The organism is uncultured Odoribacter sp. (genome assembly GCF_937966165.1).
Taxonomy (GTDB): domain Bacteria; phylum Bacteroidota; class Bacteroidia; order Bacteroidales; family Marinifilaceae; genus Culturomica.
On record NZ_CALCLB010000006.1, the window covers coordinates 115,343 to 173,013 of the forward strand.

Annotated in this window: 51 protein-coding genes, 2 tRNA genes and 5 pseudogenes (2 of these 58 running past the window's edge); 26 read left to right on the top strand and 32 right to left on the bottom strand. The window is 40.6% G+C overall.

Features of this window, described 5'->3' with window-relative positions; all coding sequences use genetic code 11:
- On the bottom strand, positions 1–207 hold the 5' portion of the coding sequence (locus Q0465_RS02560) for a septum formation initiator family protein (protein ID WP_298612393.1). It extends 105 nt beyond the left edge of the window; 207 of the gene's 312 nt are visible here — the first part of the coding sequence; the start codon lies at positions 205–207; the stop codon falls past the left edge of the window.
- 278 nt (positions 208–485) lie between these two features.
- Between Q0465_RS02560 and Q0465_RS02565 the strand changes: the two genes are divergently transcribed.
- Positions 486–1,442 carry a carbamate kinase gene (locus Q0465_RS02565; RefSeq protein ID WP_298612396.1) on the top strand — a complete coding sequence of 319 codons (957 nt, stop codon included), beginning with the start codon at positions 486–488 and terminating at the stop codon, positions 1,440–1,442.
- A gap of 201 nt (positions 1,443–1,643) precedes the next feature.
- The gene (locus Q0465_RS02570; protein WP_298612399.1) at positions 1,644–2,645 is read left to right on the top strand and encodes an ornithine carbamoyltransferase; all 1,002 of its coding nucleotides are present in this window, start codon (positions 1,644–1,646) and stop codon (positions 2,643–2,645) included.
- A gap of 140 nt (positions 2,646–2,785) precedes the next feature.
- On the opposite strand, the gene Q0465_RS02575 is transcribed toward Q0465_RS02570, so the two are convergent.
- A complete protein-coding gene (locus Q0465_RS02575; RefSeq protein ID WP_298612402.1) occupies positions 2,786–3,136 on the bottom strand; it encodes an STAS domain-containing protein in 351 nt (116 codons plus the stop codon).
- A gap of 394 nt (positions 3,137–3,530) precedes the next feature.
- Between Q0465_RS02575 and gcvT the strand changes: the two genes are divergently transcribed.
- The 6 genes from gcvT (at position 3,531) to Q0465_RS02605 (ending at position 10,848) form a co-directional block, all read left to right on the top strand.
- Positions 3,531–4,628, top strand: a complete 1,098-nt coding sequence (gcvT, locus tag Q0465_RS02580; protein ID WP_298612405.1) for a glycine cleavage system aminomethyltransferase GcvT — start codon at positions 3,531–3,533, stop codon at positions 4,626–4,628.
- A gap of 196 nt (positions 4,629–4,824) precedes the next feature.
- Complete coding sequence (serC, locus tag Q0465_RS02585) at positions 4,825–5,898, top strand: 3-phosphoserine/phosphohydroxythreonine transaminase (RefSeq protein ID WP_298612408.1); 1,074 nt, start codon at positions 4,825–4,827, stop codon at positions 5,896–5,898.
- A gap of 146 nt (positions 5,899–6,044) precedes the next feature.
- A complete protein-coding gene (locus tag Q0465_RS02590; RefSeq protein WP_298612410.1) occupies positions 6,045–6,968 on the top strand; it encodes a 3-phosphoglycerate dehydrogenase in 924 nt (307 codons plus the stop codon).
- 48 nt (positions 6,969–7,016) lie between these two features.
- Positions 7,017–7,190 carry a hypothetical protein gene (locus tag Q0465_RS02595; RefSeq protein ID WP_298612413.1) on the top strand — a complete coding sequence of 58 codons (174 nt, stop codon included), beginning with the start codon at positions 7,017–7,019 and terminating at the stop codon, positions 7,188–7,190.
- A 74-nt stretch (positions 7,191–7,264) separates the two neighbouring features.
- Entirely contained in the window at positions 7,265–8,518 is a 1,254-nt protein-coding gene (locus tag Q0465_RS02600) for a DUF1015 family protein (protein WP_298612416.1), read from the top strand.
- Positions 8,519–8,574: 56 nt separating this feature from the next.
- Positions 8,575–10,848 (top strand): S9 family peptidase, encoded by a 2,274-nt coding sequence (locus tag Q0465_RS02605; RefSeq protein ID WP_298612419.1) that lies wholly within the window; start codon positions 8,575–8,577, stop codon positions 10,846–10,848.
- 179 nt (positions 10,849–11,027) lie between these two features.
- On the opposite strand, the gene Q0465_RS02610 is transcribed toward Q0465_RS02605, so the two are convergent.
- The 5 genes from Q0465_RS02610 to Q0465_RS02630 all read right to left on the bottom strand — a co-directional run bounded on the left by Q0465_RS02610 (position 11,028) and on the right by Q0465_RS02630 (position 16,283).
- Positions 11,028–12,362 carry an ABC transporter permease gene (locus Q0465_RS02610; protein ID WP_298612422.1) on the bottom strand — a complete coding sequence of 445 codons (1,335 nt, stop codon included), beginning with the start codon at positions 12,360–12,362 and terminating at the stop codon, positions 11,028–11,030.
- A 48-nt stretch (positions 12,363–12,410) separates the two neighbouring features.
- On the bottom strand, positions 12,411–13,328 hold the full coding sequence (locus Q0465_RS02615; protein WP_298612425.1) for an ABC transporter ATP-binding protein: 918 nt from the start codon (positions 13,326–13,328) through the stop codon (positions 12,411–12,413).
- Positions 13,329–13,393: 65 nt separating this feature from the next.
- Positions 13,394–13,711, bottom strand: a complete 318-nt coding sequence (locus Q0465_RS02620; protein WP_298612428.1) for an acetyl-CoA carboxylase biotin carboxyl carrier protein subunit — start codon at positions 13,709–13,711, stop codon at positions 13,394–13,396.
- Positions 13,712–13,731: 20 nt separating this feature from the next.
- The gene (locus tag Q0465_RS02625) at positions 13,732–15,276 is read right to left on the bottom strand and encodes an acyl-CoA carboxylase subunit beta (protein ID WP_298612430.1); all 1,545 of its coding nucleotides are present in this window, start codon (positions 15,274–15,276) and stop codon (positions 13,732–13,734) included.
- A gap of 707 nt (positions 15,277–15,983) precedes the next feature.
- On the bottom strand, positions 15,984–16,283 hold the full coding sequence (locus tag Q0465_RS02630) for a hypothetical protein (protein WP_298612432.1): 300 nt from the start codon (positions 16,281–16,283) through the stop codon (positions 15,984–15,986).
- Between the two features lie 181 nt (positions 16,284–16,464).
- Between Q0465_RS02630 and Q0465_RS02635 the strand changes: the two genes are divergently transcribed.
- Positions 16,465–17,109 (top strand): NAD(P)H-dependent oxidoreductase, encoded by a 645-nt coding sequence (locus Q0465_RS02635; RefSeq protein ID WP_298612434.1) that lies wholly within the window; start codon positions 16,465–16,467, stop codon positions 17,107–17,109.
- Positions 17,110–17,306: 197 nt separating this feature from the next.
- Here the strand turns inward: Q0465_RS02635 and Q0465_RS02640 are convergent, their stop codons facing one another.
- From Q0465_RS02640 to Q0465_RS02675, 8 genes are all read right to left on the bottom strand, one after another.
- Positions 17,307–18,785: a PspC domain-containing protein gene (locus Q0465_RS02640; RefSeq protein WP_298612436.1), complete on the bottom strand. Its 1,479-nt coding sequence runs from the start codon at positions 18,783–18,785 to the stop codon at positions 17,307–17,309.
- 34 nt (positions 18,786–18,819) lie between these two features.
- Positions 18,820–19,152, bottom strand: a complete 333-nt coding sequence (locus Q0465_RS02645) for a PadR family transcriptional regulator (protein WP_298612439.1) — start codon at positions 19,150–19,152, stop codon at positions 18,820–18,822.
- A 164-nt stretch (positions 19,153–19,316) separates the two neighbouring features.
- Positions 19,317–19,808: a DUF4251 domain-containing protein gene (locus tag Q0465_RS02650; RefSeq protein ID WP_298612441.1), complete on the bottom strand. Its 492-nt coding sequence runs from the start codon at positions 19,806–19,808 to the stop codon at positions 19,317–19,319.
- 39 nt (positions 19,809–19,847) lie between these two features.
- The gene (locus tag Q0465_RS02655; RefSeq protein ID WP_298612444.1) at positions 19,848–20,360 is read right to left on the bottom strand and encodes a DUF4251 domain-containing protein; all 513 of its coding nucleotides are present in this window, start codon (positions 20,358–20,360) and stop codon (positions 19,848–19,850) included.
- Between the two features lie 30 nt (positions 20,361–20,390).
- Positions 20,391–21,671: a pitrilysin family protein gene (locus Q0465_RS02660; RefSeq protein WP_298612447.1), complete on the bottom strand. Its 1,281-nt coding sequence runs from the start codon at positions 21,669–21,671 to the stop codon at positions 20,391–20,393.
- 42 nt (positions 21,672–21,713) lie between these two features.
- Positions 21,714–22,952, bottom strand: coding sequence for a pitrilysin family protein (locus Q0465_RS02665; protein WP_298612449.1), 1,239 nt, complete (start codon positions 22,950–22,952; stop codon positions 21,714–21,716).
- A gap of 50 nt (positions 22,953–23,002) precedes the next feature.
- A complete protein-coding gene (locus Q0465_RS02670; RefSeq protein WP_298612451.1) occupies positions 23,003–23,953 on the bottom strand; it encodes a nitronate monooxygenase in 951 nt (316 codons plus the stop codon).
- 88 nt (positions 23,954–24,041) lie between these two features.
- Positions 24,042–25,400, bottom strand: a complete 1,359-nt coding sequence (locus tag Q0465_RS02675; protein WP_298612454.1) for an MFS transporter — start codon at positions 25,398–25,400, stop codon at positions 24,042–24,044.
- Positions 25,401–25,536: 136 nt separating this feature from the next.
- Here Q0465_RS02675 and Q0465_RS02680 point away from each other — a divergent pair, with 136 nt between their 5' ends.
- A complete protein-coding gene (locus Q0465_RS02680) occupies positions 25,537–26,529 on the top strand; it encodes a cation diffusion facilitator family transporter (protein ID WP_367274294.1) in 993 nt (330 codons plus the stop codon).
- A 46-nt stretch (positions 26,530–26,575) separates the two neighbouring features.
- On the opposite strand, the gene rbr is transcribed toward Q0465_RS02680, so the two are convergent.
- Positions 26,576–27,148, bottom strand: coding sequence for a rubrerythrin (gene rbr / locus Q0465_RS02685; protein WP_298612457.1), 573 nt, complete (start codon positions 27,146–27,148; stop codon positions 26,576–26,578).
- 423 nt (positions 27,149–27,571) lie between these two features.
- Here rbr and Q0465_RS02690 point away from each other — a divergent pair.
- Positions 27,572–27,865 (top strand): annotated as a pseudogene (locus Q0465_RS02690) (hypothetical protein); the annotation flags it as partial.
- A gap of 66 nt (positions 27,866–27,931) precedes the next feature.
- On the opposite strand, the gene Q0465_RS02695 reads toward Q0465_RS02690, so the two are convergent.
- The 6 genes and pseudogenes from Q0465_RS02695 to Q0465_RS02720 all read right to left on the bottom strand — a co-directional run bounded on the left by Q0465_RS02695 (position 27,932) and on the right by Q0465_RS02720 (position 31,883).
- Complete coding sequence (locus Q0465_RS02695; protein WP_298612606.1) at positions 27,932–27,991, bottom strand: hypothetical protein; 60 nt, start codon at positions 27,989–27,991, stop codon at positions 27,932–27,934.
- Positions 27,992–28,026: 35 nt separating this feature from the next.
- Positions 28,027–28,239: pseudogene (locus Q0465_RS02700) on the bottom strand (transposase); the annotation flags it as partial.
- A gap of 99 nt (positions 28,240–28,338) precedes the next feature.
- Positions 28,339–29,399, bottom strand: a pseudogene (gene ansB, locus Q0465_RS02705) (L-asparaginase 2).
- A gap of 54 nt (positions 29,400–29,453) precedes the next feature.
- Positions 29,454–30,767 carry an anaerobic C4-dicarboxylate transporter family protein gene (locus tag Q0465_RS02710; protein ID WP_298612460.1) on the bottom strand — a complete coding sequence of 438 codons (1,314 nt, stop codon included), beginning with the start codon at positions 30,765–30,767 and terminating at the stop codon, positions 29,454–29,456.
- A gap of 223 nt (positions 30,768–30,990) precedes the next feature.
- On the bottom strand, positions 30,991–31,155 hold the full coding sequence (locus tag Q0465_RS02715; RefSeq protein ID WP_298612463.1) for a hypothetical protein: 165 nt from the start codon (positions 31,153–31,155) through the stop codon (positions 30,991–30,993).
- 560 nt (positions 31,156–31,715) lie between these two features.
- Complete coding sequence (locus tag Q0465_RS02720) at positions 31,716–31,883, bottom strand: hypothetical protein (protein ID WP_298612466.1); 168 nt, start codon at positions 31,881–31,883, stop codon at positions 31,716–31,718.
- A 529-nt stretch (positions 31,884–32,412) separates the two neighbouring features.
- On the opposite strand from Q0465_RS02720, the gene Q0465_RS02725 reads away from it, so the two are divergent.
- The 3 genes and pseudogenes from Q0465_RS02725 to Q0465_RS02735 all read left to right on the top strand — a co-directional run.
- Positions 32,413–33,093 (top strand): ATP-binding cassette domain-containing protein, encoded by a 681-nt coding sequence (locus tag Q0465_RS02725; protein WP_298612468.1) that lies wholly within the window; start codon positions 32,413–32,415, stop codon positions 33,091–33,093.
- A gap of 383 nt (positions 33,094–33,476) precedes the next feature.
- A pseudogene (gene ansB / locus Q0465_RS02730) lies at positions 33,477–33,847 on the top strand (L-asparaginase 2); the annotation flags it as partial.
- Positions 33,823–34,188: pseudogene (locus Q0465_RS02735) on the top strand (integrase core domain-containing protein); the annotation flags it as partial. The pseudogenes ansB (Q0465_RS02730) and Q0465_RS02735, both read left to right, overlap by 25 nt.
- 225 nt (positions 34,189–34,413) lie before the next feature.
- Here Q0465_RS02735 and Q0465_RS02740 read toward each other — a convergent pair.
- Complete coding sequence (locus tag Q0465_RS02740; RefSeq protein WP_298612471.1) at positions 34,414–34,791, bottom strand: RidA family protein; 378 nt, start codon at positions 34,789–34,791, stop codon at positions 34,414–34,416.
- Positions 34,792–34,860: 69 nt separating this feature from the next.
- Entirely contained in the window at positions 34,861–36,264 is a 1,404-nt protein-coding gene (locus Q0465_RS02745) for a sodium:alanine symporter family protein (protein WP_298612474.1), read from the bottom strand.
- A 155-nt stretch (positions 36,265–36,419) separates the two neighbouring features.
- Between Q0465_RS02745 and Q0465_RS13660 the strand changes: the two genes are divergently transcribed.
- Positions 36,420–36,581 carry a TetR/AcrR family transcriptional regulator gene (locus Q0465_RS13660; RefSeq protein ID WP_367274295.1) on the top strand — a complete coding sequence of 54 codons (162 nt, stop codon included), beginning with the start codon at positions 36,420–36,422 and terminating at the stop codon, positions 36,579–36,581.
- A gap of 424 nt (positions 36,582–37,005) precedes the next feature.
- Here the strand turns inward: Q0465_RS13660 and Q0465_RS02750 are convergent, their stop codons facing one another.
- Entirely contained in the window at positions 37,006–37,266 is a 261-nt protein-coding gene (locus tag Q0465_RS02750) for a hypothetical protein (protein WP_298612477.1), read from the bottom strand.
- 290 nt (positions 37,267–37,556) lie between these two features.
- Here Q0465_RS02750 and Q0465_RS02755 point away from each other — a divergent pair.
- Together Q0465_RS02755 and Q0465_RS02760 are read left to right on the top strand one after the other, a co-directional pair.
- Positions 37,557–37,639: transfer RNA gene (locus tag Q0465_RS02755), tRNA-Tyr, on the top strand.
- Between the two features lie 190 nt (positions 37,640–37,829).
- Positions 37,830–37,902: transfer RNA gene (locus tag Q0465_RS02760), tRNA-Gly, on the top strand.
- Between the two features lie 185 nt (positions 37,903–38,087).
- Here the strand turns inward: Q0465_RS02760 and Q0465_RS02765 are convergent.
- Genes Q0465_RS02765 through Q0465_RS02775 form a run of 3 tightly spaced genes read right to left on the bottom strand, consistent with a single transcriptional unit; the run spans position 38,088 to position 40,664 of the window.
- Positions 38,088–39,227, bottom strand: coding sequence for an MATE family efflux transporter (locus Q0465_RS02765; RefSeq protein ID WP_298612608.1), 1,140 nt, complete (start codon positions 39,225–39,227; stop codon positions 38,088–38,090).
- Positions 39,228–39,236: 9 nt separating this feature from the next.
- Positions 39,237–39,419 carry a hypothetical protein gene (locus tag Q0465_RS02770; protein WP_298612479.1) on the bottom strand — a complete coding sequence of 61 codons (183 nt, stop codon included), beginning with the start codon at positions 39,417–39,419 and terminating at the stop codon, positions 39,237–39,239.
- Between the two features lie 6 nt (positions 39,420–39,425).
- The gene (locus tag Q0465_RS02775) at positions 39,426–40,664 is read right to left on the bottom strand and encodes a BamA/TamA family outer membrane protein (RefSeq protein WP_298612482.1); all 1,239 of its coding nucleotides are present in this window, start codon (positions 40,662–40,664) and stop codon (positions 39,426–39,428) included.
- Between the two features lie 247 nt (positions 40,665–40,911).
- On the opposite strand from Q0465_RS02775, the gene Q0465_RS02780 reads away from it, so the two are divergent.
- From Q0465_RS02780 to Q0465_RS02795, 4 genes are all read left to right on the top strand, one after another.
- Entirely contained in the window at positions 40,912–41,361 is a 450-nt protein-coding gene (locus tag Q0465_RS02780) for a GatB/YqeY domain-containing protein (RefSeq protein ID WP_298612485.1), read from the top strand.
- A gap of 312 nt (positions 41,362–41,673) precedes the next feature.
- On the top strand, positions 41,674–42,459 hold the full coding sequence (locus tag Q0465_RS02785; RefSeq protein ID WP_298612488.1) for a glycyl-radical enzyme activating protein: 786 nt from the start codon (positions 41,674–41,676) through the stop codon (positions 42,457–42,459).
- Between the two features lie 217 nt (positions 42,460–42,676).
- Positions 42,677–45,046, top strand: coding sequence for a trans-4-hydroxy-L-proline dehydratase (hypD, locus tag Q0465_RS02790; RefSeq protein WP_298612491.1), 2,370 nt, complete (start codon positions 42,677–42,679; stop codon positions 45,044–45,046).
- A gap of 262 nt (positions 45,047–45,308) precedes the next feature.
- On the top strand, positions 45,309–48,044 hold the full coding sequence (locus tag Q0465_RS02795; RefSeq protein WP_298612494.1) for a subtilase family N-terminal domain-containing protein: 2,736 nt from the start codon (positions 45,309–45,311) through the stop codon (positions 48,042–48,044).
- Between the two features lie 231 nt (positions 48,045–48,275).
- On the opposite strand, the gene Q0465_RS02800 is transcribed toward Q0465_RS02795, so the two are convergent.
- The 4 genes from Q0465_RS02800 to Q0465_RS02815 all read right to left on the bottom strand — a co-directional run bounded on the left by Q0465_RS02800 (position 48,276) and on the right by Q0465_RS02815 (position 52,465).
- Positions 48,276–49,631 (bottom strand): deoxyguanosinetriphosphate triphosphohydrolase, encoded by a 1,356-nt coding sequence (locus tag Q0465_RS02800; protein WP_298612497.1) that lies wholly within the window; start codon positions 49,629–49,631, stop codon positions 48,276–48,278.
- 156 nt (positions 49,632–49,787) lie between these two features.
- Positions 49,788–51,095, bottom strand: coding sequence for an acetyl-CoA hydrolase/transferase C-terminal domain-containing protein (locus Q0465_RS02805; RefSeq protein WP_298612500.1), 1,308 nt, complete (start codon positions 51,093–51,095; stop codon positions 49,788–49,790).
- A 344-nt stretch (positions 51,096–51,439) separates the two neighbouring features.
- Positions 51,440–51,889, bottom strand: coding sequence for an SsrA-binding protein SmpB (gene smpB / locus Q0465_RS02810; RefSeq protein ID WP_298612502.1), 450 nt, complete (start codon positions 51,887–51,889; stop codon positions 51,440–51,442).
- 3 nt (positions 51,890–51,892) lie between these two features.
- Positions 51,893–52,465 carry a hypothetical protein gene (locus Q0465_RS02815; RefSeq protein WP_298612505.1) on the bottom strand — a complete coding sequence of 191 codons (573 nt, stop codon included), beginning with the start codon at positions 52,463–52,465 and terminating at the stop codon, positions 51,893–51,895.
- A gap of 256 nt (positions 52,466–52,721) precedes the next feature.
- On the opposite strand from Q0465_RS02815, the gene Q0465_RS02820 reads away from it, so the two are divergent.
- The 5 genes in view from Q0465_RS02820 to Q0465_RS02840 are tightly spaced (at most 53 nt apart) and all read left to right on the top strand, a layout consistent with a single transcriptional unit that may run on beyond the window.
- Entirely contained in the window at positions 52,722–53,174 is a 453-nt protein-coding gene (locus Q0465_RS02820; protein WP_298612508.1) for a protein mraZ, read from the top strand.
- Between the two features lie 53 nt (positions 53,175–53,227).
- On the top strand, positions 53,228–54,148 hold the full coding sequence (rsmH, locus tag Q0465_RS02825) for a 16S rRNA (cytosine(1402)-N(4))-methyltransferase RsmH (RefSeq protein ID WP_298612511.1): 921 nt from the start codon (positions 53,228–53,230) through the stop codon (positions 54,146–54,148).
- Between the two features lie 18 nt (positions 54,149–54,166).
- The gene (locus Q0465_RS02830; protein ID WP_298612514.1) at positions 54,167–54,541 is read left to right on the top strand and encodes an FtsL-like putative cell division protein; all 375 of its coding nucleotides are present in this window, start codon (positions 54,167–54,169) and stop codon (positions 54,539–54,541) included.
- A 5-nt stretch (positions 54,542–54,546) separates the two neighbouring features.
- The gene (locus tag Q0465_RS02835; protein ID WP_298612517.1) at positions 54,547–56,652 is read left to right on the top strand and encodes a penicillin-binding protein; all 2,106 of its coding nucleotides are present in this window, start codon (positions 54,547–54,549) and stop codon (positions 56,650–56,652) included.
- Positions 56,653–56,697: 45 nt separating this feature from the next.
- A protein-coding gene (locus tag Q0465_RS02840; RefSeq protein WP_298612519.1) for a UDP-N-acetylmuramoyl-L-alanyl-D-glutamate--2,6-diaminopimelate ligase crosses the window boundary here: on the top strand, positions 56,698–57,671 show its 5' portion. Its footprint extends 478 nt past the window's final position; 974 of the gene's 1,452 nt are visible here — the first part of the coding sequence; its start codon is at positions 56,698–56,700; the stop codon falls past the right edge of the window.

The window sequence follows — 57,671 nt, forward strand, 5'->3', positions numbered from 1 at the left end:
TTTCCGGTTATCGTCCTCTATGGTTTTTTGATAATACTCTTTTTGTTCTGTAAGGGTTTTGATTTTATGCCGTAACTGCATTTTTTCGACAAAACTATTTTTGTCGAAAAAGGCAATCCATACTAAAAAAAGTATACCTACAAAAAGGTACTTGTTCGTAAATTTCCGGAATACTTGCCTCAACTTATATTTTTGATCCTCCAGCATGCTGCAAATTTATAAAAAAGTAATTACAGATACAATAATACTGTTTTTACTTTCCAATCGGAATATTTTAATTTTTATAGTAATTCAAACGTTTTCATAAAAAATGATTTTTTACGCTGCATATTTATAAATAATGACGGAATAATTATACTTATAATTGATTTTCAATGATTTAATTTTATAAAAAACTTGTTTTTTGACTTTTTTCGCACCCGGGGATTCTTTAAATTTGTAAACGTTGTGATCAAAACAAAAACACAATCTAACAAATAGTAAAAATGGATAAGAAATTAGCAGTGGTTGCCTTGGGAGGAAATGCCATTCTCCGGGGAAATCAAAAAGGGACAATGGCCGAGCAAAATCAAAATATACGGGAAACGTTGGAAAATTTGGTATATTTAATTCGGGACGGGTATAATTTGATAATAACGCATGGGAATGGTCCGCAGGTGGGAAATATTTTATTGAGTGATGATGCAGGGGTAAAGATGTACGGCTTACCTCCGATGTCATTGGATATGTGCGTTGCTTATTCCCAGGGACAGATCGGTTATATGATCGAACGGAATTTACGGAATATCCTGAAAGAACATAATTTGAGCCGGCATGTGGTGTCTATGATATCTCAGGTTGTCGTGGATCAGCATGACCCGGCTTTACAAAATCCGACGAAGCGGGTGGGGAAAATTTACACCAAAGAAGAGGCAGACAGCTTACATGCAGAACATGGATGGGTATTTAAAGAAGAAATAAAAGTAGAGGGCGGATGGCGACGGGTTGTACCTTCACCGGCTCCGGTCGATTTTAAGAATGCTTCCCTGGTCGAACGAATGGCCCGGGCAGGAAGTATTGTCATAACGGGTGGCGGAGGAGGAATTCCGGTGTATATTGATGAGGAGGGACTGTTACAGCCTATAGAAGGGGTGATCGATAAGGATTTGGCTTCAGCCATGATTGGAGTGCGGGTAAAAGCCGATGAATTGTATATATTAACGGATGTTCCTTATATATACAAAGATTATCGGAAACCGACTCAGGAAATATTGGAATTTTTGGATTATGCCGATACGGTAAAATATCTGGAAGCTGGCATGTTCGGGGAAGGCAGTATGGCTCCTAAAATCCGGGCTTGCCTCCATTTTATAAAGAATGGCGGGCAAAAATCTGTCATTACGGAAGCGACTAAATTGGAGGACAGACGTTACGGCTCTAAGATTACAATGGAGTACGACTAAGCTGGAAGGGAAGACTGAAAATTTAAGGTTTCATTTCAATTCTCCGAATTTTAATATACATTTGTCTGTTTCCCCGCGATTGTTTTAAAACATAAAGTGCTAATCGGAGCGGAGAAAACAGTAAGGGATCAGATTTAAAGTAAATATATTCGTAGAGGCAGACAGGAAAGAGAAAAACTAATACTATTAAAATAACAGAATATGGCTTTTAATTTAAGAAACAGGAATTTTTTGAAGTTGCTCGACTTCACTCCGGAAGAGATCAAATACATGTTGACGTTGGCCGCAGATTTAAAAAAGGCTAAGTATACCGGTACAGAGCAACCACGGTTAAAGGGAAAAAATATAGCTTTGATTTTTGAAAAAGACTCTACCCGTACCCGCTGTTCGTTTGAGGTAGCCGCTCATGACCAGGGAGCCCATGTTACTTATCTGGGCCCTTCCGGATCTCAGATTGGTAAAAAAGAATCTATGAAAGATACTGCCCGGGTGTTGGGGAGAATGTTTGATGGCATAGAATACAGAGGGTTTACTCAGGCAACGGTGGAAGAATTGGCTAAGTATGCCGGCGTTCCCGTATGGAATGGCTTGACCAATGAATTTCACCCGACCCAGATATTGGCTGATTTTTTAACTATGATGGAACATGTGGATAAACCGCTGAATCAGGTTACTTATGCTTATCTGGGGGATGCCCGTTACAATATGGGAAATTCCTTAATGGTAGGAGGGGCTAAAATGGGGATGGATGTCCGGATCATTGCTCCCGCACAATTACAACCGGATCCGGAATTAATTTCTACTTGTAAAGAGATTGCCGCTGAAACGGGAGCGAAAGTTACTGTTACAGATAATGTTGCAGAAGGAGTTAAAGGTTGCGATTTCCTATATACGGATGTTTGGGTGTCCATGGGGGAACCTCAGGACGTTTGGAAAGAAAGAATTGATCTCTTATTGCCTTATCAGGTAAATAAAAAAGTAATGGAATTAACGGGCAATAAAAATTGCAAGTTTATGCACTGTTTGCCCGCTTTCCATAATCTGGAAACGTCTATCGGCCGGGACGTATATAAACAGTTTGGTTTGGAGGCCCTGGAAGTTACAGAGGACGTTTTCGAATCTCCTCATTCCATTGTGTTTGATGAAGCTGAAAACCGAATGCATACGATAAAAGCGGTCATGGTGGCTACGCTGGGATGTTAAGCTGTCTGAAAGAGTAAAACTGACTGAAAGCCGGGTAAAAACCTGTTAGAAAATTGTAATCCGGATAGAAAGCGGATGCGAGTTTGAAAAAAAGGCTGAATGAGGAAACTCAATCAGCCTTTCTTATGTTGTGAAACCTGTCAATTTTCTTTTTGGAAGCTCTTTATACAGCTCTCCACGTCTGTTCCGATCTCCAGTATCATTTGCAGGTGTAACAGTTCGAAAACACTCTCGACATCTTTGGTAAGGTTGCAGATCTTGATTCCCGAATGACTGCTTTTGGCCGTTTTCACTAACGAAATAATACACCCGATACCGCTGCTATCAATAAAATCGATATTTTCCAGATTGAAAATTAATTTTGTTCCCGGATGATTCAAAACGGGTTTCAGTTCATTTTTCACCTCTTCTGTCACAGCTAAAGTAAATAGGGAAAGGCTTGCGAATGTTGCAATTTTAATGCCGTCCCTTTCATCAAGTTTAATGATCATTTCTTTATCTTTAATTAGTTATCGATTATTATTATGTCGAATATAAGTATAATTTCTTTTTAATTGTATTGTTTTGTACATAATTCATTTAAAATTTAAAGGTAAAATAAATAAGTGAAAAATTCAAAGGAAGCAGGGGAATTATTTTAGCTGGAGAAATTAAAAAATCTTTGAAAGGAAATGTAAAAATGAATAAATCTTGTATCTTTGTAAAGTTGCAGCGAAGGAAAAAATGAGGTCGATATTTTGTTGACGGGAAAACCTGCGGTTCTGTAGAAAGGGCCAAAGGTTATTTGTTTATGTGTCGGATTTATTTTGAGAGGAGAGGGAAAATCTATGCTGACGATTGAAATGAAAACAAATCAATGATTTATTAAATTTTAAAATATAAAAGATGAAAACAACTCCGTTTACACATTTTCATGAAGCTCTTGGAGCAAGAATGGCACCATTTGCCGGCTATAATATGCCTATTGAATATACAGGTATTAAAGATGAACATATAACTGTTCGGGAAAAAGCCGGGGTATTTGATGTTTCTCATATGGGAGAATTCTGGGTGAAGGGGCCGAAAGCTTTCGATTTGGTACAGAAAGTGACATCTAATGATGTAGCTGCTTTAACTGACGGAAAAATTCAGTATAGTTGTTTGCCGAATGAAACAGGGGGGATTGTAGATGATTTATTGGTATATCGTTTTAGCGCGGAGAAATATTTGTTGGTTGTAAATGCTGCTAATATTGAAAAAGACTGGAATCATATTCTGAAATATGCTGAAGAAATGGGCATGAAACCCGGAGTGGATTTAGAAAATGCATCCGACAATATTTGCCAATTGGCTGTTCAGGGACCTTTGGCTCTGAAGGCTATGCAGAAATTGACAACTGAAAATGTTGTCGATATGGAATATTATACATTCAAGGAAATCCCTTTTGCCGGAATAGATAAGGTGATCTTCTCTACTACCGGTTATACCGGATCCGGCGGTTGTGAAATATATGCTTATAATGAAGATGCTGATAAACTCTGGAAGGCTGTGTTTGAAGCCGGAGAAGAATTCGGAATTAAACCGATAGGACTGGGAGCCCGTGATACATTGCGTTTAGAAGCCGGGTTCTGCCTGTACGGACATGAAATAGATGATACGCATTCTCCGATAGAGGCCGGATTAGGATGGATTACTAAATTTGTACCGGGAAATGATTTCGTAAACCGGGCTTTCCATGAAAAATTGAAAGAAGAGAAACCGGGTAGGTATTTAAAGGGCTTTCAGGTGTTGGATAAAGGTATTGCCCGTCAGGATTATCCGATTGAAGATGCAGAAGGAAATCAGATCGGAGTCGTTTGTTCAGGTACCGTTTCTCCTTTAACTGGTAAATCAATCGGTACCGGATATGTGAAAAGCGGTTTCCATAAATTGGATACGGAAATTTATATCCGGGTTCGAAATAAAGCGTTGAAGGCAAAAATTGTAAAAATGCCATTTTTTTAATTGACGGACGTTACAGGGACGATTCATTCATTTGATGAAAATAAAAATACTAAAGCATTTTTTTAGTTCTAATTAAAATTTTAAAGAAAAAGCGAATAATTATCTATAAAAATAATGTTTTTAAAGATAAAGATTGCATATTTGTAACGTTTTCGCTGGAAAGTTTATTCATGGTTTTACTTAAATATTAATCGATATGAGAAAACATATTTTTAATGCCGGGCCATGTAAATTGCCCGATTCTACGTTGAAAAATACGGCTGCTGCTGTATTGGAATTCGGTAATACCGGTCAGTCTATCATGGAAGTATCTCACCGTTCTGCTGATTTTCAGGCAGTGTATGATGAGGCTGTTGCTTTATTCAAAGAAGTATTGAATATCCCGGAAGGATATCACGTACTTTTCTTAGGAGGTGGTGCTAGTATGCAATTCTGTATGATTCCGTTTAACTTTCTGAAAACGAAAGCTGCTTACGTAAATACGGGTACCTGGTCTACAGCTGCTATTAAAGAAGCCAAGTTATGGGGAGAAGTACAGATTGTAGCTTCTTCTGAAGCTGACGGATTTACATATTATCCGGAGTTCACCATCCCTTCAGATGTCGATTATATGCACATCACTTCTAATAATACCATCCGTGGTACTGAAATTTTCAAGGATCCCGATTCTCCTGTGCCCTTATTGGCTGATATGTCATCGGATATCTGCAGCCGCCCGGTAGATGTTTCTAAATATGCTATGATTTATGGCGGATGTCAGAAAAACATCGGACCTGCCGGCGTTACTTTTGTGATCATTAAGGATGAATTCCTGAAACATGTAGTAGCTGACAGACCCATCCCGACTATGTTGAAATATCAGACCCATGTGGACAAAGATTCTATGTATAATACTCCCCCTTGTATTAATATCTTCGGAGTAAAAGAAACATTGAAATGGATAAAAGAAATGGGTGGTGTGAAAGTTATGGAAGAACGGGCTATCGAAAGAGCCAACGCTATTTACAACGAATTGGAAAACAGTAAGATGTTCCGTCCGGTTGTGAAAGAAGGTTCCCGTTCCCGTATGAATATCCCGTTCTTACTGAGAGAAGGATATGAATCTTTGGAAAAAGAATTCCTGGATTTCTGTAAGCAAAAGAATATTGTAGGTGTGAAGGGCCATCGCTCTGTAGGCGGTTTCCGCGCTTCTACTTATAATGCTTGTACAATGGATGATGTGAACGCTTTGATTTCTGCTATGAGAGAATTCGAAGCTGCTCATAAATAAAAAAATGGTGTACGATTTTTGATTTACGGTTCTTTTTCGGAATCGTAAATCATCAATCGTATTTTTTTGCTGTTTTCCATTTTTGAATGTATAATTAAAATGTAAAACGTCCGTAGGGCGGACGTAAACTTTAAAATAATAAAGGTATGGCAACAAAAGTATTAATTGCAACAGATAAACCTTTCGCTCCGGTGGCTGTGAACGGTATCCGTGAAATTGTTGAAGCACAGGGATATGAACTTGTGTTATTGGAAAAATATACTTCTCCGGCAGAATTAATCGCTGCTGTAGCTGACGTTGATGCTATGATCATTCGTTCCGATAAAGCGACGAAAGAAGTGATCGATGCTGCTAAAAAATTGAAAGTAATCGTTCGTGCCGGTGCCGGTTATGACAATATCGACTTACAAGCTTGTACAGATAAGGGGATTGTTGCCATGAACACCCCGGGACAGAATTCCAATGCTGTGGCAGAATTGGCTTTCGGTATGATGGTTTATATGGCCCGTAATTTCTATAACGGAAAATCAGGTCATGAACTGAAAGGAAAGAAAATCGGTGTTCATGCTTATGGAAATGTAGGCCAGAATGTAGGACGTGTAGCTCATGGATTTGGTATGGAAGTATATGCTTACGATCCTTTTATGACAGATGAGCAAATCAAAGCTGCCGGTGCAACTCCATTGCATTCGGCTGAAGAAATGTATGAAATGTGTGATTATGTTTCTTTACATATCCCGGCTACAGACAAGACCAGAAAATCGATTAATTACGATTTATTGAACCGTATGCCGAAAGGTGCTGTGCTGGTGAATACGGCCCGTAAAGAAGTAATTGATGAAGAAGGTATTATAAAATTGATGGCTGATCGTCCGGATTTCAAATACATTTCCGATATTGCTCCGGATAATGCTGCCGAATTTGCTCAGTTTGAAGGACGTTACTTCTTTACTCCGAAAAAAATGGGAGCTCAGACAGAAGAGGCAAATGTTAATGCCGGACTTGCTGCAGCCCGTCAAATTGTTGCATTCCTGGAACACGGAGATGCTAAATTTAAAGTGAATAAGTAATTCCAATAAAACATGAAACACGGTTGGAAGTTTAGAAAACGATATTTTATGATTCTTTATGCCGCAGGGCTTTTACTCTTCTCTGTGAGCAGTATGCTACGCCATGAATTATCGGATTTCCAATTAGGGTTTTGTGAAGGAATAGCGATAGTGCTTATATTGTCTGGATTTGTGACTGTGGGCATTTGTTTAGTGAAAAAGGAAAATCCTTTCCGTTTATAGCACGACATTTAATAGTCCGTAGGAAGTTTTTCTTATGGACTATTTTAATTAACAATATAAAACACCTGAATATTATGGCTATTGTAAAACCATTTAAAGGCTTACGTACACCTAACCAGGAAGTTTGCGAAGAATTAGCATGTCTTCCTTACGACGTGATGAATTCGGAAGAGGCAGCCCAGATGGCTGGCGGAAAACCGAAATCATTGTTACATGTAACCCGTGCAGAGATTGATTGCCCTTCCGGAACAGATATACATTCTGAAGCGGTATATCATAAGAGTGTGGAAAATTTCAAAATGTTCCAGGAAAAAGGTTGGCTGGTACAGGATGAAGAACCGAAATTCTATATTTATGCCCAGACGATGGACGGTAGAACACAATATGGAATTGTCGGTTGTGCAGCCTGCGAGGATTATATGAACGGGATTATTAAAAAGCACGAATTAACACGGCCGGATAAGGAAGAAGATCGTATGGTGCTGACCCGTTATGTAAATGCGAACCTTGAACCGGTATTCTTTTCTTACCGGGCAGTGCCTGAAATAGACGCTATTGTTGAAGATATTGTAAAAAATCAGAAAGCTGATTATGATTTCGTAGCAGAAGACGGTTTCGGACATCATTTCTGGGCCATTAATTGTCCGGAAACCAATAAACGGCTGGAAGAATTGTTTGCTACAAAAGTGCCTTATACCTATGTAGCTGACGGACACCATCGTACTGCTGCTGCTGCCCGTATCGGTGCAGAATATAAAGCTAAAAATCCCAATCATACCGGGAAGGAAGAATACAATTTCTTTATGGCTGTACATTTCCCCGATAACCAATTGAATATTATCGATTATAACCGGGTTGTAAAAGATTTGAACGGTTTGACCGAAGAACAGTTGCTGGAGAAATTGAAAAAGAATTTTGAAGTAGAATGTAAAGGTACTGAAATTTATCATCCGGCTAAATTGCACGAATTCAGTATGTATCTGGGGGGCAAATGGTATAAACTGACTGCTAAACCAGGAAGTTATGACGACAATGATCCCATTGGAGTACTGGATGTAACGGTACTTTCGAAACATGTTTTGGCTGATATTCTGGATATCCAGGATTTGAGAACTTCTAAACGGATTGATTTCGTCGGAGGAATCCGGGGATTGGAAGAATTGAAGAGAAGAGTGGATAACGGAGAGATGAAAGTGGCGTTTGCCCTCTATCCGGTATCTATGCAACAACTGCTGAATATAGCAGATTCGGGGAATATTATGCCGCCAAAGACGACATGGTTTGAACCGAAATTGCGTTCAGGACTTGTTATTCACAAGATTGATTAATGGAAAAGCCGCTTTAGAGCGGCTTTTTCTATAAAGTGAAAATAATTTAAGGCTAAATGATGATGAAAAATATCGGATTTGTAAATTTTCTCTTTTCCGCTCGCTTTTCCCGCCTTATGTGTACTTTGTGTTTTTTGGGACTTTGCAGCCTGAAGGGACAGGAGGTAAAGGCACAGGTGACCCAAGCCGATTATAGGCGGATTGATACGTTGGGGAACCGGAATTTACAGGTATATCATGCCGTAAATCAGCCAGTGTGGATCGGTAAGACCCATTATTTCTGGTATCTGGATCACGGACGGGACAAAGACGTATTTTGGATGGTCAATGCGGAAAATGGAGAACGGGAAGAAGCATTTCAGGCAGAGAAACTGGCTGCCGCTTTAAGCCGTGTAGCGGGTCGGAAGATCGAAGCCCGGAAATTGCCTTTTCGGAGTCTGGATTACGATACAGACCGGAAAGGATTTGAATTTGAATGGAATAACCGGAAATGGCATTATTCAGTAAAACATAATAAGCTGACCAGAAGGGATACAATAGTGGTGAGCCGGATGCCGTGGGAACGTCCGGACCCGAAAGCTATGAAACGCGTATTATCACCGGATGAGCGTTGGGAAGCCTATAATAAGGATAATAATATTTACATTAAAGATCGGACAGGAGAGAAGGAGTATGCTTTGAGCTGGGATGGGACAAAGGATTTTTATTATAGTGGTGACCTGGTATGGTCTCCGGATTCCAAAAAACTGGCTGTTGTAAAAGTACGGGATATTCCGGAAAGACGTATTCCGTTAATAGAATCCAGTCCGGTAAACCAAAAACAGCCTGTCTTGCAGTGGCGGGACTATGCAAAACCGGGAGACGTATTGCCTGTTTATCTGCCTGTTTTATTTGATGTAGAGAAAAAATTGCAGATTCCTTTGGATACCCGCTGTTATGAAAATCAGTTTTATTTACAACTTACCGGCTGGAGAGCAGATAGCCGGGCTTTTACTTTTGAGTTTAACCAGAGGGGACATCAGCGGTATATTGTGGCAGAAGTAAATGCCGAAAGTGGAGAAATCCGTCCTTTAATAGACGAGCAATCGCCAACTTTTATCCATTATAACCGGAATTTCCGCTATGATCTGAAAGATGGAAAAGAAATTCTTTGGATATCCGAAAGAGATGGGTGGAGACATTTATATCTGATTGACGGAGAAAAGGGGCAGGTAAAACGGCAGCTTACAAAAGGCGAATGGGTGGTAAGGGAAGTGGAAAAGGTGGATGAGGAAAACGGAAAGATATGGTTTACAGCTTCCGGTATAGAAAAAGGAGAAGATCCTTATCAGGTACATTATTGCCGGATCGGTTTGGACGGTACCGGATTTGTGGATTTAACTCCGGAGCCGGCCAATCATCACGCTGTATTTTCAGAAGACCGGCAGTATCTGGTCGATCGGTATTCCCGTCCGGATTTACCGGGAGGTACGGTGATCCGTAAGGGAAGCGACGGCAGTGTCATAGCCGCATTACCGGAAGTGGATGTCGAAGACCTGCTACAGACGAGCTGGCAAATGCCGGAGGTGTTCCAGGCCAAAGGCCGGGATGGGAAAACGGATATTTGGGGAACTATTTTGCGTCCCTCTCATTTCAATGCTTCCCATTCTTATCCGGTGGTAGAAATGATTTATGCAGGTCCTCATGATTCACATGTAGACAAGGATTTCCGGGCTTATCATCATTTGACTTCCCGCTTATGTGAACTGGGATTTATAGTGGTTATGATCGATGGTATGGGAACGGCAAACCGCTCTAAAGCCTTTCATGATGTATGCTGGAAGAATCTGAAAGATGCCGGCTTTCCGGATCGGATTGCCTGGATAAAGGTTGCAGCAGAAAAATATCCCTATATGGATACTTCCCGGGTAGGGATTTACGGCTGGTCGGCCGGAGGGCAAAATGCAATGGCGGCTCTATTGTTCCAGAATGATTTTTACAAGGCAGCAGTAGCCCTTTGTGGATGTCACGATAACCGTATGGACAAAATCTGGTGGAATGAACAATGGATGGGATATCCCTTAGATGAATCTTACAGTGCTTCTTCTAATGTAGACAATGCCTGGCGTTTAAAAGGAAAATTATTGCTGATAAACGGAGAATTGGATGATAATGTCGATCCCACTTCAACTTTGCAGGTAGTGAACGCCCTGATAAATGCCGGAAAAAATTTCGAACAACTCTATCTTCCCAATCATACCCACAGTTTGGGAGGAAAGTTTGTCATGCACCGGATTCATGATTTTTTTGTAAAACAACTTTTAAATCAAGATCCGCCGGAATGGGAGTAAAGGAAAAGTCCTTACCAATTAATCGTATTTTATGAATATCCCTTTACTGATTCGCTGATTAACGGAACTAAACTTCCTGACGGTTTTGTCAGAACGATAGCCCCATTCATCAGCGAATCCTTAATCAGTTTCCGTACGGAAGTAATCCCCTTTAAAAGAACTTTTTATACGCTTCCCTTTTAGTACTTTAACCATTTATAGAGTTCTTTCCAAGTGACCTTTTTGCCATACATTAAAATACCTGTACGGTAAATTTTGCCGGAAAGCCAGGTGAAAAAGATAAAAGCTCCGATTAATAAGACCATGGAAGTTATGATTTCCCAAGCCGGAACGCCGAAAGGAATTCTGACCAGCATTACTGTTGGTGAGGTAAAAGGAATCAGGGAACTCCAAAATACTAAGGGCGATTCCGGACTTTTCATAGCTGTGAAACCGATGTACACGCCGATCGCCAAAATGATAGACAGGGGCGTCATAAACTGCTGGGAATCCGTTTCGTTATCCACTGCTGCCCCTATGGCAGCAAAGAGGGAAGCATATAATAAATAACCTCCTATAAAATAGAAAAGAAATGCTCCCAGAAAAGAGAGTATAAATTTAGGTTCAATGGTTTTGACAACACTTTGTATCACTGCTAATTCCTCTGCACCTATTTCGTTGGCTTGCGCCATGGTTGCCAGATTGGTTGTATTGCGCAGGGCTTCCATGTCGATATCGGGTAAAAATACAGCCTGAAGAGCTACAATTGCCCCTCCGATCAGGACAATCCAGATTAAAAATTGTACTAATCCGACAGATGCTACTCCTATGATTTTGCCTAATAAAAACTGAAACGGCTTGACGGAAGAAACCAAAACTTCTATGATACGGTTGGTTTTTTCTTCAATCACTCCTTTCATAACTTGGGCGGCATAGATGAAAATAAAAAAGTATATGATAAATCCGGCAGCTACCCCTATGATCGAAGCTATTTCAGACGAGCTTTCTTTGGCTTTTCCTGTCTCTGTGATCATCAGGGTGCGCACAATTACCGGGGTTCTGGTGGCATCTAACTTTTCTTCCAGATCGGGAATCTGGGATTCTGCAATGACAGCACTCTTTTTGATGTTTTCAATTTTTTTCCGAAGTTGGGAAGAAATTGTGTTTTTTAAATCCATCGTGACCTGTGAGAAAGAGTAAATGGGAATTTCTGCGCTATCCATTACATTCAAAGGAATCCACATGACTGCATAATAATCTTCATTTTTTAGGAAATCAGCAGCCTTTTCTTCCGTGACCGGTTCAGATATATATTCAAATTTCGTATTGTTGATCGTTTCTAAGGGCGCTTCCAGGGCAGATTCATTCACGACGGCAATTCTTCGCTCTTGCGTATCGTCTTTTAACATAAGCCACATTAGAAAGGCGTAGAAGATAATAAAGAGAATGGGAACAAATATGGTGACCAACAGAAAGGATTTTTTTCGAACCCTGGTCGAAAATTCCCGACTGATAATGATAAAGGTTTTATTCATAATGCACTATTTTAGTATTGGAATGCTTTGGAGCAAATAGAGGTAAAACTATTGATTTTTAACCAGATTAATAAAAATGTCATTCATGCCGGGAATTACTTTTTGGTAAGATAGAATATCGGTATAAGGTAAAAAACGGCTTAAAAGAGCATTGGCGTTACAAGGTTTAATTTGCTGTAATATTATATCTTGACGGTTTCCTTCTGTCTTCTGGGAAAGAATTTCAAATTCTTCTCCGATAAACTGCTCCGGTTTTAAGTCCGGTATATACCGGAAGCTCAGTTGATAAGTGTCATTAGCATATTTTTCCCGAATCTCATTGATCGGTCCTTCTATGATCTTTTTCGATTTATTGATTAAAGCAATGTGGCTGCATATTTCTTCTACAGAGGCCATATTGTGAGTCGAAAAGATGATGGTCGTGCCCTTTTGCCTTAAATCCAGAATTTCTTTTTTTAATAACTCTACGTTGATCGGGTCAAATCCACTGAATGGCTCGTCGAAAATCAACATTTCCGGTTCGTGCAGAACAGTAGTGATAAATTGAACTTTTTGAGCCATACCTTTGGATAGTTCTTCTACTTTTTTGTCCCACCAGCCCTCTATTTCAAATTTTTCAAACCAGGTTTTCAGTCGCTTTATGGATTCATTTTTACTGATTCCTTTTAGGCGTGCCAGATAGACGGCTTGTTCCCCTACCTTCATCTTTTTGTATAACCCTCTTTCTTCTGGTAAATAACCGATTCGGTTCATATCGGAAGGTACTAAAGGCGCACCTTTGAAGAAAAGCTTACCGGAATCAGGGCCCGTGATCTGGGTAATGATCCGGATTAAAGAAGTTTTCCCGGCTCCGTTCGGACCGAGCAAACCATAAATAGCACCTTCCGGAATCTCTATAGATACATCATCTAAAGCCCGGTGATTGGAATAATTTTTGACAATGTTTTGAGCGACGAAAAAACTCATGTTGACAATATTTGGGTTAATAAAAGACGGAAAGACCGTCCGGAGACGGTCTTTTTGTATTCATATCATTCTTCTAATTCTATCATTAAAGTATTTTTGGCGATCTGATCACCGGTTTTAACGTAGATTTTTTTTATTTTAGCTGAAAACGGAGCTGTAATTTTATTATCCATTTTCATCGCTTGAAGTGTCAGCAGTACTTCATCTGCCTCAACTTCCTGTCCTTCTTTTACATTGATGTGTAAGATAGTACCCGGAATATGGGATTCTATCAGGTTGGGATTGGGTTCTTCCCACTTTTTGCGGTTGATCCACTTTTCCGTAAAAGTGGTCTTGTATTCTACACCATCAATCTGTAATTTTTCGTATTTTATATTAGCCATAATTTTATACTTCTTTTCTGCTAAAATGGAGGAATCCCATGTTTTTTCTGGGGTACTATAACGGTTTTGTTACTGGAAACTTCAATAGAATGCTTTAATAGCATGCGGGTTTCCTCCGGTTCGATAACGGAATCAATATAGCCTTTGGAGGCAGCCACATAAGGATTGGCAAATTTCTCCCGGTATTCGATTACTTTTTGTTTCCGGGTTTCTTCCGGATTAGCAGATTCTTTTATTTCTTTTTTGAAGATGATGTTAGCAGCACCTTCCGGTCCCATTACCGCAATCTCAGCTGTCGGCCAGGCAAACATAAAGTCAGCTTTCAGGTGTCGCGAATTCATAGCAATATAACCACCCCCGTATGCTTTCCGTAAGATAACGGTGATTTTCGGTACGGTTGCTTCACTATAGGCGTAAAGGACTTTGGCTCCGTGCCGGATAACCCCCATATGTTCCTGCTCTACACCCGGCAAATAACCCGGCATGTCTTCGAACGTAACAATCGGAATATTGAAGGCGTCGCAGAAACGGATAAACCGGCCTGCTTTATCAGCAGAGTCGCAATCCAAAACGCCGGCCAATACTAAAGGTTGGTTGGCAACAAAACCAACTGTCTCTCCGTCAATACGTCCGAATCCGATGACAATATTCTGGGCAAAATCCTGCTGTACTTCCATAAAGTCGGAATCGTCTGCTACTGCCATGATGATTTCACGTACATCATACGGCTGAGTCGGATCGGCCGGTAAAATATTGTTGATTTTGTATTCGGGTTTGGGTGGTTTTGCCGGGAAAGCTTTGGCTTTACGCTGGTTGTTCCAGGGAATAAAGGTGAGTAATTTTTTGATCTGTTCAAAACATTCCTGTTCAGTCATAGCAAAGAAATGGGCATTCCCACTGATAGCGGCATGTACCCTTGCTCCTCCTAAATCTTCCATGGAGACGACTTCGCCCAATACGGTTTTTACGACTTCCGGACCGGTAATGAACATTTTGGAGATATTGTCCACTACAAAAACAAAATCCGTTAAAGCAGGAGAATATACCGCACCACCGGCACAAGGACCTAATATTACGGATAATTGCGGGATAACTCCGGAAGCCATCGTGTTCCGGAAAAATATTTCCCCATACCCGGCAAGGGAATCCACCCCTTCCTGAATACGAGCCCCTCCCGAATCGTTGATGCCAATAATCGGCATTCGCATTTTAATAGCGTGATCCATGATTTTGGTAATCTTCCGGGCATGCATAAGCCCCAATGAGCCCCCTGCAACTGTAAAATCCTGTGCATAAATGGCAACTGGTTCTCCGTATACCGTCCCGGTACCAATGACAACACCGTCGCCGTGAAGGATCTTTTTATCCATATCAAAATCTTTGGATTGATGCTCTACGAACATGTCGTACTCATGAAAAGAACCGGCATCGACAATCCCTTGAATTCTCTCACGGGCAGTCAATTTCCCCATCGCATTCTGCTTCTTAATCGCTTCTTCACCACCACCTTGGAGGACGATTTCTTTTCTCTTCCTTAAATCAAGAATATTCCTTTTAAGTGACATATTTATTAATTTTGTTAATTAATTGCACCTCAGCCTTTAACAAACTGGACACATTTTCCAACGACAATGATAGTAAAAAAAAATGATTAAAAAAATAATTTCCTCCTACCCCCTCCGTTAGGGTATTCCAAATGAAGAATTAATTGTAGGTTTTAAAGGAATTGATAAAAAGATATTTAAACAATAATATATTTGTTCGTGAAGGATAAATTTTCTCCCTCCTTTTCTATAATCAAAAATTACACATTAGGGACGTGCCCTTTTGTGTAATTTTATAGGCTTATATTTTGAATTACTGAAGAGAAGCTTATAAAAAGCTGATAGTTTCCGTCCTTTTCGGATATCTTTTAGGGGAGGATTTATATATTGACAACAGGAATCTTTTTTGAGTTATGTGATATTTTATTCGTTTCAGCCGATTTTTGGATGGGAACCTTTTAAGTTGATATTTCGTTATTTTAATGAAATAAGCTGTACTAAAAAATATTCACGGATCAGGAAAAAAGATCATTGGAATTTTATTTTGTGAAAGCTGTTCAAAAGAATTTTACTCCTTGTTTTTCGAAATGTAATATACAGCCGTTGTTTAATATAATAATACAGTTAAAATCATGTTCCAGCTGGGTGCCGAAGTTCTTGGAGGGAAGAAGGGGAAGAGTAAAAATTACACATTAGGGCACGTCCCTAATGTGTAAAATGGGGTGAGGTTATTCTGTAATTTGTGGGTCTTCTACAAAATAACAAAGGGAAGAGGATACGAATTCTTGGGGTACATTTGCCCCATAATAGGCATACTTTGTAAATGTACCTGCTGTTGCTCCATTATTGGCAGAGCCCCCGGCCAGGAGGAGAGTATATTCTTCTCTATTTGTTGTATTAGGATAAAAGTAATCAGAAAAATAGGTTGAATCAGTACCGCCGACTTCTGTCGGTAAACACGAGAGCAAATGCATGGAATATTTTTTTATCCATCCTTCCTTACGGGCTAGTTTTGCTGCGGGCAACATGCCGTTTGTGTTGGTCTGGTTGAAGGGGGCGTACAGAGAGGGGGCTACATAACCCAGTGTTTCTGTTGTTTCGGTTTTAATAATTATTCCACTAACTACATTCCAGAGGGTAACTTCAGGGAAGGTTGTACGTTAAAGAGAAAAGAATAAAGAGTGATAAATTGTAAGAAGGGAGTAATTTATGGAAACAACAAAAGCGTATACAGGTTTTAAAGATAAAAACGGAGAAAGAATGAAACATTTGATTGTGTTGGCGCACCCGGACCCCAGATCATTGAGTGTTGCTTATAAAGACGAAATTGTCCAATTGACGGAAGATACGAATAATGAAGTAGTAGTCCGGGATTTGTATAATCTGGGTTTTCATCCAGTATTGAATATGGAAGATTTTATGGCTTTCCGTAAAGGAGATGTGCCGGATGATATCAAACTGGAACAAGATTATATACGTTGCGCGGATTTAATTACTTTTATTTATCCGATTTGGTGGACAGGTATGCCGGCTATCCTGAAAGGGTATGTGGACCGTGTATTTTCCAAAGGTTTTGCTTATGATATTACGGGTTTAGGGGAGATTAAAGGATTATTGAAAGGTAAGAAAATTATCATTCTCAATAATTTTGGAATGCCTTTTGAAGAATATGAAAAAAACGGAATGCTGGATGCAATGAAAAAAACGAGTGATGTCGGTATTTTTGATTTTTGTGGTATGCAAATAGAAGCTCATCACTTTTTTGGACATATTGATGCTTCTTCTAAAGAAGAACGCTCCGCTCATATAAAAATGTTATCTTATCTCTACGATAAGTATTTACCGGCTCATTGAGGAAAACACTGGAAAAATCCTCGAAGGAAGGGTAATATTTATATCCGGCTGATCAACTTTCGAAAGACGCTCTGATTAATGAAACTAAAGCTCTGATGGGTTGAGTCAGGATTAATTTCATTAATTAGCAGAGCGTTAAACAGTCCCGTTTGTATATATTCGCCTGGCTGTCTGGAAAAGCTTTTAAAAACCGTTATTTAATTGAATTTTGCTTTCTCTTCTTCGTTGGTATCAAAAGGATTTGTATGTCCTTTTTCCGGCAGATATTCTACTTGCAGGTATCGGTTTACTGTGGAATCCAATACGAGGGAATAAGATTCCGGTAGCTGTAAGTTGAGCGTAACTTCAGGTTGTTTGTAAAAAACAAACCGTTTGGGAATAGAAAAATAATTGTCTATCCATAATGTATCGTTTTTCAATTTCCAATGATAATCCATTTCTCCGGTATCCTGGAAGTTATTATAGACTCTTTTCGTTACTGAAAGTTCCGGTTCTTCATCCAAAGTAGATGTCGCTCTGAACCGGGGAACTCCCAAAACAATATGCGTATTTTTATCACGCATATATTTTTTGTTAAAATGATTCCGGTATTCCGGAGAATAAGTTTCTTTTGCTACTACTACGATTTCTTTTTTAGCGGAAACAGGTAAGGATTGGGAAGTAATGCTATGTAGATTTCCGGAAAAATCCCTCATTTGGGTAAGGCCCAGAAAGCAAAGGATAATAGCACTTGTTATCCATAGAATAGTCAGGGTGAGGGGAAAATAATAGTTCCGGCTTTTAAAACGGAAAAGGAATTTAGATGTTAACCAGATCAAGAGAAGAAAAGGAATAATACATACAAATAATATAGCAATGATTAATAAAAAGGCGGGTAATCCCGGAACACTCAAGGCGGCTGGTATAGAAAAAGTCAATCCCGTAAGGTGAATGGGGATAAAGGCAATAATGAGCAGGAGAACAATAGCTATAGAACAGATCCATACGATACCGGCTAAAATTTTCAGGATAATTTTCAGGATTTTAACGATCGTTTTTCCGATAGCCAGTAAGATTTCAGAGACAAAACCTCCGGTCTTTTTTAATCCTTCCCGTACTTTTCCGTTATCTTTCATATCCTGGATTCCGTTTTTTATATTTTTCTCAATATTGGATATATTTATTTTTTCCCCTTTCATTTCCAGCTTTTGTTTGGCAGTGAGTGCCGGAGGTAATACGATCCAAAGAACAATATAAACGATAAGGATAATACCATAAAAGAAAGTAAGAAACAAGAATAGGAACCGGACCAGGGCCAGGGAGATATTAAAATAGCTGGCTATACCGGCAGCCACTCCGCCCAGCATGTTGCGATCGAGATCACGGTACAGTTTCCGGGAAGTTTTTTCTTTTACCGGTTCTGTATAATCCTCTGAAATAATGTCGTCCGGATTTCCCATTATCTGAATGACTTGTTGTATATCTCCCAGTGTAACGACTTCTTTGCCTTGTTTTTGCATGGCTTCTTGAAGAAGTTCTGCGATACGGCCTTCGATATCGTTCATGATTTCCTGCCCTCCTTCTTCTTTGAAATAATGCCTTTCTAAAGTCTGAATATAAGACTGAAGTTTATTTCCGGCGTCTTCTTCTGTATGAAAGATTCTTTCTCCTATGCTGACAGTATATGTTTTTTTCATAATCGTAATTTTTAATGGTTTGATTGTTATCCTTTTAAAAATTCTGATTTCTCAGTTGTTCAATGGCTTGGGTAAGTTCGTTCCAAGAATTTTCCAATTCCGCAAGACAGTGCCGGCCATTTTCTGTAATCGAATAATACTTGCGGGGAGGTCCCTGGGGGGATTCTTCCCAACGGTAAGCTAATAAGCCCGCGTTTTTCAGACGGGTAAGCATAGGGTAGATCGTTCCTTCTACAACAATGATTTTCGACTCTTTTAATTTATTAATGATGTCCGAAACATACGCATCCTGTCTGGAGATAATTAATAAAATGCAGTACTCGAGAATCCCTTTGCGCATTTGAGATTGTGTGTTCTCTAGGTTCATCGTTTACGTTTTTTATATAAATTCCAAATGCCTGATGACATGTGAGCTATTCTGTATTGCAAATATATAAATAAAATATAATACTATGCAATACATAGTACTATTTTTTTGAAAGTTTTTTCTGATTAAAAAGAAAAATGTACCGTTGGGGAAAAATCAGTAATTTAGTTGGAATTATTTAATTTGGAGAGTTCACCGACATAGGATATCGGGCTGCGGTTGTTGCTTGTAACATATATATAGCAAGTGCCATCGTATTGTATATCTATTTGGATTCGGTAAATATCGTTTTTACCCACTATACCGAAGCTGTATTTCAGTGATTTCTTGATATTCCGGCCTTTTATTTTTAAAGTTTTATTAAAAGGCATATTATCAAAATTAATCCCTTTTGTGCCAAGCCGTGGAAAAGAATAACCGCTGCTATAATAGGGAAGATAACCGGAAGCCTGTGTTCCGTCAATGATAATGTATGCGCTATCAACGGTAATATTCATACCGTTGAGGGGGGTAGCTATATGGACATCTATCCTGAACTTTTCGCTTTCTACGATTTCTTGTGTATGCCGGAATTCTGTTTCGATCCGGATTTTATCTGTTTGACCGTTTCCGGTCAGGTAGATAAAAAGGGAAAGTGCGATTAGAAAAAATTTCATCGGTACGGAGTTTTTATCTCCGTATACGATGAAAGAAAATTAATGTTCAGGAGTTTCGCCTGGGAGAGGACGGATGATGCCATCGTAAGCGATTTGACTTTTACGGTTACTTCTGACAGATACGAAACAGGAACTGTCCGAAGTAATATCCAGAAAAAGTTGATAAGTGTCATTTCTGCCTTTGACGGTAAAACTATAGAGAATGTGTTTCTTTTTCTTGCTGTCTTTCACTTTCACTTCTTTTTTTCTCATTTTACTATCAAAAGAAATTCCTCCGTCTTCTCCCGGGATAGCGGAAAAAGCCCTCCCAAAGTAGGGTAGAAAACCTTTGGCTATGGAGTCAGTTATTGTGATCCTGCCCCGGTTAGAGAATAAATCGACTGATTTGCCCCCCAGTGGGAATGCCCGTTTTACTTCTATTAGAAAACGGTTACTTTCTACTAAAGCGATTGTTTTTTCAAAGCCGGACTCTTTTGCTTTCTGTTTCCCCTGTGCTGCTGCACTAAGTATAATGCTGGTGGAGAACAGAAAAAGAAGGAATATATTTTTCATAGTGAATCAATTTAAATTATGGACATCGGGTTAGTGTTTTCCTGCTGTAACAATGTATAATTCTTCCGGGTTCAGGTGTTTTTCTGCCAGTTCCCGCAGATAAGATGCATTACATTGTTTGACTCTTTGGATGATTTGCTTATAAAAACGATTGTCTATGCCATAGGACAATTTGTGTTTCAGGGCATCTGCCTGAGCGAATACGCCATCGATTTCCCGAAGTAAATCGCCGTGAAAAAAGTTTTTTACCAGATTTAATTCTGCTTCCGGAATAAGTTCGGTCCGGATTTTACGGATTTCTTTCAGGATTTCTTCGACCGTTGCTTCTGTATAAGTATTGTCCACGTCTGTAGCGACGCACCAATAGGCTGTTTCGGGAAGGGATACATTGAAAGAGTGAATACCGTAAGTATATCCTTTTTCTTCGCGTATATTAGACATGAGCCGGGAACCGAAATAACCTCCCAAGACGGTATTTAACAATAAAAATCCGGCATAATCCTCTTCATTCAGGCGTACTCCTTTTTTCCCGATCCGGATGCTGGTCTGGACGGCATCTTCTTTTTCTATGGGGAAACGTCCTGGGGTAGCGGGTTGTAAAGTATAAACCGGAGTTTGGAGAGCGGCTGCAGGCCGGGGAAGTTCTCCGAATGCATTTGCTGTAATTTGCTGAATAACAGGAGTAATATTCCCGGATAAGAGAATAAAGCTATTTCCTGTATTTAATCTGTTGTGGTAAAATTCCCGGATAATTTCCGGAGTAATCCGGTCGTAATCAGCTTCTTGTATGGTGTTGGCGTAAGGATGGCTGGGACCGAACAACAGACGGGTTAATTCTTTTCTGGCCAACCAGTTTGTCTTTTGTTTTTCTACTAGAAATTGCTGTTTTTTATTACAGAGGTAGATTTCCAGTTCGTGAGCCGGAATTATACTGCTCGATAGAATTTCTGCCAGCAGAGAGATGGTTTTTTCAGCAAATTTATTCAAGGACAACAGATTCAGTTCTGCTTTATGCATCCCGCTGTTATAATCTACACATGCTCCGTAATAATCAAATATTTCTGCTATTTCTGCAGAGTTGTGGCAGGTCGTTCCTTCATTGAGCATATTAATAGCCGTCGTAGCGACCAATGGCTGCTTTTGGTAATAAACCCCAGCATTGAAGACGATATCCATTTTAAAAACATCCTGTTCCGGATCATTCAGGAGAATCACCTCCATTCCGTTGGGAAGTGTATGGACGGTATAAGGCAAAACTTTCGGTATGCTTAGTTCCGAAAGAGGAGGACTGATTTTTCGGTTAACGGTCATAATGGTAAAGGCATATAAATCGGTTGTATATTTTTATTCAGGCTATTTTTTGAGATATATTAAAGTAGAACAATTTTCAGGACGGAATAAATTCCGGGCCGTTTCTTTCATTTTTTCCGGCGTAATTTGTTCGTATTTTTTATTCTCATTATTAATTAATTCTGCATCTCCCAGGTATTCAAAAAAAGCTAAATTATTCGCTTTTGATTGGTAATTGATTTCGCTGAAACTTATCCGGGCCTCTGTTTTATGGATGACTTTCCGGAGTTCGTGGCCGGGAATAGGGTCTTCTATAAAATTTTTCAATTCTTTTTCCATAGATGCTTCTGCTGCTTCCACAGAACTTCCCTCAGATAGTTTGCCGCTGAATACGAACAGGCCGGGATCTATATCTCCGGTTACATAAGCATCGATACTTGAAAATAAACGGGATTCTTTGATAAGATGAAGGTAAAGCCGGGAAGATTGGCCGTTGGATAAGATATCCGAAATGATATCACAGCGATAAAAGTTTTCTGAATTCCGGCTTCCCATATGATACACTTTGTAAATTACATCAGCCGGAACCGGATTGTCCGTTAAAACCAGTCTGCGGGCTTCTGTTTGTTCCGGTTCCTGCGGAAGTGGCGTTTGACGGTAGTCCGAAGGAGGGATATCTCCAAACCATTTCCGTACGAGTTTTAATGCCTTGTCTTCAGAAACGTTGCCACTGATTCCGATGATGGCATTGTTTGGTGCATAATAATGCCGGAAAAATTCTTTTACATCTTCTGCTGTCGCTTTTTCGATATGTTCGGGAGAAATCCCGATAGTCGGCCAGCGGTAAGGATGTACCCGGTACGACAGTGGACGGAGTTTGAGCCAGATATCTCCATAGGGAGCATTCAGATAGCGTTGTTTGAATTCTTCGATGACCACATGCTTCTGAACATCTAATGCCTGGGGGGTAAGATTCAATCCCAGCATCCGGTCGGACTCTAACCAAAGAGCTGTTTCTAAATTTTCTGCCGGGATCGTAATATAATAGTTCGTATAATCATTGGTTGTATAGGCGTTGCTGTCCCCTCCGGCAAGCTGGACTTCCCGGTCGAAATCTTTTACATTCACCGAACCACTGAACATAAGATGTTCGAATAAGTGAGCAAAACCGGTTTTTTGGGGGATTTCGTTTTTTGCTCCTACTTTATACAGTATGTTTACAGATACGAAAGGAGTTCCGGAATCTGTATTACACAATACTGTGAGTCCATTTTCTAAAATATGACGTGAAAATTTTATCATAGAATGTTCAGTAATTAAAGTGATGATAGAATTAACGGAATAATCCGGTTTTAGTTTTCTAATTCAAAATTTTTACAGTTTGCTATACATTGATTATATTCTGTCACAATATTCCAGATGATATCCGCTACGGATTCTTTTTGGTTTAACATAGAGGCGATTTGTCCGATTTCCAATTCCCCTTCCGGAAGGTTTCCTTCGAAAATTCCTTTTTTAGCACGGCCTTTCCCTAGGAATTGACTGATAATGGAAACGTCAGCCCCTTCGTCTTCCAGTTGTTTTAGCTGCGTATAGAATTCGTTTTTCAGGAAGCGGGTAGGAGCTAATTTTTTTAATGCCAGCACGGTATCGCCTTCTACACTTTGAATTACTTTTTCTTTAAAGAGCGGATGGGCTGAGGATTCAGTGGCTATGGCAAAACGGCTCCCGATTTGTACCCCTTCCGCTCCCAGCATCCTCATGGCTGCCATGGCTTTCCCGGAGGCTATACCACCTGCAGCAATAACGGGCAGGCTGCAATGGGCAACTACATTGGGAATCAGGGTTAAAGTGGTGGTTTCTTCTCTTCCGTTGTGCCCCCCTGCCTCAAATCCTTCGGCAACGATAGCGTCAACTCCGGCTTCTTCACTTTTCCGGGCAAAGAGAGCACTACTGACAACATGTACAACTGTCATACCGTGAGATTTTAACAGAGGTGTCCATTTTTTAGGACTTCCTGCAGAGGTAAAAACAATTTTTACTTTTTCTTCTATCAGGATTTGAATAAGTCGGTCCATTTCCGGATAAAGTAAGGGAACGTTTACTCCCCAGGGATGACGGGTTGCAGTATGCATTTGACGGATATGTTCTACTAAAACTTCCGGGTGCATGGAACCTGCCCCTAGCAGTCCGAGTCCACCGTTATTACTGACGGCAGAAGCCAGTTTCCAACCGCTGCACCATACCATTCCCCCTTGAATGATGGGGTATTGAATATGAAAAAGTTGTGTAATTCTATTCATGACCGATAATGATTGTTTCAACAAAACTACAAAAAAACAGCGGAAACTTTTAAAGGTTTCCGCTATCTTTCTTCAGAAGAGTAAATCTTTAATCCTTTTTTATATTCGGAAGTTCCAGACCGTAGCCTTTTTTCTTATCTTCCCGCTTCAATAAAATGGCAATGATAAGCGCTAATACTCCGAAACTGGTAAAGATAACCATGGGAAGTGTGTAATCGTAAGCCGGCTGACCTTCTCCTCCCAGTTTGCAATAACGGTCCAGTACCCATCCGATAAGAGCAGGTACTCCCATTAATCCCCAGTTCTGCACCCAGAAAATCAGTGCATAAGCTGTACCTAACTGTTTTTCCGGAATAATTTTCGGAACAGAAGGCCACATTGCAGAAGGTACCAGGGAAAAAGCCACTCCCAGGACAATCATGACAATAGTCGCAAACCACCATTCGTTTAATAAAGGTAACGCAAATAAACCGTGTACACAGATGAGCATAATGGCTCCGATCATCATGATCGTTGCTCCTTTTCCTTTCCGGTCGTATAAATTACCAAATAACGGGGTCAATATGATCGTTCCGAAAGGAAGGAGACCGGGAATAATCCCGGCAAGTTTCGGATCAACCGCATATTTGTTGACCATTAAGTCTGTGGCATATTTTAAGAAAGGGAAAACGGCAGAATAAAATAGTACACATAGTAAAGCTACCAGCCAGAATCCTTTGTTCGTCATGATTTCCCAAATATCTTTTACCTTGAAAGGTTCTTCCGGTTCTGCATCCGATTCGTCTATGGATTTGTCCAGTTTCCGGTCCATAACCGTATAAACCATAAAGGCAATCGTTCCGATACAAAGCATAATCAGACAAAGCAAAATCGGTGCCGATACGCTTTGAAAAGCATCTGCCAGGGGCACGGTAATAATCAGCGCCAGAGAAGTTCCTAAACGTGCAGTGGCCATTTCCAATCCCATGGCTAATGCCATTTCTTTACCTTTAAACCATTTCACAATGATTTTAGAAACGGTGATACCGGCTGTTTCTACCCCTACGCCAAAAATGGCATACCCCAATCCGGCAACGATCACCTGCGAGTTAATACCGAAAATTTGTCCTCCTAACGGAAATAAATCCGAAATGGCATAGTATTTAATTCCTGCACCGATTACCATCAGGAAACAAGCTCCCAATCCTGTAAACCGGACACCCATTTTATCCAATATAATACCGCCGAAAATCAGCATCAGCAAAAAGACGTTAAACCAGCCGTAGGCGCTTGTAAAAATCCCGTAATCTGTACTATCCCATAAAAGTTGGGCTTCCAGCATCGGTTTCAATGGAGCCATTACGTCTGTTAAAAAGTAGCCGCACAACATAGTGAATGCGACTACTGCCAGAGCCGACCAACGGGCTACAGCAGAATCTCTTAATGTTTGATGTATCTTTTCGATCATGATTGAATATGTTTATTAGTTAAATTATCCAGCAAGACAGCCAAAGTTAAAAGAAATATATGATATTGCAATAAAGTTTAAGGGTTTTAAAAATATTAAAAACGATTTTTTATACCTTTTAAAGGAGCATCTTCGTATGTGGGGTATGAGGGAAGATCGGATTAAAATAAAGGTACAAAAGCAGATTGTGACGGTTTCCGTGCTATTATTGTGCGGAAAATTTTTTGCTTTTCTGCTCACGAATTCAGTGGGTATTTTGACAGATGCTTTGGAAAGTATTGTAAATGTCGTAGCCGGACTGATCAGTTTGTACAGCTTGAATGTGGCTGCAAAACCCCGGGACGTAGATCATCCTTTTGGACATGGGAAGGTCGAATTGATTTCTGCTTCTATAGAGGGAATTTTAATCTTTTTAGCGGGTTTGGCTATTATTTACGAAGGCATAAGACGTTTGTTTTATCCTTCGCTTTTGGAAAAGTTGGATGTAGGTATTATTCTGGTGGCTCTGGCCGGATTGGTAAATTATCTGTTGGGCTGGTATAGTATACGCATTGGAAAGAAATACGACTCCATTGCTTTGGTGGCCGGAGGAAAACATTTGCAATCTGACACCTATTCTTCCATCGGTCTGGTCAGCGGTTTACTTTTGCTGTACTGGACCGGAATAGCCCGGATTGATAGTACTTTAGCACTTATTTTTGGTTTTATAATTGTACGCACGGGCATTCTTATTTTACGTAAGACAATAGCCAATCTGATGGATAAAGCCGATATGAAATTACTGAAATATATTTTGGGTTTACTTGTCATAAACCGGAGAGAAGACTGGATCGATATCCGGGACGTAAAGATACTGAAATATGGAAATGCTTATTTTATTGACTGTAACCTGACTTTGCCCTGGTATTATAATATCCGGAAAGGACATGCCGTATGTACGGAAGTCGGAAAAGTAATAGCTGAAAAATTTCCGGAACACATCCGGCTGAATATTCATACCGATCCTTGCAAAGAAGACCAGTGCCCTTATTGTATGCTGACAGACTGCGGTTATCGCCTGCATTCTTTTGTGGATAGAAAAGAATTTACGCTCGGGAAAATTACAGAAGCAGAAGAAACTATTGTTTGAAATTTTCCCCGGATTGTTACCGGGGAAATATTTTCTTTCCCAATGATTAATAATTATTCTTTTTGGGTTCGAAGTAAGCTTGAGGATGCTCACAGGCCGGGCATTTCATCGGGGCTTTTTTGCCCTTGATAACATAACCGCAATTCCGGCATTGCCATTCTATTTCCTCTTCTCTTTCAAAAACTTTACCTTCGGTTACGCGGCCTAAAAGTGTACGGTAACGGGCTTCGTGTTCCGCTTCTACTTTAGCAATTTGTTTGAATGTATTGGCAATCTGAGGAAAACCTTCCTCTTGTGCAATCCTGGCAAATTCCGGGTATAGATCCGCCCATTCTTCATTTTCACCTTCAGCAGCTGCTTTCAGATTCTCGGCTGTTGTCCCGATAACTCCGGCAGGATAGGATGCCGTGATTTCTACCATACCGCCTTCCAGGTATTTAAAAAACTTTTTTGCATGTTCTTTTTCCTGTTCTGCCGTTTCCATAAAAACACCGGCGATTTGTTCATATCCTTCTTTTTTAGCTACACTGGCAAAAAATGTGTAACGGCTCCGGGCTTGTGATTCACCTGCAAATGATTTTAACAGGTTTTGTTCTGTTTTAGTTCCTTTGATACTCATAATTCGATTATTAATTATTTAGACACACCTCTCAATTGATATTGCAAGTATACAAGGATTCTATTTATAAAACAAATCTTTATTTTTTATAAGATTATAGTTTTTTTCGATAGAACTGCCTTCGGAAGTATACCTGTTTCCGGAATATTCTCTTTTAAAACTGGCAAAAAAGTGTTTCAAAAAGATGTGCAAAGATAACGCAAACTGATTAAATTCAAATAGTTATATAAGCTATTTCTTAGCCAGATACGGGAAATAAAGTTAAATAACGCATATTTGGGAGTGAGTTGCTTTACTTATCCGTTACTTTATCCAATTTGCCTGATTATTGAATGTAAAGTATTAAATTTCAGTATATTGCATTATTATACATAACTTCAAATAGCTCAATGCTCAATAATTTTGTAATTAAAAAAATGAGTTATGAGCAGTACATTTTCAGTGTTATTTTACACTAAGAATCAATTGGTTAAAAATGGTAGAGTACCTGTAATGAGGCGTATAACCATCAATAAAACTATAACTTGTTTTAGCTGTAAAAAGGAGGTGTCCCTGACCTTATGGGATGTTAAAGCTAATAGGGCAAAAGGGAAATCCGAAGAGGACCTGCAAAAACTTATACATATAGAACTGAGATACAAACGTCAACGGGCGATGCGTGACATGTTACTTTTCATGTGCTTCACAGGCCTTGCCTTTGCTGATTTGAAAGCAATCCGGTCACCTTGCACTTTTGTAAAGTAACCGTACACTTTCTGTAATCCCGCTGTCGAAAACTGAATGTTATTTGATTATGTGATATTTCTTTAGCTTTTCATAAAAGGTAGTACGGCTTATATTCAATAGTTCTACAGCTTTGGAACGGTTATTCCCCGCCCTTTCAGACGTTTGCTGCGAAAGTCGTTGATGGTACGGAAGTCAGGAATCTGACGACCGTTAAGCCAAATAAAATGAATATTCTCCGTTAACTGCTGAGCGATCTTGCGGCTGGAATAAAGGTTGTTAAGATATCCGTAAAGCAGGATTTTTAACAGCATCCGGGGATAGTAAGCGCTCGTTCCGCCTTCCTTGTATTCACTCAGAAGATCTGAAGTGCACCCCAAAAGTTTTATGTCCAACTTTTGGGGTGCACTTCATAATTGGACAGCCTCTTTTTTAGCGCTTATCTGTAAATGTGTCCCGGGGTTGTTTTAATAAGTATTGAAATAAGATTGGATGAGTTGCGGATTTTGGGTACGGGTCAGAGCCAGCATAAGAAGGATGCGGGCTTTTTGCGGGTTGAGTTCCTGGGAGGCAATAAAACCGTATACCGAGTCATCAATTTCTGCTTCCGGGGTGGTAGGACCGGTAAGAACACGGCTGGAGCGTACCACCAGAATGCCGTTACGGCTAGCTTCGGTCAGACCGGGAAGCAGGTTTTTGTGAATATTCCCGTTTCCTACACCGGCATGTATGATTCCCTGGTAACGATTCCGGATCAGAGCGTTCAATGCTTCCGGTTCTACGTTGGAATAGCTGTAGAGGATACCGACTTCGGGAGCTGATTCAGGTCCGTCACGTCGAAGACAGATTGAGTGGTGTGTAATTTGTCGGTGCTTTGGTTATAGTGAACTTTGCCATTGAATACATAACCCAGCGGTCCGGAGTCGGGGGCCTGAAATGCCTGAACGTCGATGGTATTCATTTTTGTGGCGGCATGAGCGCCGAGAATGCTGCCGTTCATGACGATCGTCACACCCCGCCCGGCGGATTCCGGCGAGCCGGCTGTGACTACGGCGTTATAAAGGTTTAACGGCCCGTCGGCACTCAGGGAGGTGGAAGGACGCATGGCTCCTACTAGTACGACGGGTTTGTCGCTTTTCAATACGAGATTCAGGAAAAAAGCCGTCTCTTCCATAGTGTCTGTGCCGTGGGTGATAACCACTCCGTCGACGTCCGGACGTTTGAGTAACGTATTTAGATAATGGGCTAACTGTAGCCATATTTCGTCCGTCATGTCCTGGGATCCTATTTTAACGATCTGTTCGCCTGTGATGTGGGCTATCTTTTGTAATTCCGGTACAGCATCGATGAGGTCTTTAACGGCTACTTGTCCGGCTGTATAGGCCGTACCGGTCGCACTGCTCCCGCTGCCGGCAATCGTGCCTCCGGTGGCTAAAATGTGAATGTTGGGCAACTTTTGTGCAAGGCTTTGTGAAAAAAGCAGGAGGGCCGGAACAAGAAGCAGGAAAAGGAATCTGAGTGTTTTCATCGTGAATGTCGGTTTAGTTCGTTAGTAATCGTGTATTTCTGTTTTTCTGTAGGATCAGAATATCAGTTTTACTAGCATGAGTCCGGTTGTTACCGATACCAATGTCGCTATCAGTCCGGGCATCATGAAAGAATGATTGAGTACGTATTTCCCGATCCGGGTCGTTCCGGTACGGTCGAAATTGATGGCTGCGACGACGGTCGGGTAATTGGGGATGAAAAAATAACCGTTGACGGCAGGGAACATGGCGATCAGTAAATAGGGAGAGATGCCCAAAGCAATGCCGAGAGGCATAAATGCGCGGACGGTAGCGGCTTGGCTGTACAGGAGAATGGACATGACGAACAGGGCGATCCCGAACAGCCAGGGCATTTGTGTGACAATGCCTTCGATGGATGTTTTCAGGGCGATCATATTGCCTTGCAGAAACGTATCTCCCATCCAGGCAATTCCGAAAATAGCGACGACGGCTTGCATCCCGGCGGAGAATACGCTGCCTTGAGCTGCTTTCAGGCCGTTGGCTTTGGTGAAAAGCAGGATCAGGGCTGCTGCCGAGAGCATCAGGATTTCGATAATAGCGGCCATACCGACAGTTACTGTGTTGCCGTCGATGATATGGGTAGGACGCAAGTTATCGAAAGAACCGAATACAACTATAAAGATGGTTGCTAAAATGAAGATGATAACGGAAATTGCTGCCTGGCGTTTGTTGTGTATATCTTTTAATTCGTAATGAGCATCGTCCAGCAGACCTTCCCGTAAACGTCTTTGGTATTCGGGATCGTCAGTCAGGTTTTTCCCTACCCGCAAGGAGTAAAGCGCTCCCAGGAATACGCCGAATAGGGTAGCGGGTATGGTAATCATCAGAATTTGCAAGAGCGATACTTCGAATCCTGCCAATAAACCCAGTAAGGCGACTGTCGCTGCGGAGATCGGGCTGGCGGTGATGGCTTGCTGGGAAGCAATGACGGCGATTCCCAGCGGGCGTTCCGGCCGTATCTTGGTTTCCCTCGCCACTTCCGCAATAACGGGTAATACAGAGTAGGCGACGTGCCCGGTGCCGGCGACGAAGGTAAAAAGATAGGTCACCAAAGGACTGAGCAGGGTGATCCGGGACGGATGCTTTCTGAGCAGATGTTCGGCTCCTTTTACCATCAGGTCCAGTCCGCCGGCAGCTTGCATACAGGCTGCGGCAGTGATTACCGCTACGATCATCAGCATCACGTCGATGGGAGGCGAAGTAGGTTGCAGGCCGAATACAAAAGTCAGTATTCCCAGGCCAATGCCACCCATAACTCCTAAACCGATACCTCCAAGACGGGCACCTACGATAATGGCAGTCAAAACAAAAGCGAGTTGTAATAACATAGGAATGCTTTTAGATTCTTGTTTTTGTACAGCCAAAAGTATAAAAATGTTTCAGATTAAAGAACTGTATTCTTCAGATAGAAAGAAAATTGGTAAAATAGCCCAAAAGCTCCGTCCCTGTGGGCTACATCAACGCCTTGTCACCTTCAATAAAACAATCCCACGCCAGCGTTCGTATAGCCGTCACCTCCTCTTTCTTTGAAGCTGCCATAAATTTGCTGAATTAAGGAAAAGTCGGTTTTGACATATAATACTCTTTCTCCCCGTTATCCACATCCCCGAACACCACCATAGCATGTACCTTGCACAGATTCTTTTCCTCTTTCAGTTTCGACACTCTTTTCTTAATCAGAGCTTTCTGCTCCATCGTAAGATTTTTCTCTTCCATTCTTTTTGTATTTTAAGTTACGAAAAAAGATAATAGTTTTTAACACCTTATCGGCGACACTAGTGCTTTTTGTTTACTGATAATTTCATTATAAGCTCTCTAATACCTGCGTCCAATTCTGCTTCAAGACAAAACAACTCTTTTATATTCCCCTTTTATGTTCTTATATTATTAACTTTACAATCGATAAACATAGTAATAAACTTTTTTTAATTTCAGCTCTAAAAAAACGAATAATATAAAATATAGATTATTGCCTTTATATTCAATAATTACAAAACTATACCCTAATAATAACGAAAGAATAAATAAAATATTATTAAATGCGGAATTATTTCAGAATCAGAATTCTTCAAATTCTAAGACTACTTAAAGAGTTAGGTGTTTTTCGATTTTTATTCATCATCGGGATAGCTATCTTACTTTTTAGTTTATGTGTCAGAATTATTTCTACCTTTGAAATATCTGCTTTGATTTTGTCCCTCCTACCTGCAACAATTCAATTTAATCGAAAAGACCTATTATTCATACGGACATCTTTTGCAAATGCAAACATACTATTATTCATAGAGTATATTTTTATTACATTGCCCATATTGATAATTACTTTGCTTTTTGCCAAACATTTTATTGTTTTTGCTTTCTGTATCATAATCATTTTCTTGATATCTAATATTTTTATAATCAGGATCAAAGAAAAAAGCCAGAAACAAATATTTAATTGGCATAAATATCTCATTTCACCAAACTTTTTTGAATGGATATCCGGCCTACGAAAAAATCCACTTTTTTTCATTATTTATTTTATAGGATTACTGCTGTCCTTTTTCCCTTTTGTTTCTGTGATCACTATGATCATCTGCGCATTTATTCTATCTTCTTTCTTTTTGGAACCGGAACCTCTTTCATACATTCTCAGTTATGAAATCGGTGAAAAAAAGTTTATACACTATAAGATAGGCCGGAATCTCTATAAATATCTGATACTTATGTCCCCTTTGTTTATTCTTGGCCTGTTATTTAACCCCGGCCAATATATTATGCTATGTATGGTCCTTTTATCCTGTGTGATTGGTTTCATTGCGATTATTGTGTCAAAATATGCAACCTATATTCCGAACCATACTTCGGTAGGTTTTAATCTTATAAGCACACTTATCCTCACGAGTATAATTTTTTCCCCGCTAATGATAATAACAATTCCCATATTACTGATCAGTTACCTCGGGGCTATCGAAAATCTTAAAAAATATTTGGATGATTACAATTGAAAATTTAAGTTTTGCTTATGACAAAAAACCGGTAATAAATGATATTTCTATGGTGTTAGGAGAAGGAATATTTGGCATTATTGGCATAAACGGCTCAGGTAAAACAACATTGTTAAATCTTATCTATGGCTTAATTAAGCCAGATGCCGGTTCCATTTTATATAATGGAAGTCACAAAGTGAAAAAAAATTCATCGTTCGTCGGAACGGAGAACTATTTCTTTTCGCGCATTACAGGGAGAGAACATTTAAGTCTGTTTAAAAATCCCGACTTCGATGAAAATTTATGGAGCAATATTTTGGGTATTCCTTTGGATACCTATATTAGTAGCTATTCAACCGGGATGAGAAAAAAATTAAGTATACTAACCAGCTTAAAAACAAATAAAGAAGTATATATATTTGATGAGCCTTTTAACGGTCTTGATTTAGAAAGTTGCCAAATAGTAATCCTGATTTTAAAAGAACTGAAAAATAAGGCTAAAACCGTTATTATTACTTCGCATATAATCGATGTTTTAAAAGAATTATGCAACAAATATTATCTTTTATCCGAGGGTAAAATAAATCATGTTTACAGGAATGATGAATTTGACATACTTAAAAACAAGATCAAGCATATAATATCTGATGAAAAAGAAGAGTTGATCAAACAAGCATTGTTGTAATTATAATTGATTCATTACCCATTTTTAATTTTTTAGTAGTGAATGTAGACACAATTAAATATGTTTTAGCTACTTGTTTTTGTGTGTATATAATATCAGAGGGAGGAAAGCAGTGATTTAGGTGTTTATTTTTGTATTTTTATACAGTAAAAATCACTGAATAATCCTGATGTTGGAAAATATGATAAGGTAAGCGTATCCTTTATATCATTTTCAAAAAGGAACCGTCTATTCTCTAACAGTCCCATTATTTTATGCTTCATTATTTTCTTTCTGCTTTTTCTTTTCTGTCTTCCTTTTGTCAAACTCTTCCGGATTTTTCAAAATTGATAACTCAGTATTAATATGCTTTACTCCCTTTTATAATAGCACAAGGGGACGGGGGTTATGTATTCAATGGCAAAGTTCACTATAACCAAAGCACCGACAAATTACACACCACTCAATCTGTCTTCGACGTGACGGACCTGAATCAGCTCCCGAAGTCGGTATCCTCTACAGCTATTCCAACGTAGAACCGGAAGCATTGAACGCTCTGATCCGGAATCGTTACCAGGGAATCATACATGCCGGTGTAGGAAACGGGAATATTCACAAAAACCTGCTTCCCGGTCTGACCGAAGCTAGCCGTAACGGCATTCTGGTGGTACGCTCCAGCCGTGTTCTTACCGGTCCTACCACCCCGGAAGCAGAAATTGATGACTCGGTATACGGTTTTATTGCCTCCCAAGAACTCAACCCGCAAAAAGCCCGCAGACAAACGGCATTTGCGAACGGTTTAACAGGACTGTACAAAATGAGTTCTATACCATTGCATTCAGAAAGAAAATTTATACCTCCATCGAACAGTTGCAGATCGCCCCCGATATGTGGATGAACTCGTACAACACGCAAAGAACGCACTCCGGAAAGTACTGCTTCGGGAAAACTCCCCTGCAAACTTTTATCGAAGGGATTGCCGTGGCGAGAAGGTATCAATTAACAAATGAGGAAGTTATACAACAGAATGATACTGATAAAATATCATCCGGTTGTGTGAGTGAAGAAAGTTGTGTAACCTCTCAACAAACATCTGACAGTTTTTTTATCCTATAGTGAACCAAGTGTCAGGGCAAGTCTTGACTATTACATTACCTGCCTTTTTAAAGAAACGCTTTTAATCACTGATTCACAAAAAATTAGAGCGAAATATTTTGTTTTTTGTCGCAAAAAAATGGTTTTTGAATTTTTCCTGTAGAAGTTTTGAAAAGTAAAAATAGAAAGAGAGGAAGGGTGATCCGGAAGATTAGACTTGCGGATACCCCTTTTATCCAAATGAGTTTATTTAGCAGCTATTGTTTCAATCTCTACCAATGCTCCCATCGGCAGTGACTTTACAGCAAATGCAGCCCGGGCCGGACAATCGGTTTTATAATATCGGGCATATACTTCGTTCATGGCTGCAAAATCACTGATATCACTTAATAAACAAGTAGATTTTACTACATTTTCAAAAGTATAACCGGCTTCTTCCAGGATATAGCCGATGTTCTTCAGCGCTTGCTCGGTTTGTTCTTTAATACCTCCTTCTGCGAATTTACCGGTGTTTACATCGACAGGAAGTTGACCGCTGATATAAAGGGTACCGTTTACTTCAACAGCTTGGCTGTAAGGACCGATAGCTTTCGGCGCTTTTGGAGAATTGATGATCTTTTTCATGATGTTTTGAATGAAAATCTTTATTAATGATTCGTTAGGACAAATTTATAAAAATAAATGAAGAAATTTTTATTTCCATTCGGTAACTTCTTCATCGAGTTCCGGAATGGATGACGACTTGAAAACCGGACTTTTTATTCCTGCTTTTTTCTGTCGGTTATAGTCTGCGAGAGCTTTAAGTGCAATTTTCCCCAGCAGTAAAATGGCTATCAGATTGGTTATGGTCATAATCGCCATAAAGAGATCAGCCAGATTCCATACTAAATCCAGACCTGCAATTGCTCCAAATAGAACCATTGCACCGACGCCTAGGCGGTAAAGTTGCAAATAGAGGGGATGGGGACTGATAAAGAAGAGGTTGGTTTCGCAATAGGAATAATTCCCGACGATAGAACTAAAAGCAAACAACAGAATGCAAAAAGCGACAAAATATTTTCCGAAAATTCCGATTTCTCCGGTTAAGGCGGCTTGTGTCAGTTGGATTCCTTTTATACTTCCATCCAGGGGAATGTCTGAAAGTAAAATGATGAATGCGGTACAACTACAAATGACAATCGTATCGGTAAATACACTGAGGGCCTGAATTAGTCCTTGTTTTACCGGGTGAGATACAGAAGCAGTGGCAGCGGCATTGGGAGCAGATCCCATTCCGGCTTCATTGGAAAACAGGCCGCGCCTTACTCCCTGCATGATAGTGGCCCCTAGGCCACCCCCAAGTATTTGTTCAAATCCGAAAGCGTTGGCAAAAATGTGATCGATCAGGGAAGGGAGGGCTGTAATATGAGTGATCAGAATAAAAAAAGCTACCAAAATGTAAGCAATGGCCATAATCGGTACGATAATACCGGAAACTCGGGCTACCCGGTGAATACCTCCGAATATGGTCAGAATTGTAAAAAAAGTCAGTCCTATTGCCAGCCATATCCGGTTCACCCCTAAAGCTTCGTTAAAAGCCAGTGAAATAGTGTTGGCTTGTACGGAGTTAAATACCATCCCAAACGTGACAATGATGATGGCTGCGAAGAGTGTACCCATCCATTTTTGTTTCAGGCCCTTCTTCATATAAAAGGCCGGTCCGCCTATATAAGATTTTTCTCCTTTTTCTTTATAAATTTGAGCTAAAGTCGATTCGACAAAGGCCGAGGCAGAACCAATCAGTGCAATCAGCCACATCCAGAATACAGCTCCCGGTCCCCCTAAAGCCAGAGCTGTTGCAACTCCTGCTAAGTTACCTGTGCCAACCCTGGAAGCTGTGGCAATACAAAAGGCCTGGAAAGAGGAAACTGTATTTTTGCTGTTGTTTCCGGCAACACCCTCTCCAAGTAGACGCGACATTTCCTTTATTTTTCTGAATTGGACGAAGCGGGAACGAAAAGTAAAATATAAACCTGTACAAATTAAGGGAACTATAATCAGAAAAGTCCAGATCCAGTCATTGATTAAAATAACCCAATTGTTGAGGATTTCTTGCATAATTTGTTTTTTTTACTGCTTTCTTCACAAATATACGGTATATAATGCCAAATGTCTCACTCTTTATAAATTAAATTTTCCCGTTTGTCTTTGATGAATGCATGTTCAGTATGAATACAAAGTCTTTTATTTTATAACAGAAATTTAAGTTATTACTGGAAAAGGGACATAAAAGGGTTTCGGTGACGGATATTTGTCAGATTCCGGGAATGGTCCGGGGATTATTATATCATTATCCTGAAAGTAAGGAAAAATTATTTGCAGAAATTACGGATATATTTTTAATCAAAAATCTCCAAAAGAAGATAAGTTATTGAAAATAAACCACAGGATATGGTCTTAAAAAGAGGTTAGTAATGTTTTAGCACATATGCAATTACTTTGAATTGCTGCGTTTGGCATCTCTTTCAAATAACTCTGTACAAGCAGAGGATTTCTGGCCGGGGTACCAGAATATGAAAACTATTTTTCCTGCTTGATCAAGTCAACATTGACAATATAGAGAAAAAGGGTAGCACTTTGCGCTGCCTCTTCTCGTTTATAAATGAAACTGCCGTCTTCATTAAAATCACCAGGCATGTCCGTACCCTCCGGCCATTATCACATTCATACGATTGCAAAGTAAGTAAAAGTAAGTATATAGGCTCCCAAATGCCTGATTTTTTGTAAACAGAAGGAATTAAGTCCTTGTATAGCAATAAATGGCTGTCTTTTTTATAGCAGCTGTTTATTGTTATAACTTTATGTTATTAGGCGTGTAACGTTTACCGGCAGAAGTTTTAGCCGCACAAAATAAATATGCTCCCGGGTAAAAGAAGGAGCGTCTGCGTGTACAGGCATGCTTTCCTGTGGTGTCCGCAGCCCGGTATTCGTGAATGTTACGTCCGATAGCGAAACTCCCTGCTGGTCGTCGGCTGTTTGTGCATTTTGCCCTTCGCCTTGTTCCTGTCCGGCTTCGGGCTGGGGCAATGCAGGTGTCAGTTGAATTTTTCGCTCCGGCATTGCAACCTCTGCCTTTAGGGGCTGTAGCTCTTTCTTCTTTTTCCTGCGCTGCCGGTGGTTTTATTTTGTTTATCGCAGTTTGCCCCTTATTTTTCTCTGATCGTCCGACTTCGGTAAAACGATTATTTCCCCCTGAGGGCATGGCTTTTGAGCATAACTTAAAATGTATAGCGTCATTCAATATACCTCCTGCCGTGTTTTAACTTCGTTTTTTATTATAGAAATCTTTGTTTTTTTTGTAAAACTATGTATCTTTGCAAGCGCAAAAAGAGAAAGTTCTTTGAATAAAAGGGGAGATACCAAAGTGGCCAACTGGGGCAGACTGTAACTCTGCTGACTTATGTCTTCGTAGGTTCGAATCCTGCTCTCCCCACAAATTTTAAACGGCGGATGCTGTAGCATCCGGTGATTTTGAAAATTTTTGCAGTCAAAAGCACACTTTTGTAAGTCAAAAGTTTTAAAATTAGTAAGAAAGATCCCGTCTTTCGCCGTATAAAATTTGTGAGTTTCTCCCTTCCGGACCGGCGGGCAAAGTGAGCCTGTCCTGTTTAGGGGAATGTCTTGCGGAAATAGCTCAGTCGATAGAGCACTAGCCTTCCAAGCTGGGGGTCGCGGGTTTGAGTCCCGTTTTCCGCTCATTTAAAATGAAGCAGTTACATGAAAATGTAGCTGCTTTTTCTTTTTAGGGGACGGGGGTAGGTGCTATTTTAAATAAGTTATCAGTAGCGTTTCAACGGATAATTCAAAAGAAATATCTAGAAGTATTCAAAAAATGTAAATGTTTTGTTTTTAGCACAGTTTCCCCCGTCCCCAGGTGCTATTTAGATTATTTTCTTTTGCCAGTGGGCATATTTAATATACCCTAAAGAGACGAGTCCGATAATTGTTCCGTAAGTGATTTCGCTTGTCCATACCAATTCTACCCGGGTGCCGATTTTGTATGCAAAAAACCATACCGAAAAAGTATATGCAAGCAGTACTATAAATTCCAGCCAGAGGGCTTGTATGGTATTGCCGGTTCCGGAAACAGCTTCAAAAAAAGTCATCCCGAAGCTCATTGAAACAGAAGCGATGCAAATGATGTAGAGAGAAGGGATGGAAGCTACGGCTAAAGAAGTGTCGTTAGTATAAATAGATAGAATACTGTACGGGAAAAAAATACTGCATAACAGGACGGGCAGGATGCAAACAAAACTCAGTTTCCATGTTTTCAGCAGAGTTGACATCACTTCTGCCTGCTTCCCTGCGCCGATAAGGCGGCTCGTCAGGGTGTTAGCCGTTGCACCGAAAGCAAAAACCGGAATCATGATGAGCATATATGCACTCCGGACGATCCCGGATATAGCAATAGGTAGTTCGCCCATATGTTCCACCAGTACAAAAAATATAAACCAGGTGCCAAAAGAAAGTAGTTTTTGAATCATTGTCGGAAAAGCCAGCTTTAATATTGATTTCATCAGCCAGCCTTCCAGTTTATGAAAGGCGAATAAGGCATATGTTTTAAGGGGAAGCCGGGCCAGGGTATAAAGAACGAAAAACAATAAAGCTGAAATTTCCGCACATACGGAAGCCAGTGCAGCTCCTCCTACGCCCATATGCGGAAAGCCCCATTTCCCGAAAACCAGTACATAATCGAGAAAAATATTCACTACTGCCATCAGTAAGGTAGAGAAACTGATCACTTTGGTGCTGGATAAACCGATATAAAGGGCACGGAAGAGAAAATTGAAGCAAACAAAAATAATCCCATAATGCCGGTATTCCATGTATTCAATAGCAGCGGCATAAATATTGGGAGATTGTATTACTTTTTGCAACAGAGCATTCGAAAAATAATGTTGAATGAGAAAGAGTCCTGTAGACAATAAGAATACAAAAACCAATCCGTGTTCAAAAATCACCCCGATGCGGTTTAATTTTCCTTCTCCGAGACGGCGGGCCACAATAATCTGTACTCCTATACTGAATCCCTAGGCCAGGGTCGAAAATACATAATAATAAATGCCGGCCATCATGGAAGCTCCAAGTGCAACAGGACTTACCCGTCCCAAAAAGGCCGTGTCGGTAAGTGTGATCAACGTCTGAGCCAGATTGCCGAATATAATCGGATAAGCAATTGACCAGATCGCTTTATTTTTTATGGAGCTTTTCATCAATATTTAAAATGCTTCGGTCATATTCATATAGATTCCCCATTTCTGACCGGGTTCTTTACCAATATCGAGGCGGAAGTTTTTCCGGGGTTGCAGTTGAATGCGGAGACCAAATCCGTAATTTAATTTCCATTTGTTCCAGTCGGCCGGAGTTTTCCCGATGGTAGCTGTTCCTACCCAGGCTACAGCACCGAATTTCGACCAGAAAGCGCCTCTTTCGTATGCTGACTGAGACATAAACATATGCCGGTATTCGACGATGCCATAAGCCATAGATTTGTCCCGGTATTTCCCCCAGGCATAACCACGCAGGTCAAAAGGGTTTCCGAAATTGGGTAATTCGGTATAGGGAACATTATCCATTCCGATTTGACTTTTGGCTGTCCAGGCTAATACACTCCGGCGTTTAAACACTTGTTTAAATTGACGGTATTCCAGTTCTATCATTTCATAATTGAAATCCCCTCCCCAATATTTCCCATAAAGGGTTCCCGTAGCACTTAAAAACATCCCGGCAAAAGGAGTGGCAACATCGTCCCGGGTATCGTATTGGAAAAGTCCCCCGATACCGATATTATGGAATCGGTTTCCGTATTTAATGACTTGTGCATTTTGTTTCATCCAGTGGGGCATGTCTTTACCGTAATAATAATTGTAGTCCAGTAAGGTACCGACATAAATATTCGGACGTACTTCCCAGACAAAACGGGGGAAAAATTGAACACTTGTTTTATGGAAAGTAACCGAATCCTTTTTAAAACGGTCTCTCAATTCTTCTGCCTGTTTAATTTCATCATAACCGATACCATAAAAATTAGCTGGTTCTGTCCGGTAACCGTATTTAATGTAGATACGGAATTTATTTTCGTTAAAGAACAAAGTTCCGGCACCGGCTGCGACGAAAGTACCATTGATAGAGATGTTAAATCCTACCGGAATGAATGAACGCTGGCTGATGGAATCGTACTTGTTCATCCGGAAAGTCATCAACATGGCTCCTCCGATCCCCAAAGAAGCTTCTGGATTATAGGAAGGACCCCCCAGAATAGAAAGCCATACTTTCTTATGGGCGCGGATCGAATCGCGCCTGTGTTGACGATAAAGTTGTTTGAGCTGACGGTCGGTCAACTGGTCGGTGACTATCATCAGCGTATCTTCCGGATTTATGATCTTCGTTACAGTATCTTGCTGCGTAAAAGCAGGTAGTGCAGAAAAAAGAAAGGAAATGAATAATATTATTTTCATGATTGTCTTAAAAATGTTCCAAATTTACTCCAAAAAATGTATCAAAAAATAATCTCAGTGTTAATTTATATTATTTGTTAAATTACGGAGCTCTCATGGATTGGTTTTGAAATTTTAGTGTTAATTTTGAACGATGTGAGGAAATTCTGAGGAGAAGCCGGATATATAAAAGACTTTTTACCTCAAACCCATTTGTAAAGCTAAATTGAAAGGGGAAAAACAAGTATACATTAAAAACTGAAAAGCTATGACGATTGAAGAACAAGTGAACGAAGGCATTAAAAATGCGATGAAAGCCAGGGAGAAAGTCCGGCTGGAAGCATTGAGGAATATTAAAAAAGTGATATTGGAAGCCAAGACCCGTCCGGGAGCCGGAGAGGGAATTGACGATGCCGAATGTGTTCGTATTATCCAGAAATTGGCCAAGCAAAGTTCGGATGCAGCAGAAATATATAAACAACAAGGGCGGCTGGACTTATATGAAGAAGAAAGCGGACAATTGGAAGTATTGAATTCTTTTTTGCCGAAACAGTTGTCTGAGGCTGAATTGACGGAAGCTCTGAAAGCTATTATAACTTCTGTAGGGGCGACTTCTCCGAAAGATATGGGAAAAGTTATGGGAGTAGCTACTAAGCAGCTTAGCGGAAAAGCGGATGGAAAAGCTATCTCTGCTAAAGTAAAAGAGTTGTTACAATAATACGCTTTCTATTGAGTCAAAAAGTAATAAAAATGTACCCCCAAAAAAGACAAACATTCCTGAAAAAGGAGAACAGCATTTTGTTACTTTTTGACTTATATTCTTTTCTTCTTTTCTTTTAAATCTTACATTTTTCTTTTATATTAGGGGCGTTATTATGTTGAAGATTCACCGGATATTGCAAAACCGTTCCTATAAGGGGCTTTATGAGTGCTGGATTTGTTAGCGCTTTCTTTTCTTATGCCCGGTTGTGAGTTTATTTATCCGGAGTTCTGAGTTATTCTGTCAATTGTTTCAATTTATTTTTTTATTATGCGTGGTAATATTTTTGATATTAAACGCTATGCTATCCATGATGGTCCCGGAATCCGGACGACTGTCTTCTTAAAAGGATGTAATTTGCATTGCTGTTGGTGTCATAATCCGGAAAGCCAGTCTGTAGGCCCTTGTTATATGTCTCAGGTTTATCGTTTAGGCGAGAAGGAATTCCGGGAAGAAAGAATGGTAGGGTATAGTATCTCTGCAGACGAATTGTGGGAGGAGCTACGTAAAGATCAGGTGTTTTTTGAAGAATCGGCGGGGGGAATAACATTTTCCGGAGGGGAGCCTCTTTTACAATCTGCTTTTTTACTGGAAATGTTAAAACGTTGCCGGGCAGCTCATTTCCGGACGTGTGTTGATACAGCCGGAGCGGTACAAGTTAAGGAATTGGAAGAAATATGCCGTTATACAGATTTGTTTTTATACGATGTTAAGACGGCGGATCCGGGTAAGTTTAAAGAATTTATTGGGGAAGGTTATGAAAAGGTATGGGAGAATCTCGACCGGATTGTACGGTATGGTACTTCAGTATTGATACGGATTCCGGTTATTCCGGGGGTGAACGATACCGAAGCGGATCTTTCAGCTATAGTCAGCCGGTTGAGTACGATGCCTGCATTACATAGGATAGAACTATTGCCTTTTCACCGGACAGGGGCTGATAAATATCGCAGGCTGGGCAGAAAATATGAGATGGGAGAAACGGCTGGCCTGACGGAAAGCGGAATTAGCGGAATAAAAGAGTATTTCCGGAAAAACGGATATGAAGTATTATGATACATTCCTTGTCAAACAGTTCAAAATGTTTACTGGTGGGTCGCAGCTGACAGGTATATGCCGGAAGGTTTATGACTTAACCGGACTAAAATGCAGGAGGAAAGGATAAATTAAAAACGCTGGTGGGTAAAGTAGGAATGTATTTCCATAAAATATGAATTTAAAGAATAGCGGACATTCAGGATTTGTAATATAATCATTTTAAATATTTAAGATAATGAAACTAACTGAACGAATACAACGATTGAGAGAGCAAAGTTTAAATGCTGAGAACAGGATTTCGGCTGAGCGGGCTTTGTTGATTACTGAATTTTACCAATCGGGAATAGCGGATGCTGAACCGGTACCGGTTCAGAGGGCATTGGCATTCCAGTATATTCTGGAGCATAAGGCCATTTGTATCAATGAAGGGGAGTTGATTGTCGGGGAGCGCGGGCCGGCGCCCAAAGCAACGCCTACTTATCCGGAGATTTGTGTACATTCCCTGCAGGATCTGGAAATTTTACACAACCGGAAAAAAGTATCTTTTAAGTCGGATGAAAAAACCCGGGCGGCTTACCGGGATATTATTATTCCTTATTGGACCGGAAAATCCAACCGCGACCGGATTTTTAAAAATGTCACTCCCGAGTGGAAGGATGCCTATGAAGCCGGTATTTTTACCGAATTTCAGGAACAGCGGGCTCCGGGGCATACTGTGTTGGGCATGAAGATGTTTCGTACAGGTTTAAACGACCTGAAATTAGAGATACAGGAAGCTATGGATAAATTAGACTTACTGGATGATCCGGAAGGAGTAGATAAACGGGATGAATTGAGGGGAATGGAGATTGTATGTAATGCGATGATTACTTATGCAGAGAGACATGCCCGTAGGCTGGAAGAATTGGCGGTTCAGGAGTCTGATCCGAAACGGAAGACTGAATTATTGCAGATGGCCCGGACGTGTCACCGTGTCCCCGCAAATGCCCCACAGACGGTACAGGAAGCTTTGCAGCATTATTGGTTTATTCATTTAGGGGTAGTAACGGAATTGAATCCCTGGGATTCTTTTAATCCCGGGCGTTTGGATCAAAGTTTATACCCTTTGTACAAAAAGCAGATGGAAGAAGGGAGTACGACAAAAGAAGAAATATACGAGTTGCTCGAGTCGTTTTGGGTAAAATTCAATAATCATCCTTCTCCGCCCAAAGTGGGAGTGACAGCAGAAGAGAGCAATACTTATACGGATTTTTCTTTGATTAATATAGGAGGAGTGAAAGAAGACGGAAGCGACGGGGTGAATGAAATTTCTTTTATGTTACTGGATGTCATTCGGGAAATGCGGATTTTGCAACCCAGTTCCATGATACAAGTCAGTAAAAAGAACCCGGATCGTTTTATCCGGGAAGCGGTAGAAATTATTAAAACCGGATTCGGTCAGCCCTCTGTATTCAATACAGATGCGTTAGTGCAGGAGATGCTCAGGGCCGGGAAAAGTATCACAGATGCCCGGAACGGAGGTTGTTCCGGTTGCGTGGAGACGGGAGCCTTCGGTACAGAAGCTTATATTTTAACCGGTTATTTTAATTTACCGAAAATATTGGAATTGACTTTAAATGATGGTTATGATTGGAGGACGGGAAAACAAATCGGATTAAAAACCGGCAAGGCCACTGATTATAAAACATACGAAGAATTGTTTGCAGCTTACCGGCTGCAGCTGGCTCATTTTATGCGGATAAAATTGACTGGCAATAACATCATTGAACGAATATTTATGAAATATATGCCGGTACCTTTTCTGTCGGTGCTGATAGAGGATTGTATCCGGAACGGAAAAGATTATATGTGTGGAGGGGCCCGTTATAACTCCAGCTATGTGCAGGGAGTGGGATTAGGAAGTATTACCGATATGCTGACCGCTTTGCGTTATCACGTTTACGACCGGAAAGACGTTAAAATGTCGGAGATGATGGAGGCCTTACAAGGTGATTTTAAGGGATATGAAGAATTGCAATACCGTTTGGTCTATAAAACTCCCAAGTATGGTAATGACGATGATTATGCAGATCGCCAGGAAGTGGATGTTTTCGATTTGTATTACGATGTTTTGAACGGGCATAAGTCCCCGAGGGGAGCAACCTACCGGGTAAATATGTTGCCGACCACTTGCCATGTTTATTTTGGACGGGTTACCGGAGCAACCCCGGACGGAAGAAATGCCGGAAAACCTTTGTCGGAAGGTATTTCACCTGTACAAGGAGCCGATGTAAACGGTCCGACGGCTGTCATCCGGTCGGCAGCCAAGATCGATCACATTAAAACCGGAGGGACATTATTAAATCAGAAATTTACGCCTTCTTTACTGGCAACCGAAGAAGGGGCTATGAATCTGGTACATTTAATCCGGGCGTATTTTCGTATGGACGGGCATCACATCCAGTTTAATGTAGTCAATGCGGATACATTACGGGATGCACAAAAACATCCGGAAGAATATAAAGATTTGATTGTCCGCGTTGCCGGTTACAGTGATTATTTTAATGATTTAGGGGAAGATTTACAAAACGAAATTATTTGTCGTACAGAGCAAACACAGTTGTAAAAATGTTTCCGTATAAAAAATAAACATTTATTGCCTTTTTATTAGAGAGATATCCTAAAGAAGTGAAATTTAATATCGGAGTATATTTTTGTTTCCGGAATGAGCAGGGAATAAAAAAGAGTATAAATTCTGATGATAAACTTTTTTGGGATATTTCTGTTTTCTAATGAACCGGGTTAAGAAATGATTTTTTGATATATTAATAATTTTTAAATGTTAATTAATTTTATATCTTTAAGCCTTTATATATAAAATAATCTTTATGAACTCCAGACTTATTATTTTCTTTTTCTTGTTTGTGTGTTTTGCTTGTCAGGACGATCCTTTGGACACCAAAGGGAATAAAATTAATCCGGAAGAAATTCTGAAAAATGAAGCCAATTACTGTAAAGGGATGATTCGGGTCAAGTTGAAAGAAGACATTCAGGGGAAAATGCAATTAAATACCGTTCAGGGGATGACCCGAACCGGGGTATCGGCTATTGATGAAATTACGGCTCAATTAGGGGCTGTCAAGATCGAACGGGTTTTTCCGTATGGCGGCAAATTTGAACCCCGTATGCGAAAAGCCGGGTTACATTTATGGTATGACATTGAATTTGAGGAGAGCATTCCGGTAAGCCGGGCGGTTTCGGATTTTTCGGATTTAGCTGAAATTGAGGTAGTGGAACCTGTGCTTCAGGCGCAAAGAGCAGGGGAGAATGAAGTTATTATTCCGGTTAAAACTCTGGAGCAGATAAAGCCAACTGCTGCAGGAAGTCCTTTTAATGATCCTGGACTTTCTTTGCAGTGGCATTACCACAATGAGGGAAATTTGCCTAATTCGGTTGCAGGGGCAGATATTAATTTATACGATGCATGGAAAGTAACGGCAGGTTCCCGGGAAGTGATAGTTGCAGTGGTGGACGGGGGAATCGATTACGAACATGAAGATTTAAAAGATAATGTCTGGATAAATGAGGATGAAGTGGCAGGGAATACAGATAATGATAACAATGGATATGCCGGGGATGTATACGGTTGGAATTTTGTCTCTAATATTGCTACGATTATACCTGATTCGCATGGGACGCATGTGGCAGGAACGATTGCTGCTGTGAATAATAATGGGAAAGGGGTATGTGGTATTGCTGGGGGAACCGGATTGTACGACGGGGTTCGGGTCATGAGTTGTCAGATATTTGAGCCTGCTGAGAAGGGGAGCGGAGGAAGTGCGAACATTCCGCGAGCTATTATTTATGGAGCCAATAACGGGGCCGTCATCAGTCAGAACAGCTGGTCCTATAAATTTGAACAGGGTACCCCTTATTTGAATGAATCTACAAAAGCAGCTATTGATTATTTTATCGAATATGCAGGATTGGATGAAAATGGGAATCAGACAGGTCCGATGAAGGGAGGAATTGTTATTTTTGCTGCGGGGAACAATAATTCAAATAAAGATGCATATCCTGCCAAATATGAAAGAGTATTTTCCGTAGCCTCTATGGCGCCTGATTTTCTGAAGGCTTATTATTCCAATTATGCAGACTGGGTAGATATTACGGCTCCGGGAGGAACTTACAGGTATATGTCCAAATATAGTAATGAGTGTCCTGTATACAGTACTGTACCCGGAAACGGTTATGGGTATAAACAGGGTACATCTATGGCTTGTCCTCATGTATCCGGGGTTGCGGCATTAGTCGTGTCTAAATTTGGAGTAGGACATCCCGGTTTTACGCCGGAGGATTTAAAATCCATACTCCTGGAAAGTGCCGGAAATATTGACCGTTATAATCCGAGTTTCCGCGGAAATTTGGGAGCAGGATATGTAGATGCTGCCGCTGCACTTCAATCGGATGAAGGGATTGCTCCTGACCCGGTAACAGATTTACAGATAGAGTGGAGTTACAATTCTGCTCTCCTGACATGGAGTGTAACCCGGGATGAAGATAATAAAACAGCGGCTTATTATCAGGTTTACTGGAGTACAGAACCTTTGGAAAATATAGATTTTGACGGGTTGCCTGCAGATATAAAAACGGAAACAGTAAATGTTATCGGGAAAAGCCCGGGAGAGGAGGTATCGTTTAAAATTACAGATTTGGAAAATGGCACTCTTTATTATCTGGCCATAAGGGGGAAAGACCGCTTTGGAAATTATTCAGCTGTTACCTTGGCTAAAGGTCAGACCTTGTCCAATGAAGTCCTGATTGTTACCCGGAAAACTCCCGGTGATATTGTTTTAACGTCTGTAGAGACAGCGGAAATTGTTTTTGAGGTTACCCATCTGGAGGGGCGGTCTTATAGATATGAAATACAGGATCCTGCTAATGCGGCTACCGTTGTTGAAAAAAACGGGGACTTAGTAGTTACTATTTCGGCACTTAAAACAAAAGCCGGAACATATGAAGCGACTTTGACTGTTAGGGATGAGGCAGGAGCTGCTGCCATTGTAAAGATCCCTTACACTGTATTGCCCAATCGGTTACCTGTTATTACTTCCAACGTTTTGGAAAATTTATATTTTGATCAAATCGGGGAGGTAAAAACGATAAAGCTATCCGAATATTTCCGGGATCCCGATGGAGAAACGCTGAGATACGCGGTAAAAAACACTTCGCCGACTTTTGTGAAGACTACTGTGAGCGGCGAACAATTGATCGTGAATGCTTTGAAGTCCGGAAAGGTGACCCTTGAAGTTACCGCTTATGATTATTTCGGGGAGCATGTCAGCAGAAGTTTTACTGTAATGGCCCGGGATGGTTCTAAAGAAGTGGATCTCTATCCTAATCCGGTAGCGGATAAATTGAATATCCGCATGGGGCAGGATGTGAATGGAAATGTAGAAGTAAAATTATACAATACGGCGGGCGTTTTTGTAATGGAGAAGAATATCATTGTCCGGCCTTTTGAACCCGGAGTTTTAGATATGAGTAAATTGAGCGGGGGAACTTATGTCATTGTTCTGAAATATGCCGGTAAAGAAATCCGGAGAAACATTGTTAAAATATAATTCAAAAATATTGGGGAAACCAGAGTAAAAGTTTTAGCACAATTCTTCAGTAAAAACGTTCGCAAAGTCTGAACGAAAAAAAGGAAAAACGTTTAAAATAAAAATCTCCTCAGGATAAAATCGGAGGAGATTCTTTATTTCTGAAAACGGTAAATTACAACACTGTTTTCTTTTATAAAAGAGATTTGTATACCCGTTTTTTAGAAAATTTACAGGAAACCATCTCAAAGATTACTTCAATTCCGGTAATTCGATTCCTTTAATTTTACGGTAAAGGTTTAAAGCATAAGAGTCAGTCATACCGGAAACATAATCGACTACCGTTTGTATTTTAGTATACATGGAATCTTCTTTGCTGACCTGATATTGTTCCGGCATAACGGATAAAATATTCCGGGCATAATAAGTTTCCGGTTTTAAGACAGCGTCGGTATATTCTTTCAGAATCGTACCGAGAATTTTAAAGCCGGCGATTTGAATTTGGGTAACGATATTTGTATGATAAATACGACTGTAGGCCAGATCAGTACATTTGTCATAAGCTTCCTTGTTCGTACCGGAAAGATTTTTGATGAGGGTACTTTTAAACGTACCGTTCATAATTGCTTCATAATGATTACAAAATACTTCCGCGCAGGCATTGATTAATTTATTGATGATGCCGGCTCTCAGGAAAGCGATCCTTTCGTTTTTGTCGGTCACGACTTTAAACGTACGGGCGATGATTTTCAAGTCTTCCTTGTCCTCATTTTTATCGTAAAAATTTTCGAGTATAGCCGTTGTTTCATCGTAAGAGAGAATCCGCATTTTGTGGGAATCTTCGATGTCCATGATCTGATAACAAATGTCGTCCGCAGCCTCTACCAGATATACCAGCGGATGCCGGACATATTGCAGCGGACGTTCTTCTAGTTGTAGCAATCCCAGTTCTTCGGCAACCTGACGGAATATTTCTTTTTCGCTTTGGAAGAAACCGTATTTAAATCCTTTATGGGTAGCACAAGTCGATTCGAAAGGATATTTAACGATAGAGGCAAGAGTGGTATACGTCATCGTATAACCGCCGGGTCTTCTGCCATTAAAACTGTGGGTCAGCAGACGAAAGGCATTGGCATTTCCTTCAAAATGACTTAAATCCGTCCATTCTTCATCGGAGAGTAACTTTTTAAAATACCGGCCTTCACCTTCGCTGAAAAAATAGGAGATGGCTTCTTCTCCGGAATGCCCGAAGGGGGGATTTCCCAAATCGTGGGCCAGGCAGGCACTGCTGACAATTGTGCCGATCTCTTCCAACAGTTCCGGATTTTCCATTTTTATCTTATTCTGCTTTAAAAATTGGGCAATTTTATTTCCTAAAGAGCGACCGACGGAGGCTACTTCCAGACTATGCGTCAGACGGTTGTGTACGAAAATATTCCCAGGTAAAGGAAATACCTGCGTTTTATTCTGAAGCCGTCTGAAGGGAGAAGAGAAGATCAGCCTGTCGTAATCCCGTTGAAACTGGGAGCGGTCGTGCGAATGAAATAGAGAAGCCGGACTTCCCGGGTGATAGCGATGTGCAGATAAAAGTGTATTCCAATCCATCATAATATATCCGATATAAATGGAAAGCGAAGGTAAAAAGAAAATATGGAAAATAAATCGTTTGGAAACAGAAGAAAGGCAGAAAATTCAAAAAATGTAAACAGAGGGAATTTTATTGCCCTGAACAGCTTTAAAATTCTCTCTGTTTTAAAATTCGTTTTATTTGCTTACAAAATGGAAATGACTGCCGAAACGTTCGAAAGCGGCCTTATCCAATTCTTCCTGATGATCCGGATGAGCGATTGATATCAATGCTTTAGCCCGGTCCTGCAACGTTTTTCCGTATAAATCTACTGAACCGAATTCTGTCACTACAATATGGGCATCAAAACGGGTCGTAACGACTCCGGCCCCATTGATCAGAGTCGGGCAGATTTTGCTGACTCCTTTAGCCGTTACAGAGGGCATGGCAATAATCGGTTTCCCGCCTTCACTGGCAGCTGCTCCGCGGATAAAGTCCAATTGTCCCCCGCAACCACTGTAGAATTTACAACCGATGGAATCAGCGTTTACCTGACCTGTAATGTCGATAGAGAGAGCGGAATTAATGGCCGTCATTTTGGGTTGCTGGGCAATGATAAAAGGATCATTAGTATACCCTACGTCCATCATGGCTACGGCAGGGTTGTCATCGATAAAATCGTACACCTCTTTCGATCCCATGAGGAAAGTGGAAACAATTTTTCCTTTATCGTATTTCTTGTTCAGGTTGTTGATAACGCCTTTGTAATATAAGGGAAGTACGCCGTCGGCAAACATTTCGGTATGGATACCTAAATTTTTATGATTTCCCAATTGCGAAAGTACAGCATTCGGAATAGCTCCGATGCCCATTTGCAAGGTAGCTCCGTCTTCGATCAAAGCAGCACAGTGCTGTCCGATTTTGATATCTTGTTCCGATAATTTTGCCTGATGGGCTTCAATCAGGGGAGTATTATCTTCACAGAAAATATCGATATCGGATAATTTGATAATAGCATCTCCCCAGGCGCGCGGAACGTTGGGATTAATGACAGCAATAACGGTTTTAGCCGTTTGTACGGCAGCTAAAGTAGCATCTACGGAAGTACCCATAGATACGTAGCCGTGTTTATCGGGCGGACATACCTGAATCATGGCTACGTCTACCGGGGTAATCCCGCTACGGATTAATTTTTGGGTTTCACTTAAATGTACAGGAATATAGTCGGCCCATCCTTCCTGAGTCGGTTTACGTACATTTCCGCCTACAAAGAAAGATTCCAGGGAAAAAACGCCTTCGAATTCTTGTTCAGCATAGGGAGCACAACCTTCTGTATGAAGGTGCTGTAACTTTATATTTTTCAGCTCTCCGGCACGTCCACGGGCGCAAAGGGCCTGGATAAGACCTTGGGGAGCACATGCTACGCTATGGATGTGGATCCGGTCGCCGGATTTTACCACTTTCACAGCCTCTTCAAACGATACTGTTTTTATTCCTTGATACATGATTCTGTTATTTTTATGATTAAATCTAAGACTTTTTCAAACGAATGCGAAGGTAAACAATAAAAGTAAAAACCCGAAGCCAAACAGGGAAAAAAATGATCTTTCGTTCCGGATCTCCGGCAATGGTTTGTTCTTATCGGATTTGGTTTTCAATATATATCCTGCCTCTCCTTACAAATGTTTCCTGTTTTGGACATTTTTGTGCCGCTTTTTTTCTGATTTACCCAATTTTAATTCTTAATATTCAAGCTTCTCTTTTCGTTTTATGTTTCTAATTTACAGAATATTCCGTCTGAAATTTGAATCTCCGGATTGTAAACTGCAGCACGGCTTTCCTTTTCCCCTTAAAATTTGCGTACCCGTTCCATATCTCTTTTGGCGTCTTTTAATTTCAGCGTTTCCCGTTTGTCGTATTCTTTTTTCCCTTTGGCGAGGGCGATGCGAAGTTTGGCCCAGCCTTTATCGGTAATAAATAATTTGACAGGAATAATGGTCAGGCCCGTTTCTTTGACATTCCGTTCAAGTTTGCGCAATTCTTTACGGGTGAGAAGAAGCTTCCGTTCCCGCTTTTCTTCGTGGTTGTAATAAGTGCCCAAGCGGTATTCGGCAATATGTATACCTTTTACCCATAATTCGCCTTTATCAAAATAGCAATAAGAATCTACCAGGCTTGCTTTCCCTGCCCGGATTGATTTGATCTCTGTACCGGTAAGGATAATACCGGCATTGTATTCTTCCAAAAATTCGTAGTCGAAAGAAGCCCGTTTGTTCCGTATGTTGATATCGCCTGACATGGATTACAAATTAAAAATGGGTATATGAAATAAAATCATCAGCAATCTTTTGCAAATTACCGGAATACAAATTATAGATAAAGCCGCAATAATCAGGATATTGGTTTTTTGATTGGTTTCTAAGCGTGTGATTGCAGCAATACCCGCATAAAGGGTACGGATAAATATCAGACTGATCAAACTCAGTAACTGACTGAAAAAACCACTGATCAATGCTACCGATAAACTGTGAAATACAACAAAAACGGATGCACTGTATACGGTGAGATGTAAAGCCGTGTTCTCTGCTTCCGGCGTTTTATTGTTCAGGTATTCCCGTACAATTAAAAAAGCCAGATAAATGCCTGCTGTTACTGAGATAAAATTGATGAGGCCGTAAAGGATGCCCTGAAAAGTACCGAAGCGGTATATTCCGCCGGGAATGACAAGCAGGGAAACAATCAGCGCTACCGGAAAGAAAAATATATTAAAAAGTCTGGAAACGTTGTCTCTTTCCCGGCATATAATAGCCCATTCTCTTCCCGGATAAAGTAATAATTGTTTAATCCGATTATAAAAGTGTTTTATGTTATTCATTGAAATCATGTGACAAAAATACCAAAATAATAAGTAAAAAATAAGAACTGAAAAATAAAAAAATCGGAAACCTGCGCAGGACGCAGTATTTGGAAAAATTTGAATAATTTTTATAAAAAGTGGGATAAAGTGGTTTGAAGTGGGGAATTTTTTTTACCTTTACCTTTTGAAAGTACCTTTTAATTGCTAAGAGAGATGTTGAATTAAATGGTTGATTATTAGTATTTTATATTGTACTCTAAAGAAAAAGGAAGATATGTTATCATTTATCGGAGATTATTCGTGTAAAGCGGACAGTAAATACCGGGTGGTAGTGCCTTCGTCTTTCCGTAGAATTATGGAAACGGAGCAACAGGAGGTATTTGTGTTGCGAAAGAATATTTTCGAACTTTGTATAGACATGTATCCTTATCGGGAATGGGAAATGCTGGTGGCGGATCTGAGGGAGAAACTAAATTTATTCGATCGTACTCACGCGGCATTTCTTCGGGAGTTATACAGGGGGACTCAGCAGGTGGAAATGGATGGGAATGGCCGTATTTTATTGCCTAGGCGTATGTTGGAAGAGATCGGGGTCGAAAAAGAAATTGTTTTAGCGGGGGTGGATACGAAAATTGAATTGTGGGATGCTAAAGCGTATAAGGGGGTGGAAATGAAAGGGGCGGACTTTGCCGTGTTGACACAACAAATCTTTGGAAACGGGAAATAACCGTTTGGTCGCTGGAATCGTTTTATGGTCAAAATTTTATAATCGGATAGGGTATGTCAGAGTATCATACACCAGTGTTATTGGAAGAATCTATAGAAGGGTTGAATATTCAGCCGGAGGGAGTATATCTGGACTTGACGTATGGTGGAGGGGGGCATTCCCGGGCTATTTTAGAGCGGCTAAGTAAGGGAATTTTAATGGGTTTTGATCAGGATGAGGATGCTGTGGCGAATATGCCTGTAGACGAACGGTTTATTCCGGTACACCATAATTTTCGGTTTCTTCGCAATTTTGTAAGGTATTATGGATTGGAATTGGCAGATGGAATTCTGGCTGATTTGGGGGTTTCTTCTCATGAGTTCGATGAGGCGGAACGCGGTTTTTCTTTTCGGTTTGATGCGGAACTGGATATGAGAATGAACCGGAAAAGCCGTTTGAGGGCTTCCGATATATTGAATACTTACAGAGAGGAGGATTTGCTGACTATTTTCAGAAATTACGGAGAAGTAGAAAATGCAGGAAGATTGGTGGGGGCAATAATTAAAAAAAGGCAGGAACGCCCTTTAATTACTTCTGGGGATTTATACGCAGGGATTCAGTCCTGTATTCCGAAGATGAAAGAAAAGAAATACCTGGCTAAAGTTTATCAAGCCCTGCGGATTGAGGTAAATGGTGAATTAGAGGCATTGAAAGAGATGTTGGAGCAGGCTAAAGAAGTTTTGAAGCCTGGGGGGCGATTGGTTGTGATCACTTATCATTCTTTGGAAGACCGGATTGTAAAAAATTTTTTTAAAACGGGAAATGTAGAGGGGAAGATAGAGAAAGATCCGATTTATGGGCATGAAACGAAAGGGTTTGAACTGATCAACCGGAAAGTTATCCTGCCTTCAGAGGAGGAGATTCGTCAAAATCCGCGGGCCAGAAGTGCGAAATTAAGAATAGCTGCGAAGCCGGTAAATGGGGGAGAATTGTAAATTTTTAAGAGGAGGAATATGAAGTTGTTCAGTAAAGCAAAAGATTTTATTTCGCCGAACGAAGAACTGAAGGAAACTTTAGAAAGTTCGGTGAAAGAGCTGTTGGACGGCCGCATATTGGCGGATAAAGTAATCAGGAAAAATATAGCTTTTATTCTTTTTCTGACTTTTCTGGGGATATTTTATATTGCCAATGGGTATAGTACAGAGAAGTTATATAAACAAAAAGTAAAGATGGAGAGGGAAGTTAGGGAGCTGCGTTTTGAATCGATAACGACGGCAGCTCGTTTGATGTTTATCAGTAAGCAGTCGGAAGTAAAGAGAAGGATAAATGAGGCAGGCTTGGATTTGCAGGAAAGTAAAGAGCCTCCTTTAAAATTATATAAAAAGTAGTAGCCATGTCGATGAAGGGCGAAATTATATGGCGTATCGGACTGGTATATGTCCTGATGACTGTAATTGCGGGAGCTGTTATTTTTAAGACTCTTCATGTGCAGATGTGGGAAGGGGAAAAGTGGCGGAAGAAATCAGTTGCAGTACGGGTAAAGGATTTTGAAGTAGCTCCGAACCGGGGGGATATTTGTGCCTGTGACGGGCGGAAGTTAGCGAGTTCCGTGCCTTATTATGAATTACGATGGGATGCATCGGTAGTGGATAGTAAGCTTTTCGGTAAAAAAGTAGATAGTCTTGCCTTGTGTTTATCCCGGTTTTTCGGGGATGAAAGTAAGGCGGTTTACAAGCAGCATTTGGAGGAGGCCCGTGCCCGGAAAAAAACGTATTATCTGATTAACCGGCGGAAAGTGTCTTTTAATGAATTGAAAAAGATCAGAACGTTTCCCATTTTCCGGAAAGGACGGAATTCGGGGGGATTGATAGAAGAAATGAATAGCGTTCGTTTACAGCCCCACGTAAATCTGGCTACCCGTACGATCGGGTATCTGAATGAAGCGGAAGACGGAAGTTTTGAAGGGAGAGTCGGTTTGGAAGGGGCTTTTGAAAATGAATTGAAAGGCATTCCGGGACGGAGTATGAAGCAGATGATGTCCGGTACGTGGGTACCGGTAACGGTAGAAGAACCTGTAGATGGAAATGATATTATTACTACTATCGATATTGATTACCAGGATATTGTACAAAACGCTTTGATGCGGCAGTTGGAAAAATTCGATGCGGACCGGGGAACAGCCATATTGATGGAAGTAGAAACAGGGGATGTCAAGGCAATTGCTAATTTAAAGCGGCAGCCCTTAGGAGGATATAGTGAAGAGTTTAATTATGCCATAGGGGATGCAGGGGAACCGGGATCTGTCATGAAAGCAGCTACGATGATTGCGATGCTGGAAGACGGGCATGTGGAACCGGGTGATACAGTGGATTTAGGCGGAAAAGGAGAGTATAAGTTTTTTGATAAGACTTTGACAGACTCGGACGGGAAGAAACCGGGGAAGATTACTGTTCAGCATGTTTTTGAAATCTCTTCCAACGGAATCGCTAAGTTGGTAAATGATTTTTATAAGGATGAACCGGACCGGTTTGTAAACCGTTTGTGCGGGTTAGATCTGGATAAAAGGTTGGAGATACCGCTAAAAGGGGAGGGAGATCCCTATATTAAACATCCGGGGGATTCTACCTGGAGTGGAATTTCATTGCCCTGGATGAGTATCGGATATGAGGTAAAGCTTACTCCTTTACAGGTTCTTGCATTTTACAATGCAATTGCGAATAACGGTCAGCGGATGCGTCCCCGTTTTGTGAAAGAAATCCGGCACCGGGGGAAATTGGTAGAACAGTTTGATCCGGAAGAGGTGGGGGGAAGGATCTGCAGCCGGAGTACATTGAAAAAATTACAACGGATGCTGGAAGGAGTAGTGGAAAACGGGACGGCCCGGAAGATTTATACCGATAAATACCGGATTGCGGGCAAAACGGGAACAGCTCGTATCGCCACCGGGAAAAAAGGGTATCAGGTCCGGAAATACAGGGCCAGTTTTGTCGGCTATTTCCCGGCAGATCATCCTTTGTATTCTTGTATTGTCGTGATAGATGAACCTTCCTTATCCAAGGGATATTATGCCAGTTCCGTGTCCAGTCCGGTATTCCGGGAAATAGCCGACAAAGTGTATTCTATTGCTTATCGGCAGTATGGGGAAATAAAGGTGGAAGCTGACAAATCTTTACCGGTTTGTAAAAATGGATTGAAGGAGGATTTCCTGACGGTATTTGACGATTTGGACATCGGAATAGAAGGAAAAGCGGATGTCAGACAAAACGATTGGGTTTTGACTGCCAGTAATGAAGGCGAAAAGGTGGTGCTGAAACCCCGGCGGATTTCGAATTCTCAGGTGCCGAATGTAAAAGGGATGGGATTGAAAGATGCTTTGTATTTATTGGAAAATGCTGGTTTATCTGTAGGCGTAAGCGGGGCAGGAATGGTGATGTCCCAATCGCTTCAGCCCGGGACAGAGGTCCGTAATGGAAGTTATATTCATATTGAATTGAGATAAGGTTGGAAAAAAGGTAAGTGGCGGTGTTCGTAATTTGATATAATCATGAAACTGAAAGAATTATTAAAGGAGATCGATTGTAAACAGATCTGCGGGTCTGCGGCGATTGAGATACGGGAGGTACATTTTGATTCGAGGAAAGCCGGACAGGGGGATTTGTTTGTAGCTCAGAAAGGTGTAAATGCAGACGGACATTTATATATAGAAAAGGCTATTGGGGCCGGGGCTGTGGCGGTGGTATGCGAACGGTTACCGGAACGGCTTTATCCCGGAATATGTTATGTGTCAGTTGAGGATTCTGCTTCTGCTTTGGGAAAAATAATGTCGGCTTTTTTCGGCAATCCTTCACGGCAGTTGAAGCTGGTCGGAGTGACGGGTACAAACGGGAAAACGACTACGGCTACTTTATTGTATGAATTGGTCCGGTTAATGGGGAAAAAAGCCGGCTTATTATCGACTGTTTGTAATTATGTGGACGGGAAACAATATCCTTCTACGCATACGACACCTGATCCTTTAGAATTAAATCAGTATTTGCGGTGGATGGTGGACGCCGGCTGTGAGTACTGTTTTATGGAAGTAAGTTCACACGCCGTTCACCAGAAGCGGATTGCCGGATTGGATTTTGAAGGAGCAATTTTCTCCAATATTACACATGATCATCTGGATTATCACAAAACGTTCAAAGCATATATTGAAGCTAAAAAAGCTTTTTTTGACAACCTGAAAAAAGATGCCTTTGCTCTTACGAATGCCGATGATAAAAACGGGATGGTGATGTTGCAGAATACAGTTGCCCGGAAATATACTTATTCCTGCCGGACAATGGCTGATTTTAATGCCAGGGTGGTTGAGAAACACTTGGATGGTACTTTGTTACAATTGGACGGTCAGGAAGTATGGACAAAGTTTACAGGGGATTTTAATGCTTACAATCTGTTAGCTGTTTATGCATCTGCCTGCTTACTTCATCTGGAAAAAGATGAGATATTGCGTTGTATGAGTCTGTTGGTTCCGGT

What these genes read in the sequence shown, in the direction of transcription:
- Q0465_RS02805 (WP_298612500.1), bottom strand. Translation starts at nt 51,095, where the DNA reads ATGTATCAAGGAATAAAAACAGTATCGTTTGAAGAGGCTGTGAAAGTG.
- Q0465_RS02680 (WP_367274294.1), top strand. Translation starts at nt 25,537, where the DNA reads ATGTGGGGTATGAGGGAAGATCGGATTAAAATAAAGGTACAAAAGCAG.
- Q0465_RS02750 (WP_298612477.1), bottom strand. Translation starts at nt 37,266, where the DNA reads ATGCCGGAGCGAAAAATTCAACTGACACCTGCATTGCCCCAGCCCGAA.
- Q0465_RS02570 (WP_298612399.1), top strand. Translation starts at nt 1,644, where the DNA reads ATGGCTTTTAATTTAAGAAACAGGAATTTTTTGAAGTTGCTCGACTTC.
- Q0465_RS02720 (WP_298612466.1), bottom strand. Translation starts at nt 31,883, where the DNA reads ATGCCAATTAAATATTTGTTTCTGGCTTTTTTCTTTGATCCTGATTAT.
- Q0465_RS02630 (WP_298612432.1), bottom strand. Translation starts at nt 16,283, where the DNA reads ATGTTGCCCGCAGCAAAACTAGCCCGTAAGGAAGGATGGATAAAAAAA.
- Q0465_RS02660 (WP_298612447.1), bottom strand. Translation starts at nt 21,671, where the DNA reads ATGACCGTTAACCGAAAAATCAGTCCTCCTCTTTCGGAACTAAGCATA.
- hypD (WP_298612491.1), top strand. Translation starts at nt 42,677, where the DNA reads ATGAAACTAACTGAACGAATACAACGATTGAGAGAGCAAAGTTTAAAT.
- Q0465_RS02675 (WP_298612454.1), bottom strand. Translation starts at nt 25,400, where the DNA reads ATGATCGAAAAGATACATCAAACATTAAGAGATTCTGCTGTAGCCCGT.
- Q0465_RS02595 (WP_298612413.1), top strand. Translation starts at nt 7,017, where the DNA reads ATGATTCTTTATGCCGCAGGGCTTTTACTCTTCTCTGTGAGCAGTATG.
- Q0465_RS02575 (WP_298612402.1), bottom strand. Translation starts at nt 3,136, where the DNA reads ATGATCATTAAACTTGATGAAAGGGACGGCATTAAAATTGCAACATTC.
- Q0465_RS02590 (WP_298612410.1), top strand. Translation starts at nt 6,045, where the DNA reads ATGGCAACAAAAGTATTAATTGCAACAGATAAACCTTTCGCTCCGGTG.
- Q0465_RS02715 (WP_298612463.1), bottom strand. Translation starts at nt 31,155, where the DNA reads ATGGAAGAGAAAAATCTTACGATGGAGCAGAAAGCTCTGATTAAGAAA.
- serC (WP_298612408.1), top strand. Translation starts at nt 4,825, where the DNA reads ATGAGAAAACATATTTTTAATGCCGGGCCATGTAAATTGCCCGATTCT.
- Q0465_RS02740 (WP_298612471.1), bottom strand. Translation starts at nt 34,791, where the DNA reads ATGAAAAAGATCATCAATTCTCCAAAAGCGCCGAAAGCTATCGGTCCT.
- Q0465_RS02650 (WP_298612441.1), bottom strand. Translation starts at nt 19,808, where the DNA reads ATGAAATTTTTTCTAATCGCACTTTCCCTTTTTATCTACCTGACCGGA.
- Q0465_RS02815 (WP_298612505.1), bottom strand. Translation starts at nt 52,465, where the DNA reads ATGAATAACATAAAACACTTTTATAATCGGATTAAACAATTATTACTT.
- Q0465_RS02610 (WP_298612422.1), bottom strand. Translation starts at nt 12,362, where the DNA reads ATGAATAAAACCTTTATCATTATCAGTCGGGAATTTTCGACCAGGGTT.
- Q0465_RS02830 (WP_298612514.1), top strand. Translation starts at nt 54,167, where the DNA reads ATGAAGTTGTTCAGTAAAGCAAAAGATTTTATTTCGCCGAACGAAGAA.
- Q0465_RS02770 (WP_298612479.1), bottom strand. Translation starts at nt 39,419, where the DNA reads ATGAAAAGCTCCATAAAAAATAAAGCGATCTGGTCAATTGCTTATCCG.
- Q0465_RS02820 (WP_298612508.1), top strand. Translation starts at nt 52,722, where the DNA reads ATGTTATCATTTATCGGAGATTATTCGTGTAAAGCGGACAGTAAATAC.
- Q0465_RS02600 (WP_298612416.1), top strand. Translation starts at nt 7,265, where the DNA reads ATGGCTATTGTAAAACCATTTAAAGGCTTACGTACACCTAACCAGGAA.
- Q0465_RS02635 (WP_298612434.1), top strand. Translation starts at nt 16,465, where the DNA reads ATGGAAACAACAAAAGCGTATACAGGTTTTAAAGATAAAAACGGAGAA.
- Q0465_RS02615 (WP_298612425.1), bottom strand. Translation starts at nt 13,328, where the DNA reads ATGAGTTTTTTCGTCGCTCAAAACATTGTCAAAAATTATTCCAATCAC.
- smpB (WP_298612502.1), bottom strand. Translation starts at nt 51,889, where the DNA reads ATGTCAGGCGATATCAACATACGGAACAAACGGGCTTCTTTCGACTAC.
- Q0465_RS02620 (WP_298612428.1), bottom strand. Translation starts at nt 13,711, where the DNA reads ATGGCTAATATAAAATACGAAAAATTACAGATTGATGGTGTAGAATAC.
- Q0465_RS02745 (WP_298612474.1), bottom strand. Translation starts at nt 36,264, where the DNA reads ATGCAAGAAATCCTCAACAATTGGGTTATTTTAATCAATGACTGGATC.
- rbr (WP_298612457.1), bottom strand. Translation starts at nt 27,148, where the DNA reads ATGAGTATCAAAGGAACTAAAACAGAACAAAACCTGTTAAAATCATTT.
- Q0465_RS02665 (WP_298612449.1), bottom strand. Translation starts at nt 22,952, where the DNA reads ATGATAAAATTTTCACGTCATATTTTAGAAAATGGACTCACAGTATTG.
- Q0465_RS02605 (WP_298612419.1), top strand. Translation starts at nt 8,575, where the DNA reads ATGATGATGAAAAATATCGGATTTGTAAATTTTCTCTTTTCCGCTCGC.
- Q0465_RS02775 (WP_298612482.1), bottom strand. Translation starts at nt 40,664, where the DNA reads ATGAAAATAATATTATTCATTTCCTTTCTTTTTTCTGCACTACCTGCT.
- Q0465_RS02625 (WP_298612430.1), bottom strand. Translation starts at nt 15,276, where the DNA reads ATGTCACTTAAAAGGAATATTCTTGATTTAAGGAAGAGAAAAGAAATC.
- Q0465_RS02565 (WP_298612396.1), top strand. Translation starts at nt 486, where the DNA reads ATGGATAAGAAATTAGCAGTGGTTGCCTTGGGAGGAAATGCCATTCTC.
- Q0465_RS02670 (WP_298612451.1), bottom strand. Translation starts at nt 23,953, where the DNA reads ATGAATAGAATTACACAACTTTTTCATATTCAATACCCCATCATTCAA.
- Q0465_RS02710 (WP_298612460.1), bottom strand. Translation starts at nt 30,767, where the DNA reads ATGTTATTACAACTCGCTTTTGTTTTGACTGCCATTATCGTAGGTGCC.
- gcvT (WP_298612405.1), top strand. Translation starts at nt 3,531, where the DNA reads ATGAAAACAACTCCGTTTACACATTTTCATGAAGCTCTTGGAGCAAGA.
- Q0465_RS02655 (WP_298612444.1), bottom strand. Translation starts at nt 20,360, where the DNA reads ATGAAAAATATATTCCTTCTTTTTCTGTTCTCCACCAGCATTATACTT.
- Q0465_RS02725 (WP_298612468.1), top strand. Translation starts at nt 32,413, where the DNA reads ATGATTACAATTGAAAATTTAAGTTTTGCTTATGACAAAAAACCGGTA.
- rsmH (WP_298612511.1), top strand. Translation starts at nt 53,228, where the DNA reads ATGTCAGAGTATCATACACCAGTGTTATTGGAAGAATCTATAGAAGGG.
- Q0465_RS02785 (WP_298612488.1), top strand. Translation starts at nt 41,674, where the DNA reads ATGCGTGGTAATATTTTTGATATTAAACGCTATGCTATCCATGATGGT.
- Q0465_RS02780 (WP_298612485.1), top strand. Translation starts at nt 40,912, where the DNA reads ATGACGATTGAAGAACAAGTGAACGAAGGCATTAAAAATGCGATGAAA.
- Q0465_RS02640 (WP_298612436.1), bottom strand. Translation starts at nt 18,785, where the DNA reads ATGAAAAAAACATATACTGTCAGCATAGGAGAAAGAATCTTTCATACA.
- Q0465_RS02835 (WP_298612517.1), top strand. Translation starts at nt 54,547, where the DNA reads ATGTCGATGAAGGGCGAAATTATATGGCGTATCGGACTGGTATATGTC.
- Q0465_RS02800 (WP_298612497.1), bottom strand. Translation starts at nt 49,631, where the DNA reads ATGATGGATTGGAATACACTTTTATCTGCACATCGCTATCACCCGGGA.
- Q0465_RS02645 (WP_298612439.1), bottom strand. Translation starts at nt 19,152, where the DNA reads ATGAACCTAGAGAACACACAATCTCAAATGCGCAAAGGGATTCTCGAG.
- Q0465_RS02795 (WP_298612494.1), top strand. Translation starts at nt 45,309, where the DNA reads ATGAACTCCAGACTTATTATTTTCTTTTTCTTGTTTGTGTGTTTTGCT.